At 39.1% G+C, this 57,671-nt stretch carries 55 protein-coding genes (2 of these 55 running past the window's edge); 52 read left to right on the plus strand and 3 right to left on the minus strand.

All coding sequences use genetic code 11. The annotated features are described in order from the left end of the window. The 14 genes from CWC29_RS00915 to CWC29_RS23615 all read left to right on the plus strand — a co-directional run. Nucleotides 1–1,033, plus strand: partial view of an O-antigen ligase family protein gene (locus CWC29_RS00915; RefSeq protein ID WP_167815404.1) — the 3' portion only. The gene continues 26 nt to the left of window position 1, outside the view; 1,033 of the gene's 1,059 nt are visible here — the last part of the coding sequence; its start codon lies beyond the left edge, outside the window; it ends in the stop codon at nucleotides 1,031–1,033. Between the two features lie 248 nt (nucleotides 1,034–1,281). Next, entirely contained in the window at nucleotides 1,282–3,078 is a 1,797-nt protein-coding gene (locus CWC29_RS00920) for a hypothetical protein (RefSeq protein ID WP_128728765.1), read from the plus strand. A 667-nt stretch (nucleotides 3,079–3,745) separates the two neighbouring features. Continuing rightward, the gene (locus CWC29_RS00925; RefSeq protein WP_128728764.1) at nucleotides 3,746–4,453 is read left to right on the plus strand and encodes a DsbA family protein; all 708 of its coding nucleotides are present in this window, start codon (nucleotides 3,746–3,748) and stop codon (nucleotides 4,451–4,453) included. 211 nt (nucleotides 4,454–4,664) lie between these two features. Continuing rightward, nucleotides 4,665–5,069 (plus strand): type II secretion system major pseudopilin GspG, encoded by a 405-nt coding sequence (gene gspG / locus CWC29_RS00930; RefSeq protein WP_205125749.1) that lies wholly within the window; start codon nucleotides 4,665–4,667, stop codon nucleotides 5,067–5,069. Further along, nucleotides 5,050–6,717, plus strand: a complete 1,668-nt coding sequence (locus CWC29_RS00935; RefSeq protein WP_128728762.1) for a GspE/PulE family protein — start codon at nucleotides 5,050–5,052, stop codon at nucleotides 6,715–6,717. The genes gspG and CWC29_RS00935 overlap by 20 nt, the downstream gene beginning before the upstream one ends. Continuing rightward, entirely contained in the window at nucleotides 6,714–7,904 is a 1,191-nt protein-coding gene (locus tag CWC29_RS00940) for a type II secretion system F family protein (RefSeq protein WP_138522225.1), read from the plus strand. The genes CWC29_RS00935 and CWC29_RS00940 overlap by 4 nt, the downstream gene beginning before the upstream one ends. Continuing rightward, entirely contained in the window at nucleotides 7,888–8,331 is a 444-nt protein-coding gene (locus CWC29_RS00945) for a pilus assembly FimT family protein (protein WP_138522227.1), read from the plus strand. The genes CWC29_RS00940 and CWC29_RS00945 overlap by 17 nt, the downstream gene beginning before the upstream one ends. Next, nucleotides 8,312–8,740 carry a PilW family protein gene (locus tag CWC29_RS00950; protein WP_205125748.1) on the plus strand — a complete coding sequence of 143 codons (429 nt, stop codon included), beginning with the start codon at nucleotides 8,312–8,314 and terminating at the stop codon, nucleotides 8,738–8,740. The genes CWC29_RS00945 and CWC29_RS00950 overlap by 20 nt, the downstream gene beginning before the upstream one ends. After that, on the plus strand, nucleotides 8,727–9,410 hold the full coding sequence (locus CWC29_RS00955) for a PulJ/GspJ family protein (protein WP_161568708.1): 684 nt from the start codon (nucleotides 8,727–8,729) through the stop codon (nucleotides 9,408–9,410). The genes CWC29_RS00950 and CWC29_RS00955 overlap by 14 nt, the downstream gene beginning before the upstream one ends. Continuing rightward, on the plus strand, nucleotides 9,403–10,242 hold the full coding sequence (locus tag CWC29_RS00960; RefSeq protein ID WP_128728757.1) for a type II secretion system protein GspK: 840 nt from the start codon (nucleotides 9,403–9,405) through the stop codon (nucleotides 10,240–10,242). The genes CWC29_RS00955 and CWC29_RS00960 overlap by 8 nt, the downstream gene beginning before the upstream one ends. Nucleotides 10,243–10,245: 3 nt before the next feature. After that, a complete protein-coding gene (locus tag CWC29_RS00965) occupies nucleotides 10,246–11,202 on the plus strand; it encodes a hypothetical protein (RefSeq protein WP_128728756.1) in 957 nt (318 codons plus the stop codon). Further along, nucleotides 11,199–11,741: a hypothetical protein gene (locus CWC29_RS00970; protein ID WP_128728755.1), complete on the plus strand. Its 543-nt coding sequence runs from the start codon at nucleotides 11,199–11,201 to the stop codon at nucleotides 11,739–11,741. Before CWC29_RS00965 ends, CWC29_RS00970 begins: the two co-directional genes overlap by 4 nt. Next, nucleotides 11,738–12,211: a hypothetical protein gene (locus CWC29_RS00975; protein WP_128728754.1), complete on the plus strand. Its 474-nt coding sequence runs from the start codon at nucleotides 11,738–11,740 to the stop codon at nucleotides 12,209–12,211. Before CWC29_RS00970 ends, CWC29_RS00975 begins: the two co-directional genes overlap by 4 nt. A 103-nt stretch (nucleotides 12,212–12,314) precedes the next feature. After that, on the plus strand, nucleotides 12,315–14,210 hold the full coding sequence (locus tag CWC29_RS23615) for a secretin N-terminal domain-containing protein (RefSeq protein ID WP_167815405.1): 1,896 nt from the start codon (nucleotides 12,315–12,317) through the stop codon (nucleotides 14,208–14,210). 87 nt (nucleotides 14,211–14,297) lie between these two features. On the opposite strand, the gene CWC29_RS00985 is transcribed toward CWC29_RS23615, so the two are convergent. Genes CWC29_RS00985 through CWC29_RS00995 form a run of 3 tightly spaced genes read right to left on the minus strand, consistent with a single transcriptional unit; the run spans nucleotide 14,298 to nucleotide 16,890 of the window. Beyond that, nucleotides 14,298–15,014 carry a WecB/TagA/CpsF family glycosyltransferase gene (locus CWC29_RS00985; RefSeq protein WP_128728752.1) on the minus strand — a complete coding sequence of 239 codons (717 nt, stop codon included), beginning with the start codon at nucleotides 15,012–15,014 and terminating at the stop codon, nucleotides 14,298–14,300. After that, nucleotides 15,011–16,045 (minus strand): glycosyltransferase, encoded by a 1,035-nt coding sequence (locus CWC29_RS00990; RefSeq protein WP_138522231.1) that lies wholly within the window; start codon nucleotides 16,043–16,045, stop codon nucleotides 15,011–15,013. The genes CWC29_RS00985 and CWC29_RS00990 overlap by 4 nt, the downstream gene beginning before the upstream one ends. Beyond that, entirely contained in the window at nucleotides 16,045–16,890 is an 846-nt protein-coding gene (locus CWC29_RS00995; RefSeq protein WP_128728750.1) for a glycosyltransferase, read from the minus strand. Before CWC29_RS00995 ends, CWC29_RS00990 begins: the two co-directional genes overlap by 1 nt. 572 nt (nucleotides 16,891–17,462) lie before the next feature. Between CWC29_RS00995 and wecA the strand changes: the two genes are divergently transcribed. The 38 genes from wecA to CWC29_RS01185 form a co-directional block, all read left to right on the plus strand. Then, the gene (wecA, locus tag CWC29_RS01000; protein ID WP_138522233.1) at nucleotides 17,463–18,515 is read left to right on the plus strand and encodes a UDP-N-acetylglucosamine--undecaprenyl-phosphate N-acetylglucosaminephosphotransferase; all 1,053 of its coding nucleotides are present in this window, start codon (nucleotides 17,463–17,465) and stop codon (nucleotides 18,513–18,515) included. Between the two features lie 7 nt (nucleotides 18,516–18,522). After that, nucleotides 18,523–19,707 carry a nucleotide sugar dehydrogenase gene (locus CWC29_RS01005; RefSeq protein ID WP_138522235.1) on the plus strand — a complete coding sequence of 395 codons (1,185 nt, stop codon included), beginning with the start codon at nucleotides 18,523–18,525 and terminating at the stop codon, nucleotides 19,705–19,707. Between the two features lie 209 nt (nucleotides 19,708–19,916). Further along, nucleotides 19,917–20,990 (plus strand): dTDP-glucose 4,6-dehydratase, encoded by a 1,074-nt coding sequence (rfbB, locus tag CWC29_RS01010; RefSeq protein WP_128728747.1) that lies wholly within the window; start codon nucleotides 19,917–19,919, stop codon nucleotides 20,988–20,990. A gap of 21 nt (nucleotides 20,991–21,011) precedes the next feature. Further along, on the plus strand, nucleotides 21,012–21,878 hold the full coding sequence (gene rfbA, locus CWC29_RS01015; RefSeq protein ID WP_128728746.1) for a glucose-1-phosphate thymidylyltransferase RfbA: 867 nt from the start codon (nucleotides 21,012–21,014) through the stop codon (nucleotides 21,876–21,878). A 3-nt stretch (nucleotides 21,879–21,881) separates the two neighbouring features. After that, nucleotides 21,882–22,757, plus strand: a complete 876-nt coding sequence (rfbD, locus tag CWC29_RS01020) for a dTDP-4-dehydrorhamnose reductase (RefSeq protein WP_138522237.1) — start codon at nucleotides 21,882–21,884, stop codon at nucleotides 22,755–22,757. Between the two features lie 14 nt (nucleotides 22,758–22,771). Beyond that, complete coding sequence (gene rfbC, locus CWC29_RS01025) at nucleotides 22,772–23,314, plus strand: dTDP-4-dehydrorhamnose 3,5-epimerase (RefSeq protein WP_138522239.1); 543 nt, start codon at nucleotides 22,772–22,774, stop codon at nucleotides 23,312–23,314. A 203-nt stretch (nucleotides 23,315–23,517) separates the two neighbouring features. Further along, a complete protein-coding gene (locus CWC29_RS01030; RefSeq protein WP_128728743.1) occupies nucleotides 23,518–24,801 on the plus strand; it encodes a lipopolysaccharide biosynthesis protein in 1,284 nt (427 codons plus the stop codon). An 8-nt stretch (nucleotides 24,802–24,809) separates the two neighbouring features. After that, nucleotides 24,810–26,003 (plus strand): polysaccharide pyruvyl transferase family protein, encoded by a 1,194-nt coding sequence (locus CWC29_RS01035; RefSeq protein ID WP_128728742.1) that lies wholly within the window; start codon nucleotides 24,810–24,812, stop codon nucleotides 26,001–26,003. Nucleotide 26,004: 1 nt separating this feature from the next. Further along, on the plus strand, nucleotides 26,005–26,865 hold the full coding sequence (locus CWC29_RS01040; protein ID WP_138522241.1) for a glycosyltransferase family 2 protein: 861 nt from the start codon (nucleotides 26,005–26,007) through the stop codon (nucleotides 26,863–26,865). Between the two features lie 444 nt (nucleotides 26,866–27,309). Further along, nucleotides 27,310–27,789, plus strand: coding sequence for a transcription/translation regulatory transformer protein RfaH (gene rfaH / locus CWC29_RS01045; protein WP_138522243.1), 480 nt, complete (start codon nucleotides 27,310–27,312; stop codon nucleotides 27,787–27,789). 759 nt (nucleotides 27,790–28,548) lie between these two features. After that, nucleotides 28,549–29,664: a polysaccharide export protein gene (locus tag CWC29_RS01050; protein ID WP_128728739.1), complete on the plus strand. Its 1,116-nt coding sequence runs from the start codon at nucleotides 28,549–28,551 to the stop codon at nucleotides 29,662–29,664. Nucleotides 29,665–29,676: 12 nt separating this feature from the next. Next, the gene (locus CWC29_RS01055; protein ID WP_128728738.1) at nucleotides 29,677–30,111 is read left to right on the plus strand and encodes a low molecular weight protein-tyrosine-phosphatase; all 435 of its coding nucleotides are present in this window, start codon (nucleotides 29,677–29,679) and stop codon (nucleotides 30,109–30,111) included. A gap of 14 nt (nucleotides 30,112–30,125) precedes the next feature. Then, nucleotides 30,126–32,360, plus strand: coding sequence for a polysaccharide biosynthesis tyrosine autokinase (locus CWC29_RS01060; protein ID WP_138522245.1), 2,235 nt, complete (start codon nucleotides 30,126–30,128; stop codon nucleotides 32,358–32,360). Nucleotides 32,361–32,719: 359 nt separating this feature from the next. Continuing rightward, the gene (wecB, locus tag CWC29_RS01065) at nucleotides 32,720–33,835 is read left to right on the plus strand and encodes a non-hydrolyzing UDP-N-acetylglucosamine 2-epimerase (RefSeq protein WP_138522247.1); all 1,116 of its coding nucleotides are present in this window, start codon (nucleotides 32,720–32,722) and stop codon (nucleotides 33,833–33,835) included. 45 nt (nucleotides 33,836–33,880) lie between these two features. Continuing rightward, complete coding sequence (wecC, locus tag CWC29_RS01070) at nucleotides 33,881–35,146, plus strand: UDP-N-acetyl-D-mannosamine dehydrogenase (RefSeq protein ID WP_138522249.1); 1,266 nt, start codon at nucleotides 33,881–33,883, stop codon at nucleotides 35,144–35,146. Continuing rightward, nucleotides 35,143–36,225 carry a dTDP-glucose 4,6-dehydratase gene (rfbB, locus tag CWC29_RS01075; RefSeq protein WP_138522251.1) on the plus strand — a complete coding sequence of 361 codons (1,083 nt, stop codon included), beginning with the start codon at nucleotides 35,143–35,145 and terminating at the stop codon, nucleotides 36,223–36,225. The genes wecC and rfbB (CWC29_RS01075) overlap by 4 nt, the downstream gene beginning before the upstream one ends. Before the next feature lies 1 nt (nucleotide 36,226). Further along, nucleotides 36,227–37,111 (plus strand): glucose-1-phosphate thymidylyltransferase RfbA, encoded by an 885-nt coding sequence (gene rfbA, locus CWC29_RS01080; protein WP_138522253.1) that lies wholly within the window; start codon nucleotides 36,227–36,229, stop codon nucleotides 37,109–37,111. Nucleotides 37,112–37,118: 7 nt separating this feature from the next. After that, on the plus strand, nucleotides 37,119–38,000 hold the full coding sequence (gene rfbD, locus CWC29_RS01085; protein WP_138522255.1) for a dTDP-4-dehydrorhamnose reductase: 882 nt from the start codon (nucleotides 37,119–37,121) through the stop codon (nucleotides 37,998–38,000). A 4-nt stretch (nucleotides 38,001–38,004) separates the two neighbouring features. Then, complete coding sequence (rfbC, locus tag CWC29_RS01090; protein ID WP_138522257.1) at nucleotides 38,005–38,547, plus strand: dTDP-4-dehydrorhamnose 3,5-epimerase; 543 nt, start codon at nucleotides 38,005–38,007, stop codon at nucleotides 38,545–38,547. 2 nt (nucleotides 38,548–38,549) lie between these two features. Further along, nucleotides 38,550–38,960, plus strand: a complete 411-nt coding sequence (locus tag CWC29_RS01095; protein ID WP_138522259.1) for a sugar 3,4-ketoisomerase — start codon at nucleotides 38,550–38,552, stop codon at nucleotides 38,958–38,960. Continuing rightward, a complete protein-coding gene (locus tag CWC29_RS01100) occupies nucleotides 38,947–39,462 on the plus strand; it encodes a GNAT family N-acetyltransferase (RefSeq protein ID WP_138522261.1) in 516 nt (171 codons plus the stop codon). Before CWC29_RS01095 ends, CWC29_RS01100 begins: the two co-directional genes overlap by 14 nt. Next, nucleotides 39,459–40,169, plus strand: coding sequence for a 3-oxoacyl-ACP reductase (locus tag CWC29_RS01105; protein WP_138522263.1), 711 nt, complete (start codon nucleotides 39,459–39,461; stop codon nucleotides 40,167–40,169). The genes CWC29_RS01100 and CWC29_RS01105 overlap by 4 nt, the downstream gene beginning before the upstream one ends. Nucleotides 40,170–40,184: 15 nt before the next feature. Next, complete coding sequence (locus tag CWC29_RS01110; protein ID WP_138522265.1) at nucleotides 40,185–41,288, plus strand: DegT/DnrJ/EryC1/StrS family aminotransferase; 1,104 nt, start codon at nucleotides 40,185–40,187, stop codon at nucleotides 41,286–41,288. After that, nucleotides 41,285–42,535, plus strand: coding sequence for an O-antigen translocase (locus CWC29_RS01115; RefSeq protein WP_138522267.1), 1,251 nt, complete (start codon nucleotides 41,285–41,287; stop codon nucleotides 42,533–42,535). The genes CWC29_RS01110 and CWC29_RS01115 overlap by 4 nt, the downstream gene beginning before the upstream one ends. 40 nt (nucleotides 42,536–42,575) lie before the next feature. Beyond that, nucleotides 42,576–43,793, plus strand: coding sequence for a glycosyltransferase family protein (locus CWC29_RS01120; RefSeq protein WP_138522269.1), 1,218 nt, complete (start codon nucleotides 42,576–42,578; stop codon nucleotides 43,791–43,793). Nucleotides 43,794–43,803: 10 nt separating this feature from the next. Then, nucleotides 43,804–44,967, plus strand: a complete 1,164-nt coding sequence (locus tag CWC29_RS01125) for an O-antigen ligase family protein (protein ID WP_138522271.1) — start codon at nucleotides 43,804–43,806, stop codon at nucleotides 44,965–44,967. Further along, nucleotides 44,957–46,123, plus strand: coding sequence for a glycosyltransferase family 4 protein (locus tag CWC29_RS01130; protein ID WP_138522273.1), 1,167 nt, complete (start codon nucleotides 44,957–44,959; stop codon nucleotides 46,121–46,123). Before CWC29_RS01125 ends, CWC29_RS01130 begins: the two co-directional genes overlap by 11 nt. After that, on the plus strand, nucleotides 46,108–47,085 hold the full coding sequence (locus CWC29_RS01135) for a glycosyltransferase (protein ID WP_138522275.1): 978 nt from the start codon (nucleotides 46,108–46,110) through the stop codon (nucleotides 47,083–47,085). The genes CWC29_RS01130 and CWC29_RS01135 overlap by 16 nt, the downstream gene beginning before the upstream one ends. 11 nt (nucleotides 47,086–47,096) lie before the next feature. Next, a complete protein-coding gene (gene gmd, locus CWC29_RS01140) occupies nucleotides 47,097–48,212 on the plus strand; it encodes a GDP-mannose 4,6-dehydratase (RefSeq protein WP_138522277.1) in 1,116 nt (371 codons plus the stop codon). 68 nt (nucleotides 48,213–48,280) lie between these two features. Continuing rightward, nucleotides 48,281–49,246: a GDP-L-fucose synthase gene (gene fcl, locus CWC29_RS01145; RefSeq protein WP_167815406.1), complete on the plus strand. Its 966-nt coding sequence runs from the start codon at nucleotides 48,281–48,283 to the stop codon at nucleotides 49,244–49,246. Nucleotides 49,247–49,259: 13 nt separating this feature from the next. Beyond that, a complete protein-coding gene (locus CWC29_RS01150; protein ID WP_138522281.1) occupies nucleotides 49,260–49,727 on the plus strand; it encodes a GDP-mannose mannosyl hydrolase in 468 nt (155 codons plus the stop codon). Between the two features lie 11 nt (nucleotides 49,728–49,738). Continuing rightward, the gene (locus tag CWC29_RS01155) at nucleotides 49,739–51,166 is read left to right on the plus strand and encodes a mannose-1-phosphate guanylyltransferase/mannose-6-phosphate isomerase (RefSeq protein WP_138522283.1); all 1,428 of its coding nucleotides are present in this window, start codon (nucleotides 49,739–49,741) and stop codon (nucleotides 51,164–51,166) included. A 143-nt stretch (nucleotides 51,167–51,309) separates the two neighbouring features. Then, a complete protein-coding gene (locus CWC29_RS01160; RefSeq protein WP_138522285.1) occupies nucleotides 51,310–52,725 on the plus strand; it encodes a phosphomannomutase in 1,416 nt (471 codons plus the stop codon). A 6-nt stretch (nucleotides 52,726–52,731) separates the two neighbouring features. Next, nucleotides 52,732–53,493 (plus strand): glycosyltransferase family 2 protein, encoded by a 762-nt coding sequence (locus tag CWC29_RS01165; RefSeq protein WP_138522287.1) that lies wholly within the window; start codon nucleotides 52,732–52,734, stop codon nucleotides 53,491–53,493. Further along, complete coding sequence (locus tag CWC29_RS01170) at nucleotides 53,486–54,412, plus strand: UDP-glucose 4-epimerase family protein (RefSeq protein ID WP_138522289.1); 927 nt, start codon at nucleotides 53,486–53,488, stop codon at nucleotides 54,410–54,412. The genes CWC29_RS01165 and CWC29_RS01170 overlap by 8 nt, the downstream gene beginning before the upstream one ends. Before the next feature lie 15 nt (nucleotides 54,413–54,427). After that, complete coding sequence (locus CWC29_RS01175; protein WP_138522291.1) at nucleotides 54,428–54,982, plus strand: sugar transferase; 555 nt, start codon at nucleotides 54,428–54,430, stop codon at nucleotides 54,980–54,982. A 140-nt stretch (nucleotides 54,983–55,122) separates the two neighbouring features. Next, nucleotides 55,123–57,084: a polysaccharide biosynthesis protein gene (locus tag CWC29_RS01180; RefSeq protein WP_138522293.1), complete on the plus strand. Its 1,962-nt coding sequence runs from the start codon at nucleotides 55,123–55,125 to the stop codon at nucleotides 57,082–57,084. 211 nt (nucleotides 57,085–57,295) lie between these two features. Beyond that, nucleotides 57,296–57,671 carry the 5' end (the start) of a YjbH domain-containing protein gene (locus CWC29_RS01185; protein WP_209319003.1) on the plus strand. The gene runs 1,745 nt beyond the window's last position, so only the first 376 of its 2,121 coding nucleotides appear in the window; it begins with the start codon at nucleotides 57,296–57,298; its stop codon lies beyond the right edge, outside the window.

Here is a 57,671-nt window from a genome sequence, read left to right on the forward strand (position 1 = left end):
CTTTTTAACCTTTAAAGATCTGCCCGATTATTTACGTCCTCTTATATACTTGATATATATTCTCATCCCTTTAATCTATCCACTAGATGAGGAGGAACTGCGTACATTTTTTGTTTTCTTCAAAAAAATGTTTGTATTTCAGGTGATCATTTCAATATTGATTTACATTCCTGCACTGTGGCCTGTCGTTGATATATTTAAGGGACGACCTAGTGATGACATGCCGTTACATTTTTATCGTTGGTCAGGAACCTATGGTTATCCTTCAGACTTCTCGTTTTATCTGTCATTTTTTATTTTTTACTATTTCAGCTTTTTTGCTCGGCGAATATCAATGTCGGTTGGTGAGTGGTCAATTGTGTTTGTTGCGTTTTGTGCGATGTTTTTGAGTTTTAGTAGAGGTGGATTATTCTCGACGGTAGGAATTTTAGGCCTTGCTTTTTGGCTCACTGGCGCAAGAACGCGCAAAACTTCGTACTTACTGCTGTTTGCTATGGTTGTGGCTAGCGTCTCAATTTTTCTATCCTTTAGTGAAGAGTTTGAGCAAGTCTCTTATATACTTGAGACTTTTGGTGGCGAAGATGGAGATGTTGACGGCTCGACTAGCCACCGACTAAAAGAGCTTGCGTTGGCTGGCGAGTATTTATCACAGTTACCGCCGTTGTCTGAAGGCTCAAATCGATTAGAACTTGAGACTAGGATAGAGGTAATAGAATCTTTCTATGGCTTTCACCTTATTAAGTGGGGGATTCTAGGGTTAACAGCAGCTCTAGTAATTAAGTTTGTATTTTTCTTAGTTTGTTGTTATGTATATAAAAAGGGGTTATGCTCCAAGAGGAATGAAACTCAAACGGCGCTAGCGTTTGCTGTAGCATGTTTGGTCGCCTCAGAAGTCTTGCTGTTTGGCTTTTCTTCAGCGATAAGCGACCGCTTTAAAACGCTGCCTACCTTTTACCTGCTATTTGGTTACGTGTTGTCTGGTTATTTGTTGACCTCAAATGTAAGCAAAAAGTGTCGTGGTGGTGTTGTGTGATTAATCTTTATGAAAAGGTTGCGAATACGACTTGTTATGTTACTTTTAAAACCATATTAATTTAGCGCTAGCTCTTGAATTTAATTTAGCTTATTATCATAATAGACGAGCCTAGATTTGATGCTACATGTTTGTGCAGTATCGGTCGGGCCCTTTAACTTATTTAACGTTTTGCTATACTCTGGTGTCCAGAGTGTGTAAATATTAACTGAAAACATAAAGTGTCCACCGGATACATGGAGATAAAAATGAAGCGTTTTAATAAAGTCGCTTTAATCCCTGCTGCAGTTGCTGCTGTACTAGCAGGTAATGCTTACGCAGGTACTGAAGCTTGTTTCGAAGTTTACAAAGGCGCAGATGCTCTAGCTGTTACAGGCTTTGACACTATCTACGGCGGTGCGGCTTGTATCGCAGAAGCTAACCGTACAGGCGCAACTGCTGCAAACCTTGAAGCTACTAACGAAGCAAAAGTTGCTTATGAGCTTACTGGTGATTTAACATTAGATTTTGACGCTGTTGATGGTACAAACACTGACCAACACATCGTTTACATCCCTACTACTGATATCCCTGGTGGTACTAAAATCACTATCGAGCTTAGTGGTGCAACTTTCGCTGGTAACGCTAACCAAATCCACCTAGTAAAAGATGCTGATGGTTCTGGTGCAAACACTAACTTTGAAGCGGTAGCATCTTCGGATGGTACAGTTGATGGTGTTTCTTCTATCACTTTCCTGACTAAAGCTGGTATCACTATCGGTGCAGGTACTCGTCTTGCGTTCTCTCGTGTTTCTACGGGTGCTGACTCTACAGCTATCGATCCAGTAGGTATCAAGATCGCTAACACAACTTGTACAACAGCTTCTACAACACAGTCTGTAACAATCAAGTCTACTTCTGCTATTACAGATGGTGGTAATGGTTATAACATCCAAGGTGCTGTTTCAGCTGCTCAGAAAGTTGTTGATATCACTCCTCAGTTCTACGCACTACACGGCGGCACAACTGCTGAAGTTCAGGTTAATGCTGAAAGCTCAAATTCTGAAGGCAATGCGATCGTTGCTCGTACTGAATTTGTATACAATGCAGCAGCTAACAACCGTTTAGTAGCTACTAGCTCACAAGCGATTTACAAGAACGGTTTCTATAACCGTGCAGCACTTCTAGACCAAGCTATTACTCTAGACGCTGATGACCACCTAGAAACAGCTTTCGTTGCAACTGCAGAGCCAGGCGCAAACGTTAAAATGCGCCTATACAATGGCCGCACTGCTGCTACAGGCGTGTTAGACACATCTGTTCCTGTACAAACTGGTACAGTACCGGGTTCATTTGGTTTAACTCAAGCTGCTGCTACTGTATACAACACAGAAGCTGTTGATCTATTTACTCCGAATGCTGGTACAGGTGATGCAGAGCCTAATACTCAGACAACTGCTCCACTTCAGGGTGCAACTTACAACACAATGTACTACGTTGTTGAGAATAACCCGACTGACGGTATCATGAACTTCAACTACGAAGCTACTACTTACTACACGCTAGACTTCGGTACAGCAGGTGAGCTTGATCACTGTGAAGATAACAAAGTAACTCACAAAGTTGGCGTTAACGGTGCAGTTCTTAAAGTTCCTTACGTAGTAAATGCTGAAGGTAACTTTGTACGTGTTACTAACGAACACGATGAAGCGGCTGAAGTAACAGTTGACGTGTTTGGTGAATCTGCTAACGGTAACACTGGCGCTCGTAAAGTGACTGCTGTAGAACTTGGTCAGGTTCCTGCTAAGTCTTCTGTAGTATACTTCGTACCTAAGCTAATTGAGCAAGCTGTTGCTCAGAAAGGTTACACAGGTGCTGACGGCGGTTACGCTGCAGAATCTCTAGGTACAAACGCTGCAAACGCTAAATCAGCTGACAATCGTCATACTGTAACATTCACAGTTACTGCTCCTAAAGATTCAGTACACGGTGTATCTGTACAGAAAATCATTGGTGGTACTGACCGCGTAATGCCAGTACTAGACCAAAACGAATGGTCTCAGTAATTTTTAATTACTTACCATAGTTTAAAAACCCTCGCTTTTGCGAGGGTTTTTTTATCATTATAGGCTAATGTTTGGCTCTGTACCTTATCACAATTTTTTTGGTCAACGTTGACTCTATTTGCGTCAAACATCATTCACCTTAAGTATAGATGAGCTAATGGGATGGAAATAGATCTACAGATTCTGCTTTTATAGGGGGACAAAGCGAACAGATATTCATTTGCCTACTTAAGTGATCTCTTTCGAGACAAGAAAGCTTTATCGTGCACTACCGTTTCGTGTAGAAATCAATGAGGTAGTAAAGCTCAAAAATAGCCGAGGCTAAATATTTTGCTACTAGCTTTCTGATATATGAGTGTGACATGGGTTTTCGAAGGTGGTTGTGAAAATGAGTTTTGGGTAAATCATGGACTGACCGTTTAATTTTGAAGTTCACCGCAATTATATCTTTATCAACACAGTGAGTTTTATAATTAACTCTGCCTGCGTATCAAAACGCCGTTATAATCTGATGCCAATATTAGTGAAGCGTATCTGGTGAACTTAGAGTCAAAGCTAGTTATCACAAAGTTATTTGTTACCCAAAACTAAGATTGATCAGGTATACCAACAACCTGTGTTTGTCCGGACCAACCTGTCATAAAAAAACCTAAATTAAGGAGTTTCAATGAAAAACTGGTTATTACCAATAGCATTATCAAGTTTACTACTAGGGTGTAGTACCACTCAGAATACTGAGCTTAAAGAGCTACGTGCAGAAGTGGAAAAATTAAGAGAAATTCAACAGCAAGTAGCCGTCAGAGTTGGACTTGCTGAGCTGGTAAAGCCAGATACATTACCCCTGTCCAACGAAGGTAAATGGATTGGAGATAAAAATGCTAGTATTGTGATGATTGAATACACTGATTTACATTGTCCTTATTGCAAAAAATTCCAACAAGAAATTTGGCCTGAATTTAAAAGCAAGTTTGTTGATTCTGGTGAGGTTGCTGTACTAGCGCGTGAACTCCCATTAACTAAGCTTCACCCAAAATCTGGCTATGCCGCTGTTGTACTGCGCTGTGCAAATAAACAAGGTCAGTATGAAGGGGTTAAAGATAAGCTTTTTGAGTTAGGAAATAACATAGTCACGGATTCACTAAAGGAAATTGCCACTGACTTTAACTTAGATGAAACTGTGTTTAATGCATGTCTTGAGGATAAATCCGTACATGCAGAAGTTTCTCGCTCAATTACTGATGCTCAACTACTTGGTTTAGATGGCACTCCTTCATTTGTGATTGGAAAGCAGAAAGACGGAATATTAGTTGATTATCAAATCGTAACAGGTGGTGGCATTGATAAACTAAGTGCTGCAATTAATGCATTAAAGTAAAGCTACACTAGTTCAAAATTATACCGTTGTATGTTAGATTTCAGCGGTATAGATGGAGCCCACTTGTGATGGGTTTTCACTCTAGAATTATGCATTTATTGTGTCAAAGGCCTTGTTTACATTGTGCTGGAACTAATTTGGGTTGTTGGTGTCTTACGCAGGTCACGGCTTTCTACTTGATATAAACAGCATTGACTAAATGAGTATTCAAATGAAAAAGTTAAAAAAAATTAAGGGTTTCACTTTAGTGGAGTTGTTAATTGTTATGGTAATTTTGGGGCTTTTAGCCTCTGTTGTTGCGCCTCGAATGTTTAGTAAGGTGGGTACTGCTAGAGAGGGTACTGCAAAAGCGCAAATGCAGGTTATTTCAACCGCGTTAGATTCTTATCGATTAGATATAGGCTACTACCCAAAAACTCTTGATGAGCTTGTGACAAGTAACAAAGAAATGTGGGATGGTCCTTACTTTCCGAAGCAAATACCAAATGACCCTTGGGGTAATCCATATAGTTATAAAGCTATCAGTGAAAACGGTAGCGAACAATTTGAGTTGAAGAGTTTTGGCCGAGACGGCAAACCTGGTGGCGAAGGTGAAGATGCAGACGTGGAACTCTAAGGTTCATGAGTATATTGGCAGCCAGCAAATATTAAATAGTGAGCGGCTGCAGCAAGTTGCTGAGTTTGAGAGAGGTGCACTTTCTCAACTTGAGATAGTACTATTGAATTCTGGCTGGATTGATGAAGACCAGCTCTGTGAGTTATATTGCACATTGCTTAATTGCAAAAAATGGAAAGATAACTTAGATACTTCAGCGGACTATATAAGCTTTTTAAAATCTATCAATTTAGAGCTTTTATTAGAAAATGACATGGCTCCGGTTTCTGTCTGTGAGACGAAGGTGGGCATAGTATTCGCTAACCCACATAGCCGTGATGCATTAGATTACCTTCGTTTTATTACTCAGGAAAAGCAGTTTTACGCTGTAACAAAGAAAGACTTTGAGTTACTAGCCGAACAATGTCGAGCGTTAGTTTCAGATACGCCTGAGCTTTCTATCTCAAGTGATAATCTAAGTGCATTAAAAGAGTTAGCGTTAGGCGCGCCAACTGTAAATCTGGTAAATAGCCTAATAAATAAAGGGGTGAAGCTTGGAGCTTCAGATTTACACATCGAACCTATTAATGGTAAATATCGAGCTAGGTATCGAATTGATGGCATTTTAAAAGAAGCAGATCCGATACCCAACAACCTTCAGCTAGCAGTTATCTCAAGAATTAAGATTCTATCAGGGATGGATATTGCCGAAAAGAGGCGCCCACAAGACGGTAAAATAGAAATGAAGGCGGGTGCTACTGACCTAGATATTCGCTGCTCAACATTGCCCTTGGGTACTGGCGAAAGTGTCGTAATGCGTTTTCTAATAAAAAATGCTGTTAAATTCGATTTGGAAAAGTTAGGCTATTCAGCCGATCTTGTCGATAAAATAAACCAGGACCTTAAAAAAACATCCGGAGTTATTTTAATGACTGGACCTACGGGCTCAGGCAAAACAACCTCTCTTTATTCCTTTTTGAATCAAATAAATCGTCCCGATATTAAAATAGTTACCCTAGAAGATCCTATCGAGTATCAATTACCGGGGATTAACCAAGTACAAGTGAATGCTGAGATTGGATATGATTTTTCAGCAGGGCTTAGAAGTATTGTGCGTCAGGATCCCGACGTAATCATGGTTGGTGAGATCCGTGATAATGAAACTGCTAAGATAGCTTTACAATCAGCACTAACTGGGCATTTAGTTTTTAGTACGGTCCACACAAACGATGCGCCTTCGGCTTATACGAGATTACTGGATTTGGGTATTCAAGAGTATTTATTAAACGCCGGTCTAGTTTCTATTATGGCGCAGCGACTAGCCAGAACCTTGTGTAATCATTGTAAACAACCTCTAAGTGAACAAGAAACAAGAGAACTATATCAACGATATAAATTATCTGAGGTTGCAGAGGGAGTAGACAAGCCTCTTTATCAAGCTAAAGGGTGTGAACACTGTGAGAATACAGGTTATTCTGGTCGCGTCGCATTTCTAGAGTATTTGCCCTGTGATATAGATGTTAAGAAACTCCCCAAAGATGAGCGCCTTCTCGATAGCCTTTATGAAATGATGGAGCAAAAGCAGCTTCGCACGCTTAAGCAAGATGGTTTTCTAAAAGCTGTAAATGGTCAGACGACTATAGAGGAAGTATTGAGGGTAGCTGGGTGAGTCAAGTATTCAGATATAAAGTCTGTAATTCAGAGGGCGAGATTGAAAAAGGTGAGCTCACGGCCGAAAGTGAAAGCTTGGTATATAATCAGCTACAGTCGAAGGATTTATTAGTTCTTGAAATAAAAGAGATACAGACGAGAAGTATTCGTAAAAAAGTATCACTTAACGATTTAGAGCAGTCAACTAGCCAGTTGTCTACTTTACTTCAAAATGGCCTCCGCGTGGACAAAGCTCTGGATGTGCTTGCCCAATCTAATCGGAATTCTGCTCTTGGACAAGTATGGGCCTCTGTTCTGGCTGATATAAAGCAAGGTGCTGTGCTAAGCGAAGCGCTGGCGAAAAGAGCGGATATTTTTTCAACTTTGTATATTGAAATGGTGAAAATTGGCGAGGCAACAGGCAACTTGCCTCAGGTATTTGCAAGGTTAAGTCAAAACTTGCAGTTTCAAAGTGCATTGAGAAGCAAGGTTATTCAAGCTTCAACTTATCCCATTTTCATATTGTTCGTTTGCATTTCTGCTATCTGGGCTATTTTTAATTTTGTCATTCCTAGTATGTCATCTATGTTTGACAATGGTGGAGAGATCCCCGAATACACTAGGCTGCTATTAGACCTTTCGACTTGGGTTCAAAATTATCAGCTTCATTTACTAATCTTCTTACTTTTATGTGCCTTAGCTTTATACAGTGCAATGCAAAGAGATTTACTAAGAAAAAAGCTATTTTCGATGGTGATTCAGTTTCCTATTGTAAAGCAAATAGTAAACCACTCAGATCGTATAAAGTTCTCAACGGCTTTGCAGTTGACATTAGAAAGTGGTGTTAGCTTATCTGATAGTTTACAGTTAGCTTTGCAAACGGTGGCTAACCCTAGACTTCACGCAAAACTTACGAAAGTGGTGAGCGTTGTTAGTAGTGGTGGTGTTTTAAGTAACGAACTTAAGGGGGTTAGTCTGTATGATGATGTTGCTATTTCTCTAATTACTGTAGGTGAAGAAAGTGGTAGCCTAGCAAGCTCTTTTAATGAGATAGCCAATCGCTCTCGAAACCGTTTTGAGAGTTGGCTCACTAAATTTACCGCATTGTTAGAGCCACTATTGATACTAATAATGGGGGGGATAGTTGGCTCTGTCGTAATCGTGATGCTTCTAAGTATAGTGTCGATGAATGATGTCTCTTTCTAAACAAAAAGGCTTTACTTTAGTCGAATTGCTGATTGTTTTGGCACTAGTTGGCCTGACAAGTTCTGTGGTACTGCCAAATATGTGGGGCCAATTAGAACAAGTTAAGCGTTACTCTGAAAAGCAGCAACTTAAATCTTTGCTTGAATATGCAAAACAGTACTCAATTTATAGAGGGCGTGATTTAGAAGTGCGTATTGAAGGATTTAACATAGAGGTGTGGGAAGCTGGGAGAGTACAAATACCCCAACCAGAGGTTGAGTATGAATCCTCCGAGAAAGCTAATATATCAGCACTTAAATCAATAACGTTCTCACAGCTTAGTTTTGAACGTGAAACGGTTCAATTGTCTTCTAGCAATTATTTAGTGGCGAAAAAATTATCATTTACCTACAAAGATACAGAGAAAAGTGAAACGATTGAGTTCTAAGCAGCAGACAGGGATGACACTAATTGAAGTGTTAATTGCTTCTGTTATTTTATTTATATCTATTAGCGCAATTAGTTATGTTACTCAAGCTATGTTGTTGAACGAGAGAAGGCTTGTTACAACGGCACAGCAATCCTACATGCTTGAATATATTCAAGATGAAGTAAGGTATCAGTATGAGTATAACCTTCAGGTTGAAGGTGAGTACAAATATGATGGTGAAAGTTACTATTGGCGAGTTGAAGTGGTATCAGAGAAACCAGCCTTGACAAGCGTTGGTGGTAGTGAAAGCGGTGAAACATCAAATGGAACGATGATTTTATATAAATGCGCTGTTTTTTCTCAATTACTCCCAGCCCCCAAAAAAATTACTGAGTTCAAAAATGTATTCTGGCGTGAAGCAAAGTAATAGAACTGGGTTTACCCTGATTGAAGTATTAATTTCAATGGTTATCTTTTCGATAGTAATTGCACTTGCTGTAATGAGTTATCGATTCTCCCTACAAAATTTAACCAGCTCAAATAGCAGATATGATATTGACAAGCTTTCTAGAGTAAAACTTGTGAATCAACAAATTAGAGAGGCATTCCCTTATGGGTATGTAGACGAGCTTGGCAAAACAGTTCCTTTTTTTATTGGAAAAAAAGAGGGATTTGCGTTTGTTACTCGTTCTCCAGTATTGATATCGGAGCCAATTGCAGTATCCACACTGTATATTAAAGACCGTGATTTGTTGTATTGTGAAGTCCCTCTTGGTGTTGTTTCGTTAAGTAGCTTTAAAATTCATGAGAGTAACTGTGAGAAGAGCATTTCATTTATGTCCAGCCAAAGCTTTGAGTTTCAATACTTTGGTTGGAAAGACTGGCTTGAGTTTAGCAATTACTACTCTGAATACTTAGATATAGTTGTGAAGCCTAAGCCCACTTGGAATGATACATTCTATGCGTCTCAGCGTAAAATAATGCCTCTTTTTATTCGTATTAAGGTCAAAAATGATAATGCGCGCGGTAAAGTCAATCATCTGATCTATCGAATATCTAGAATTCCACCTTCTTTATTAGGTGCAAGTAGTGAATAGCAAAATAAGTAAAAGTAATGGTGCAGCATTGCTATTAGTATTGATGATCACTGCAGCGATGGCCAGTATGATGATCTTTATGTCCGAAAAAGGTAGCAATACAGCTAATATGGCAAATATGATCAAGCAACATAATAGGGCTAAAATTGCAGTCGACAATGCTCAATCTGAAATTATCTATGAGTTAATGACAACACCGCTAGGTATTTTGGGGCCAAACTCTCGTTATCCTGGGATTGAGTTAATAGATCCTTCACTAAAAAACTTTAGAGGTGAGGCTACAAAGCGGGGTAACCTTCATGTGCGTGCTCAAGATCTAAGTGGTCTAGTATCGCTCGCGCCATTGAACGAAGGAGCATTTAAGCAGTTATTATTACATTACGGCACAGACTCTAGCGACATAAACCAAATTATGGACCGCTTTGATGATTGGCAGGATATCGATAATTTTCGCCGTCTAGAAGGAGCTGAAAAGGGAGATTATATACAGCCTTTTTTACCTAATAATACAGCGTTGCAGACCGTTGAAGAGCTACGCTACATTCTCCAAAATGATAATTTATTTGAACAAATTCAGCCTTTTTTGGTGCTTCGGGTCAATCCCTATATTGTTCGACAATTTACACCTAAGTCTTTATACTCTGCGTTTGGATTTGAGGGGCAAACACCTTCGCTAGATGAGGGGGAAGGGGGTGTTGATAGCATCGCCAGTGGGAAGCTTTCTATTCAAATCACATTTGAGGGGTCTGTAAATTACTCAAAGCGTTTTAGTTTTGAGAGAGGCCCAGGGTTACGGCCATATTTTGTAAGTAAAGAAGAAGTAGTGAACTAGCTCATGATGTTGTCGAATAAAAATATCAATGATGCGACAGCTTTGGTCGTACATAAAAAGTACTTTCTTAACAGCCAAAAAGAGCTCGTAGATACGCAGTGCCCCACAGTCAAAGTCAAGTTATCTGAAGCCTGTGTGCTAGATAGAAATCTTTTTTGGGCAACTACGAAGCAGTATTCAAAGTCTTCCTTAAATCAGATTTTTAATATTATCAAGGCACAAAGTAAAGCTTTGCCTCCATTTGAAGGTACGTTTTTTTGGCGTGCTAGAAACTTAAGCAAAAGTCATTTTAGTATTGAATATTTTGTCATCCCTAAAGATGTTTATCAGCTGATCCCTGATTCATGTGAATTCATCCTGCCACTTTATTGCGAAGTAGAAGACTCGAATAACTGGCCTCTCAGTCTAGCCCATAAAAATAGTAGCCAGCTCTCGTTATCCGAATCACAACTATTATGGTTTGATCTTATTGGACTTCGAATAAAGCGAAGTAAACCAAAAAGAAGTGAGCGGATCTCGAATAGAAACTTAGTTTATGGCCTTTTGGCTGCAGGTGTTATAACTGCTACCGTCCTTACTAGCTACGTCTTTTGGAATAAAATGACGTTAGACTCAGCAAAAGAATTAAACCAAGCTCAAGTGAATGAAAGTATTGATAAACGACGTCAATATAATAACCAGATTGATTCAGTTAAAGAATTACAGCAATTTTTAGCCGATAATCCAAATGTACTGAATAAACTTGCAGGTTTGCAATTAAATGTTAGGGATGTTCTGTTTGAAAGGGTCACAGTAATACCTAAAGGGGTTGAGCTGCGAGGTGTCACCGTGGGATCTGCAACTGATTTATTAAAGCAAGTTGTTAGCTCTCCCGGAGTCAAAGAAGCAAAGTTTTCAGGGCCAGTTATAAAGCAAAAAGCAGGCGGAGAGGCTTTTACAATAGAGGTAGTTTGGCTGTGAACTCACGTGAGCAATTGATAAAAAAATGGGGAGGGGCTGCTATAGGTCTTCTGATCTCCTTGGAGTTTTTAATCTTTCCTTGGATTGATTGGATTTCAAAATCAATGGATGAAATTGCCGCCGCTAGAGTGTTTGCATCTAAGCAAGCGGTTGTAGCTGCTCAGTATGATGAGATTGATGCACAACTAAAAATATTAGACTCTCAACTAGAGAATTACTCAGGTCTTCCGCAGTTAAGTGAAAAGGAGGATCCAGCGTTACTCTGGCTTGAAGTTGTTGATGTGGCGATTGAAAAAGTAGAAGTCCAAGTTAATAACAAAGCACCACAACGAGAAGTTGCTATTAACAGCACTTATTCTGCTTTTACCGGGATGATAAATGTGTCTGGAGATTATAATCGTATTCTAAATCTTTTATCCGAGTTAGAAGACATTAGTAAAGGAAATAGAGTTAGGCAAGCCTCCATGTTCCAATCTAAGGCTCGTAAAGGACATGTAACTGCTAACATTGAGTTTGTGAGGGTGTATAAAAAGAAATGAAAAACCTTCTAATACTGTGTAGTTTCATCATTGTTGCTATTTGGTGGGCACTGAAAATGATAATGGCTTCATATATTAATGTTAGTGAAAAGGAAAATAATCTGACAACGATCAATATTCACACGGAATCACCTCTGGATGTTGAAGCGCTATCAAGAAATCTAGGCGTGGAGTTTAAAAAGATCGACGATAAAAAGCTCGATGCTCCCTTGTACCAAGATGCACAACTGTCACTTATTGCTGTTTATACATCTGGCGAGTTAGCTGTAGCAAGGGTCAGGGTAAAGCTTAGTGATAGTGATGAATTTTTGAATATAAAAAAGGGTGACTCGTTTTATCAATATCTCATCACAGAAATTGATGTGAATAGCATTACATTGTCGCTTAAAGACACCCAACCGATAGAGTTAAAGATATTCAAGCCACTCACCGTGTCTGTTATGGCAAGTGAAGCTAATGGAGAAGTTTAGAATGATATCAATGCCTTCAAAGAAACTGTATTTGGCGATAATGTCAATATTGTTGGTCTCGGGCTGTGCAAGCAAAACTGGTTTACGGGACAAAGAGCTTCAAGTGGAAAAGTCCCTCCTAAACAAAAGGAATGAACAGGTTGCTACCGCCTCTGAAAAACAACAGGTTGAGGAGCAAGACCGACAGTTTAAAGAAGTTAACGTTGAAGATTGGGGGGGAATTACGCGTCTAAAAGAAGAAGCTAAATCTGCTCCTAAGCTTGAAGGCCCTGCTATTACTTTTTCGGCCGATGAAATGCCCGTAAAAGAATTTGCAAACAAGGCATTTCAAGAGTTGCTTGGAATTAACTATGTTATATCTCCTAAATTATCAGCTTCTAGAGATACTGTAACACTAAATCTTTCTTCTTCCATCGAGAGAACTGAATTCTACAGAGTTGCAATGAAAGCGCTAGAAGAGAGTGGCGTGACTAGCTTCAGAAAAGATGAAATTCTATACCTTTCGAAATCAAGTGGCGCGGAACAAAAAAATTCAATTGCGGTGGGAATAGGTAATAAAGTCAATGATATCCCTGAAGTTGCTGGCGCTATCACGCATATCGTACCGTATGTTTATAGTAGTAGTAGAAATATTACCAATATTCTTAGCAAATTATCGACAGCCAAAGTGACCGTTAACTCGTTACAAAAGCTTATTATTCTCGAAGGAGAGAGAGCTGAACTAGTGCGGGCTATAAAAATTATCAATATGCTTGATGTACCTCGTGCTTTTGGTCGTGAAATACGTTTATTTGAGTTTGCACACATTTCCCCTAGTGAGGGTATTGAACAAATAAAGGCGTTGTTGGAAGAAGATGGCTTAAGTGTATCGAAAGAAGGTGATGTCTCTTTTGTGCCATTACCACGCATAAATTCATTCGTGGCATACGCTGCAAGCCAAGATACAATTGAGCGTATTAGCTTTTGGGCTAGAAAAATAGATGTGCCATTAGCTGGTGATGAAAGGCAATACTTCATCTATAAGCCAAAGTATGCGAAAGCCGAAGATATGCGAGAGTCTTTGGATGTATTGTTACGAGGCAGAACATCAGGTGGGAGTGAGGATACCGCATCGAAAGGTGCTGTAAATAAAAGCGCAGAAAATGTTAAATTTAGCTTAGATAAACAGCAGAACGCGTTGATTTTTTACACAACTAAAGATGAGTATCGGCTAGTTGAATCACTATTGAAAAAAATGGATGTATTACCAGGGCAAGTAATACTGGATATCACGATTTTAGAGATCACACTGAATGACGAAATGTCATCAGGTATTAAGTGGCTATATAACCAAGCTGGCGCAAGTGGGTCTGATAAGCTGACGTTAGATCCGGGAGTCGGAACGCTATTTGGTCAAGCTATATCTGGCGATTGGAAGGCTGAGTTCAATTGGAAAGACTCTCTTGATGATGCAAGAGTGTTGTCACGACCCTATTTTATTGTTCGAGATGGTGAATCTGCGACGTTGAGTTCAGGTGATCAGATCCCGATAATTACTCAAACAGTTGAAAACCTTGGTAACAATAGCTCTGTATCAAATTCAGTGCAATATCGTTCAACAGGTATTAATGTATCTATTACTCCAATCATTAACTCTCAAGGTGTTGTGACTTTATCTGTTTCAATGTCTGTGAGTGATGGTAAACCTAACACACTTGGTGGGGTCTCCTCTCCAACTATTACAAACCGCTCAATTAGTACTGAAGTTTTATCTGGAGATGGTCAAACAGTAGCTTTAGGTGGACTGATCCAAGAGAAGAAAAGTGACTATACTCAGGGCGTTCCTGCGTTAGGTGAATTGCCTATTTTAGGAAACCTGTTCAAAGCTAAGGTGGATAGCTTACAGCGTACAGAGTTGATGATGCTTATTACGACTAAAGTAGTCAAGAGTGAATCAGAAGTTGACGAATTTGGTGAAGCGATATCAGAACTGTATAGCGCCCCAATTGTGATTAAATAAAAAATGCCTGTTCCGAGCTTTACCCATCTTATCTTGTGTTGTAAGAGCTCGGAACAGAAAGCTATAGTATTATGGTGTACAACTTGATTACCTTTTTTTGAATATCATATGAGTAAGGTAGTTGATGACGAAAGCTGGGTACTGTTTTATTACACGATCTCTAACGTGTTTATGCATTATCATGCGTTGCAGCCATCTGAGACCTAGCTTTTTGATAATAGGATTATAGTAGTCTGGTTTTATAGAGGTTTGAGTCAAAAAGCCGCCACATGTAATTAGTAGCATTGGGCGGGTTAGCTTTTTCTTAGCTTCCACACAAAACTTCTCTTGATAGGGAGTTCCCATACCGACCAAAACTACGTCTACCTCTAAAGCTTCAATCTGATTTACTACAGGCTCGATATCATCAATATAACCATCTCTGTTGAACACGATATTTAGATTGGGGTACTGCTTCTTTAACACTTCCACAGCTTTAGCATTTTCAGAGCTTGTTGCTCCAATGACCGCCAAGCGTTTGTTATGTTGTTCAACGTATTCAAGGAAAGGTTTTGCAATAGAGCTGTAATCAAAGCTCGCCCTAGATATTTTGGGAGAGAAGAGATTGTGTAGCATGCAAAGTAGTGCACCATCGGAGAAATAGTAATCAATACCATCAATTAATGAGTCACTTTTTTGCACTTCGTAGTAAGAAAATGGGTTTACAAACGAGATCGCGATAGTTTTTTCCTGTAGAAATGCATTATTTCTTATTTCTGAAAATTGATGCCCAGAGTAGATCTTTCTATTTAAACTTGGTTTCATAGAGATTTGAACAGCTTATAGTAGTTGTGAACCGATGATTTTAGTGTGAACTCTTCAGTATCCACGGATTCCTTTATTACACCTTGCTCAATCAAATCAATATAACTTGCAAATTGAGTGGTATCACCAAAGGGCACAAGGTAGCCATATAATCCATTTCTCGTAAGCTCTTTCGGACCATATCGACAATCAAACGCAATGATGGGGGTTTTTAGGTAACTAGCTTCCACCAAAACGGTTGGGAGGCCTTCCCATCGAGAAGGTAATAGGATTGCCTTAGCGTGTTTAATATACTTATAAGGGTTGCTTGTTGCACCGTGTAAAATTACTTGAGACTCTAAATTGTACTTCTTTATTAAGGTTTCTAGCTTGGCTTTGTCAGGTCCATTACCTAGGATGACTACTTTACATGTCGGCTTTCCTAATTTGACCAAACTTTCGAGCAGCAAATCGTAGCCCTTTTGATAATGCAGTCGCCCAACACAAACGTAATAGTCTTCATATTCAGGCATCGCCTGATCGGCTAATGTAAGAATATCTTCGCTCAAAACTGGGTTATAAATTCTAGTTATGTTGTTTTTTGAGCAAACGCCTAGTTTTATGAGATTCTGGAATATTCCGTCAGATACACATACTACTTTATCCATTTTACGATAAAGCAGTGTAGCCCCGATTCTTCGAATAACGTTTTTAACCCAACTTTCTTCGGGAAGTTGAATAGGAACGTGTTGTATTGCAACTGTTTTGCAGTGTTTTGGTAAAACGGCAGCCAATTTTGACAGCCCACCTTTTGTAAAGATAACGATGGTCGGTTTATATTGCTGTATTAACGTTTTGAAATTATTCAACTTTGATGCGCTATCACAAACAGTGGTGATACTCTCGAAGTCTTTTAATAAAGGGCCTTCTTTGCATACTGAGGTAGCTGCAATCTCAACATCATACTCTGATAAAAGCCCTTTTATTAACTGTAGAGTTACTCTCTCAACTCCACCTAAAGTAAAGTCCTCAAGTACAAATAGCAATTTCATTATCGACCTAGTATTCGTTTTATATTATGGAAAAATGAGTATTTGAAAATAGCATGATCAGCCGATGCTAGCACTCTAAGAGGGACCCATTGCCCTTTAATTATATGCTCCCAGCACTTCATAGCATTACGTTGTTTTTGATCCATTAAATGCTCATGCTTTGCTAAAAACTGATAGAATCCTTTTAGCCTATTTGGTGAGCGCGTTATGCTCACAGAGCTACTTTCGTGCTGAAGGTAGGTTGATTTAGGTAGTTTTAGCCCCGGACCAAAGCGTTCGATGAACCGCACCCATGTGTCGTAATCCTGCCAAGCTTTAAATTCTTCATCAAACCCGCCAATCTCTCTTAGATGTTCTGTTTTGCAGAAGATTTGATTACCTACTTTATTGATAACCAGCATACTTTCTATAGAGATAGGCCCGATGAAAAATGGATGCTCTTTTTGGGTTGAGCCTTTGCATATTGTGACTGGCGTACAGAGAAAGCTATATTGTGGTTGCCATGAGCTTAGCAGTACTTCTAATCTATCAGGGCTAAACTCGTCATCATCATCGAGCCCCGTAATAAACTCACCTTGGGCAGCCTGAATAGCAGTATTCCTAGCATGGCACGCACCTTTGGCTTTATCATTATGAAATACTCTGATCTGATCGCTTTGGATCGAATCTAAAAATGCTTTTGTCCCATCACTAGAACCGTCATTAACAATTATTAATTCCCAATTACCATAGCTCTGAGCTTGAACACTTAATAGCGCCCGTTTCAGGTTGTCTAATCTATTATGGGTAGGCATGTATATGGTGATTAATGGGGAAGTGCTTGGGTGCTTAAGACTGACGGTCATAATTCTCTTAATCTGTAGGCGTAAGTATTCAATTAGCCACAATACTACCCAGCAATAGTAAGGTATAGGGAGCAACGTGAACAGTATCGATAGTCGATGTGAGTCATGCTGCACCAACTGAGCGTGCGAATAATACTGTGTTAACTTCTGGAATAAATATTGAACCCCATATTTTTACACAAGAGTCCTTTCTTGTGAATCTATTTATCGTCAGCTTTTTGTTTCAAAGCTGTACTTTTTTGAGAAAGAACCATTTTTATAAATAATTAACTTGAATCTTCATGAGAACTGAATTCAGATGCTCCGGCGAAAGAGAGTTCACTTGAGAGATATTGTACTGGAGATAACAATTATTAACAGCAAGAGGCTTTTTATTTACAGCTTAACGGGAGATGATGATTGACGACGAAATCCCCTTTCATAGTGCATAAGTAATCTAAATCAAGTACACTATGTCGGTTTTGAATTACAATTGTTGCGCTATTTCCATTTGTAATTTGTCTGTATCAATGTTGATTGCCGTGTAAGAGCACGAGTAGACGAATGAGTTATATGATTTTGGAGTGTTTTTAATGGAGCTCATGCTGGCCTTATTTTTTTCGTTCGTGATGTCTCTTGTAGCGATTGGGGTAGTGAGACCTGTTGCGATTCGTTTCAACCTCGTCGACAAACCAAATGAACGGAAGAAACACGAGGGAAATATTCCATTAATAGGTGGAATTGCAGTTTTTTGCAGCGTTTCTGTTACCGCAAGCCTCTTTTTCCCCCTAAATAATGAACTAGCCAGTTATCTGTTTGCTTCGGGTCTAATGGTCATGCTTGGAGTTATGGATGATCGACATGATTTAAGTGTTCGGATTAGGGTGTTTTTTCAAGTTGTCGTAGCTACATTGATGATAGTTTCGACGGACGGCTACATCGAGAACTTGGGTAATATCTTGTTTTTTGGTGATGTAAACCTCGCTTGGTTTGGTGTTGTCTTTACTTATGTGGCGGTTATTGGAATTATCAACGCCTTTAATATGGTTGATGGGATAGATGGGCTACTCGGTTCAATGGCTATTATCACGCTAATTTCTATTTCATTTCTCTTGTTTAGTGGTGGTCAAACTAGCTTATTGTCGATTTTATTGGTTGCGGCTCTCGTTCCATATCTAATATTCAATTTAGGTGTATTTGGTACGCAGTATAAAAAAATATTTATGGGTGATGCTGGCAGCATGTTTATTGGCTTCACGGTAGTTTGGTTACTTGTAATTAATACGCAGGGGGAATTTAGTTCATTTCGTCCCGTTACAGCCTTGTGGATTGTAGCTGTTCCACTTATGGATATGGCTGCGATTATTATTCGCAGAATTAGAAAAGGTAAATCTCCCTTCAGCCCAGACCGTGACCATCTGCATCACATCTTTCTACGAGCTGGTTTTACCTCAAAGCAAGCACTAGTCATTATTTCAGTTATCGGTATTCTATTTGCTATGGTAGGACTTGTTGGCGAGGTATATCAGGTATCAGAGGGATTAATGTTTTTGCTATTTATTGCGATATTCATTAGCTATAACTATGCAATATTACATGTTTGGCGAATCTTAAAGTGGTACAGAAAGCGCACAGCCATAAGGTAAAGTAGTAATGAATAAAGGAAAATCGTTCAATATAACAGTAGTAGGAACGGGTTATGTTGGTCTTTCTAACGCTGTGTTACTAGCCCAGCATAATAACGTTATTGCACTGGATGTTGTTCAAGAAAAAGTTGAGCTGCTAAATCGTGGTATTTCCCCAATAGAAGATAAAGAGATCTCATCCTATTTATCTTCCGGCGATTTGTGCTTCACTGCAACTGTGGATAAACAGCGAGCATACGATAATTCTGAAATTATCATCATAGCAACACCGACAGACTATGACCCAGAGACAAATTACTTTAATACATCGTCTGTTGAAGCAGTTCTTCATGATATTAAAAGGTATGCTCCATCAGCTGCTGTATTTATCAAGTCAACTGTGCCAGTGGGCTATACTGAGAAGATAAAGGCGCAGTTTCAATTCGAGAATTTAACTTTCTCTCCAGAATTTCTTCGCGAAGGAAAGGCTTTACATGATAATTTGTATCCATCGAGAATAATTGTTGGTGGTTACACTGATATAGCGAAAACCTTTGCACAGCTTCTTCAGCAGGGGGCAAAAAAAGCAGATATTCCTCTACTTTTTACAGATTCAACTGAAGCTGAAGCGATAAAGCTTTTTTCTAACACTTACTTAGCGATGCGCGTCGCTTACTTCAACGAATTAGATAGTTATGCAGAGGCGCATGGACTGAGTAGTCGGCAGATAATAGAGGGAGTGGGGCTGGACCCTAGAATTGGAAATCACTATAACAACCCTTCATTTGGTTATGGAGGTTATTGTCTGCCTAAAGACACTAAGCAGTTGTTGGCTAACTATCAAGATGTTCCAAACAATATGATAGGTGCAATAGTAGAAGCTAATACCACTAGGAAAGACTTTATTGCTAATTCAATTTTGGCAAAAAAACCTCAAGTCGTTGGGATTTATAGGCTTATTATGAAAGCAGGCTCTGATAACTTTAGAGCTTCCGCTATTCAGGGGGTGATGAAACGCATCAAAGCTAAAGGTGTAACGGTGATAGTTTATGAACCCAGCTATGATGGAGAACATTTTTTTAACTCCGAAATTGTAAAGTCTATCTCTGAACTAAAAGAACGCAGTGATATCATTGTCTCAAATAGAATGGTTGAAGAACTTATAGATGTTAAAAGTAAAGTATATACAAGAGATATATTTGGCTGCGATTAAATAAACACCGTTCTATTAAGCTTAATTGTTAAGTGCTATAAGCATCAAAATTGATTGTAGCTAGCTAAACATCAATAGCTTATGGCTTTCTCAGTCTAAAAATCCATATTTTTTTGTTTTTCACAGTAATGGGCAATAGTTGAAGCTAAGGTTATTAACTATTGCTTTGCTGAACTGTGAATATAAAAAGTAATTTATAAGGGTATATTTTGAAGATTCTAGTTACAGGTGGTGCAGGATTTATCGGCTCTGCTGTTGTTCGCCATATTATTAATAAAACCAGTGACTCGGTTGTAAATCTGGATAAATTAACTTATGCGGGCAACTTAGAGTCAATTGAGAATGTCGAGAAAGATGAGCGCTATGACTTTGAGTTGGTGGATATTTGTGATCGCGCTGAACTAGATAGAGTATTTAAACAACATCAACCTGATGCAGTAATGCATTTAGCGGCAGAAAGTCATGTGGACCGCTCTATTACCGGACCAGCTGAGTTTATTCAAACTAATATTGTAGGCACTTATAATCTATTAGAGGCTTCAAGGGTATATTGGAATTCGCTAGGTGAAGACCGAAAAGCTAAGTTCAGGTTTCATCACATCTCAACAGATGAAGTTTATGGAGATCTACCTCACCCAGACCAATTTGAACAAGCTGCTAAATTGCCGCTATTTACTGAGCAAACGGCTTATGCTCCAAGCAGCCCATACTCAGCAAGTAAAGCTTCTAGTGACCATTTGGTTAGGGCGTGGTTGCGCACATATGGATTACCAACGATAGTTACAAACTGCTCAAACAACTACGGCCCTTTTCACTTTCCTGAAAAGTTAATCCCACTTGTTATTCTGAATGCGCTCGAAGGGCAGCCATTACCAGTTTATGGCAAAGGAGACCAAATTAGAGATTGGTTATATGTTGAAGATCACGCTGAAGCTTTGTATACCGTTGTTACAGAGGGCAGAGTTGGAGAAACCTATAATATTGGCGGGCACAACGAGAAGCAGAACATTGATGTGGTTGAAAGTATCTGTAAATTGTTAGATGAACTAGTGCCAAAAGACTCAAAGTATGCGGAGCAAATCACCTTTGTAAATGACCGTCCAGGCCATGATCGTCGCTATGCAATTGATTCTACCAAAATGCAGATTGAACTGAATTGGACACCAAAAGAGACATTTGAATCTGGATTAAGAAAGACCGTCCAGTGGTATTTAGCAAATCAAAAGTGGTGTCGAAATGTTCAGGATGGTTCATATAATAGATCGCGGTTAGGCGAAATTTAGAATTTGTAAGTTGAGGATATAATGAGAGGAATAATTTTGGCCGGAGGGTCGGGTACACGACTATATCCACTAACACGAGGCGTTTCAAAGCAATTGCTGCCAGTTTACGATAAGCCAATGATTTATTACCCTTTATCAACTCTTATGTTGGCTGGAATTAGGGATATTTTGATAATTACAACTCCAGAGGACAATGAAGGTTTTAAACGTTTGCTAGGGAATGGTAGTGACTTTGGCATTAACTTAAGTTATGCGGTACAGGAGTCACCAGATGGCCTTGCGCAGGCATTTGTTATTGGTGAAGAGTTCATAGGTGATGAAAGTGTTTGCTTAGTGCTTGGAGATAATATTTTCTATGGCCAATCGTTTAGCAATGCTTTGAAAGCAGCAACTAAGCGCGAAGGAGCTACAGTTTTTGGTTATCAAGTAAAAGATCCTGAACGCTTCGGAGTGGTTGAATTCGATGAGCAGATGAGAGCAATTTCGATTGAAGAAAAACCAGTTACTCCAAAATCCAATTATGCCGTAACTGGTTTATATTTCTATGATAATCGAGTAGTTGAGTTTGCCAAACAGGTAACGCCATCTGAGCGTGGTGAGCTTGAGATAACATCAATTAATGATATGTACTTACAAGATGGCAGTTTAAATGTTGAACTGCTCGGAAGAGGGTTCGCTTGGCTGGATACTGGAACCCATGAAAGTTTGCACGAAGCCTCTTCTTTTGTCCAAACAATTGAAAACGTGCAAGGTTTGAAAGTCGCATGCTTAGAGGAAATTGCTTGGCGAAATGGTTGGCTAAGTTCAGATGAAATTCTAGAAATAGCAAAGCCAATGCTCAAGAATGAGTATGGCCAGTATTTGAATCGGTTGGTATCTAAAGGGTAAGTAATGAAAATACTCGTCGCAGGGAAAAATGGTCAGGTAGGGCAAAGCCTTGTATCAATACTTGAACAACAAGAAGAAGTTACTTTTTTAGCGCTGGGTAGAGAAGAGCTTGATATAACAGATATAAGTCAAGTTTCAAAGTGTGTTTCTAGTTTTAAACCAGATGTCATTATTAATGCTGCTGCGTATACAGCAGTGGACAATGCTGAAAATGAGATTGAGGCTGCGTTCTTGGTTAATCGAGATGGGGCTAGAAATTTGGCCATAGCAGCTGATGAGCACGATGCGGCGATTCTGCATATATCAACAGATTATGTATTCGCTGGAGACAGTTCGGGGTTATATACTGAACTCGATACTGAGAGCCCGCAAAATGTTTATGGGCGAAGCAAGCAAGCAGGAGAACAGCAAGTAAGAGAGTCTTGTGAGCGCCATATAATTCTTCGTACTGCATGGGTTTTTAGTGAATATGGCAATAACTTTGTAAAGACAATGCTGAGGTTAGCACAGTCTAGAAAATCATTGGGTATCGTTGCTGACCAATTTGGTGGTCCGACTTACGCAGGCGACATAGCCCATGCTTTGTTATCAGTGGCTCATTCTATTTATAATAGAAAAGCTAAGTTTGGAGTCTATCATTTTTCTGGTTTTCCCTATGTAAGCTGGCATGAGTTTGCTCAGGTGATTTTCCAAAGGGCGCTAGAGCGCGGAATCATATCCACTCCGATCACACTTACCCAGCTTACAACAAAAGAATACCCAACATTGGCCTCAAGACCGGCTAATTCTAAATTAAATTGTCAAAAAATATTTGAACAATTTGCAATATCTCAAAGCGATTGGCGACTGCAATTACAACAGATAGAAAAATACCAATAGGCAGATATAAATAGATGAACGTAATAGATACAAATATACCCGCTGTCAAAATTATAGAACCTCGCGTTTTTGAAGATAGTAGAGGTTTTTTCATGGAAACATGGAATCAACAGAGGTTTGAAGCTCTGGTGACTCATCAAAAAACTGAATTTGTCCAAGACAATCATTCCAAGTCTAGCAAAGGTATTTTACGTGGACTTCATCTACAAAAAGAACATACTCAAGGAAAACTGGTGAGAGTTGTATCTGGAGAGGTCTTTGATGTTGCAGTTGACTTACGCAAAGGTTCGCCGACATATGGCCAATGGGTAGGAGAGTTTCTATCTGCCGATAATAAACGCCAATTATGGGTGCCTGAAGGGTTTGGGCATGGTTTTTATGTTGTAAGTGAACATGCAGAGTTTGTCTATAAGTGTACCGATTATTACCACCCTCAGTCAGAAGTCACTATTGCTTGGGATGATAAGGAGCTCGCGATTAAATGGCCTTTAAAAGGTCAACCTCTCCTTTCGGAAAAGGATAAAGAGGGGATCTCACTCAAAGAGTTTCAATACTAAAACCAAGGCCTATTTCACTTTAAATATCAGCTGAGGATTAGTTAATCAATTAGTTTTAAGTCTGGTTGAAGTTACTCCCTGTCTAGTTGCTGGGAGTGGATTCAACCTAATCGTGCTAAATGAGTATTAGGAAGCTGACTACTGTGTAAAAATTCACACTCTACTTAATAAAAGTACACTCACTCGGTGTAGAAAACTCATATATGAAAATATCAAGCTTATTTGAGAACAAGCTAGTCAAAGGTGTATTCGTTGTTGCAACTGGTACTGCTGGCGCTCAGCTAATAACAATTCTTTGTTCCCCAATTATCACACGTTTATATGGTCCTGAATTATTTGGACTACTGGGAAGTTTTACTGCATTGGCGACAATGTTATTGCCGTTAATGACCTTTAGCTATTCAATGGCGGTAATTTTGCCCAAAAAAGAAAGTACAGCGATACGATTAGCGATATTGTCTTTGGTTTTTGCACTAGGTTGGTCGTTAGTCATTTTTATTGTTCTGTATAGTAGCAATGATATTTTACTTGGGTACTTTTCGTTAAGCGAACTCAATGCAATAGAAGTCATAATTTCTGTATATGTACTGCTGCTAGCTGCACTAGAAGTGTTCACATACTTGGCGCTCAGGAAAAAGTACTTTTCTTTAAATTCAAAGGTTTTACTGTTTCAGTCTTTGCTAAGTAATGGGTTAAAGCTGGGACTTGGCAGTACTTTGAATTCCCCAATTACCCTTATTGCAATTACAACGTTTGTAACAGCTGTCAGCGTCATTACTTATTTTTATGTTTTTCGAAGAAGCATTATTGAAACACCCTTCAAAATGAGTCATACACATTACAGTCGCGCTCTTGCATATAAGTTTAAAGACTTTTTTAAATACCGTACCCCACAACGGCTGTTAGCTGGGCTTAATCAGTCTCTGCCAATTATTTTGCTAGCGTCTCTATTTGGGGCACCAGCTGCAGGCTTCTTTACTTTGTGTCGTAGTATTTTGACGATGCCACTGAACCTAATTGCTAAGTCTGTAAGTGATGTTTTGTATCCAAATATTAGTGAGCGTTTTGCCTCTGGTATCCCTATCTTTGGACTTCTTTTAAAGTCCACGCTAGTCCTTGTACTCATTGGAGTCATTCCAATGATAGTTTTAATTTTATTTGCCCCTTGGTTATTTAGTACTGTTTTTGGCTCAGAGTGGCATCAGGCAGGAGTATATGCTCAGTGGTTTAGTGTGTGGCTCTTTTTCAACTTTATCAACCGACCTTGTGTTGCAGCAGTCGCAGTACTGAAGTTTGAAAAGGTACTATTAGTCAACAGCATATTTAATACAGGATTAGTTTTATCCGCTTTTTATCTTGGTGGTGCATTGGGTAGTGACGTTACCGCAGTGGCACTTTTCTCAATTGCAGGTATCATACCTCAATTAGTTATCATTGGTGGCGTTTTACTAAAAGCAAAGCGCCATAGTAAATACAAATCGTGTTAGGGTTGTGTGTGAAAAAAATAGTTTTACTTGGGGCATTTGATCGTTACAACTACGGCGATAACCTTATGCCGATTCTCTTTGAAAGATTCATAAAAAAATATAGACCAGAGGTGCTTGAGGAGTTCCAGCTTGAATATGCAGCAGTTAGCAAAGCTGATTTAACCAACTACAAATGCTTACCTAGCGAATCAATTAATAACTATACGACGCTTCTCAACGATGGATCTGCGGTAATCGTAATAGGTGGTGAAGTGCTTTGCGCAACGAATGCAACTTTGTATCTTCACATGCAAAAAAGCGCACTCTTTAATAAGTTTCTAACGCTCGTAAAAAAGGCGACCAGAAGATACTTTTCACTCTATTCTGATTGGTTTTATTCAGCTAAATGGGAATATCCATTTATCGTCGATCCTGCAAGCTTTGACGCTTCTGTAAAGGTTATTTATAACACTGTTGGTGGTGGTATTCAGTGGTTGAGACCAAAAGATAAAAAAACGGTGGTCGATCGTCTCAATAAAGCATCTTATGTATCGGTACGAGATACCCGGACACAAGCTCAGGTACAGGAACTAACTTCTGAGACAGGATTGGCGCCAGACTCAGCATTTTTAATGTCAGATTTAGTTGACGATGATACCTTTGCCGAGCACGTATCAGAAAAAGTAAGGCTAGCATGTAGTGAAGACTATATTGTATTTCAAGCCGCACCTACAAAAGTTGGAAACTCGATAGAAAGTGTAGTTGAGAATCTCAAGAGCATAGCGCAAAAAAATAGTAAAAAAATTATCTTATTACCAATTGGTTATGCTTCGGGTCATGACGACAATGAGTATTTAGTAAAACTCAGTGCAATTTTGGACTATCAACACGAATTACTTTACCCACTGAATGTATGGGAAATTATGTATGTGATTAAACAGTCCTCGCTCTTCATCGGGACAAGCTTACACGGAGTGATTACTGCAATGGCTTATGCAAAGCCTCATGTCGGTTTAAATCCACAAATCCCTAAATTAGATAGTTTCCTTAAAGATTGGAGCCTAGCTCCATTCAATAAGTGCTTAGACATGAGGAATGCTGCAAAGATTCTTGACCATGTCGATAACGAATGTTTAGAGAAGTTAAAAGAAAATAGGGACAGAATTAATCAAGCTATTATTGAAAATAACAATAAAATCTTAGATATCATCAAGGAAAAGTGAGGTGAGTCTAGAATTTGATACTGCCATTTTGGTCTTGTTATATAACAAAGAGATAAGCGAAAGTGACACATTAAACTCACTGCTACGATCTAAGATTAAATATAAAAATGCTAGACTAGTTATTTGGAATAATGGGCCTAAGGCATTGAAATTTAAAGATGTGTCTCAATTTCAACAGGTTGGTTATGAAGTTGTAATTGAAGAAACTATTGAAAATCACTCATTGGCTGCGATTTACAATCGGTTTATTCGCGAAACAACGAGTGAAAAATATATTTTTTTAGATGATGATTCGCAGCTTAATGAAGGTTACATTGACGCTTCAGCGCAAGCAGTCTCTGATCGGATAGCCATGCCATTGATTAAATCATCGGGGCAGGTTGTTAACCCTGTTATTAATGGTCGGCCGGCAAATCCAAGTGCTCAAATAGGGCAACAAGACAAAGTGATTACAATTGGAAGTGGTCTTATTGTTGGAAAAGACATTGCAAATAAGTTAGAAGCTTTATTTGGAAGTGTGTTTGATGAGCGCTTTTATTTATATGGGGTAGATACAACATTCTGTTTTCGGGTATTCTTAGCGAAACTCTCTGAAGCAATTGTGATAATCCCTGGATTTGAACATTCATTGTCACGACATCAAAAAGAAAGTGCTGAGGTCATTGCTTTTAGAAGACTTGAGCGAAGTTATGATTTGGGTCTTACACTGCGTTACTACACACCATTAGTTAAGCAATTGATAATACTTACCAAAGTATGCAGCGATACTTTGGCTAAACGTTTGTTTCATGGTCAGCCAACCTTTGATTTAGCTCCTTTATTTAAAGCGCTTTTCTCAGGAAAACATTATCGTAAGCGATAAGCATATTTTTAGTGAGACCAGTTCGTAACATAGTAACCTGAACAAACGCTGAGCCATAATGAACAAAATGCAGTTAGCTGAACCCGAAGAAGAGTGCTTTATTGGCATTTTTCTGTGTTACCCCACATGGATGTGAGGTAAGGGTCTTTACAAGAGCATAAAGCTGTTCACCTGAGACATTGAATATCAATGCCACGCAAGCCCTGCTTTGTATGAATGGCAATCAAACTGCTGCGAAACAAAGAGGAAAGATAAACTGATCCTATGTCAGTATATGAGGCTCAAGCATAATATAAGTTTAGAGCTTTATTGTCATAAGTGTAATTATTTTTAATTGGTGATGGTAATTACATGATTATTGAAACGCCCTAGACACAAGCATCTATTCAAGTATAATTCCGATAATTAGTTTGGCTACCAAAAAAATTAATAATGGATTATTGCATGGAACGTTGGTATCTACTTTATTGTAAACCGAAACAGGAATTCAGAGTTCAGTCAAATCTTCAAAGTCAAGGGATCGTATCTTGCTTCCCGACTTTCATAAAACAAAAAAACTCAAGTGCGAAAGCGATAACACAACCTCTTTTTCCACGGTATTTATTTGTTCGTCTTGATCCACATTCTTCTCACTTTTCTGCGGTAAAAAACACTCGAGGTGTTGCTAATTTCATTCGATATGGAATGGATCTACAAATAGTACCAGATGAACTAGTTAATAAGCTCATGCAATCTTGCAATGTTGAGGTGCAATGCGACTTGAAAGAAGGCGATCTGGTTCAGTTGACAGACGGTTGCTATAAGGATATTCACGCGATATTTCAACAACCTGACGGAGAATTACGAAGCATTTTATTAATTAAATTGCTTAATCAGTATACGAGAATAGTTGTTGATAACGGCATAATTAAAAAGGTACGATGAAAAATTAATCCTTTATTCCTATTTATTTGTAACGTTAAAGGTGTACTGTGTTGTCGGTTAAGTTATCTAAGTTGAAATTTGAATCTTCTCTACTCAAAAGAGTAAAACAGCTCAGGATGAGTGGTTTTGGCCCCTGTAGGCTAGATTTGCTCTGTAATAACTTTGATTTTACTAAAGATAATTAATTAGCTGGATAATACAGCGACAAGCTGCTTTAAAAGTTTAATCAAAGCTATGGCTGATGAATGAACAGCATTTTATTTGGGTGCGTTAAGTTAAGTGTAGATACATCACCTTGAGATATCTTTGCGGCCCGAAGCACAACAAATAAAAACTAGAACAGCATTTAGGAGCTGCAACCTAAGGGCGGAAGCGTGCCTAAAAATATTGAGAAGGGGTGAGCCAGGCAGTTGTGTCCATAGTTGGTAGATGAACAGACGTTCTATCTTAGAGAGACTGTAATAATTGGCTCTTCATTCTATATTTGGTGTGTTAGTTGCAAAATGATAAATAAAATGGTTTGCGCTAAATAAAGGGTTCTAGTGAAAATTTACGGGGCTAAAACACAAATTCTTATCACATAGCAGATAAAACACGGAACTAAGAGTGAGAACAGCTGCAAAACCTAGTACTCACTTGCGATTAACAATCGTGCATGCTTTAATTAGCCCACGAAATTTCTGTTGTCTTTACGTTATTAAGTAAAAGGCAATAAAAGTAATTAAAAGAAAAGACTATAAACACTTTTGGGAAGATACAATGGCGCTACGCTGTAAAACTATCATTGCTTCAACTGTATTACTTGCAATGAGTGGCTGTACACTCGTTCCAGGTGGCCATTTCGAAGGAATAGGTTCTGGTGAACAAACTGCAAACCTTGAGCGAGATCTTGAGAAAGTAAATATTCATATTATCGACTCGCAATTGGTGCAAGAACATAAAATCAAACGTGCGAAACAAATTGATCACTCGTCGCTTGCGGGTATTGATGTTTCAAATTACGAGTATCGTCTTGGCGTAGGTGATGTAATCACCATTGGTGTGTGGGATCACCCTGAACTCACTATTCCAGCAGCTGTACAACGAACAGCAGAGTTTGACGGTTTTCGTGTTCAAGCCGATGGTACAATTAACTTTGCTTATGCGCCAAAGGTTCCCGCTGCTGGCCGTACAGTAACCGAGCTTAGAACTGACCTTGCAAAAAGACTAAGTCGTGTTATTGAAGAGCCGCAAATCGACGTAAAAGTGGTTGGTTTTAAAAGCCAAAAAGCGTATGTAACCGGCGAAGTTACAAAACCTGGTGTGTATCCAATCACAGAAACTCCAGTGACACTCATTGATGCTATCAACCAAGCTGGCGGTTTAACAGAAAGTGCCGATTGGGAAACAGTGTCCTTTACTCGTGGTGACAAAACAGAAGTTATTCAACTCGATGACTTTTATGCCGAAGGTGATATTTCACAAAACCGCTTACTTAAACACGGTGATATTGTTCACGTAAGTCGTAATGATAAACGCAACGTGTATGTGTTGGGTGATGTAATTAAGGCGGGCAAAGTAGACGTAAACCGATATGGTTTAAGCCTAGCTGAAGCACTAACGGATGTTGGTGGCTTTAACGAGCGTACAGCAGACGCAAACGGTGTTTTTGTCTTGCGTAAGCGCGACCTGCAAAAAGATGGTGTACTAGCAGATGTATATCAACTACATGCTAAAAACGTAGCCTCTCTAGTACTTGCAGAACAGTTTGAACTCGAGCCGCAAGATATTGTTTATGTGACTAGCGCGCCGCTTGCTCGTTGGAACAAAGTTATCAGTTTATTATTGCCTTCACTGTCTACAGTGGATGCGATTCAAGATATAGAAAATCAGTAATTGTGAGTACTCATGTTTGATAGTGTTTTAATGGTTTGTGCTGGTAATATCTGCCGCAGTCCTACGGCAGAGTATCTGCTAAAAAACAAACTAAGTGGCAAAAATGTAGCTGTTTCGTCGGCTGGATTAACCGCCCTAGAAGGAAAAGCCGCTGATGCATTAGCGCAGGAGTTGGCGAAAGAACAAGGAATCGACATGAGTGAGCACCAAGGTCGCCAGTTAACTGGTACCTTGGTTGCACAAAATAGTCTCATCCTCGTAATGGAGCAAAGGCATTTAACTGACCTTTGCAGCCGTTACCCTCAAGCCCGTGGCAAAACCTTTTTACTTGGTAAATGGATTGGCGATAAAGAAATTCCAGATCCATATCGCCAATCACGTGAAGCGTTTGAGCATGTTTATGAGCTTATCGATAGCGCCTGTAGCGCTTGGCAACAGTATTTATAAGGATCCGTGAGTATATGAATGCTCAGCCAAATCTTATCTCTAATCAAAAATCATCAAAAGAAGAGGCGCAAGAAATCGATTTAATGGCGCTCGTTGGCGCATTATTAGATGCGAAGTTCTTCATCGCAGGGGTGACTGCACTGTTTATGCTGTTAGGTATAGCCTACGCAATATTTAGCACGCCAATCTACCAAGCAACTGCAATGGTACAGGTAGAGGAAAAGGGCGGGTCTGTTCCTGGTTTTGACGATATGTCTGGTATGTTTGAAAGTACCTCTGCGGCAGTGACTGAAATCGAGCTACTAAAATCTAGAAGCGTCATTGGTGAAGCGGTCGACACATTAAATTTAGATACCGTTGTTGAACCAAAACTATTTCCACTATTTGGTAGCCGCAGCTTTCGTAAATTTGTTGCACAAAGCGAAGGCGAAGTTGCAGAGCCAAGCCTCGGCGCAAGCTCTTATGCGTGGGGTGGTGAGCAAGTTGAAATACATCGATTTAAGGTACCAAGTAGTGCAGTAGGCGAAGAGTTTGTTTTACAAGCGAGAACAGATGAGTCTTTTGCATTATTAACAAGTGACGGCGACGAAGTACTCGCAGGTAAAGTAGGCGAAGAAGTAAAACAAGGCCAATTTGAGCTGACTATTAAGACTTTGATAGCACGTCCAGAGACCGAGTTTTCGATCGTTAAACGTAACCGTCTTCAGACGATTTTAGATCTACAAAGTGCAATATCCGCGTCTGAGAAGGGGAAAGACTCCGGCATTATTAACTTGGCACTTCAGAGTGCTAGCCCTGAATATGCAGAAAAAGTGCTAGATAAAGTGGCTGGTATTTATGTGCGTCGCAATGTGGAGCGTAATAGCGCGGAAGCGCAGCAGTCTCTTGAATTTTTAGAAGTGCAGCTTCCTGAAGTTAAGCGTAACCTAGAGCGCGCAGAAAAAGCCTTTAATGACTATCAAATTCGCCAAGAGTCTATTGATATTAGCCTAGAAACACAGGGCGTTTTAGAACAAATTGTAAAACTAGAAACTAAACTGCAAGAGTTAGAGCTAAAGCGTTTAGAACTTGGGCGTAAATTTAAACGTGAACACCCCTCTTACCGCGGTGTGGTAGAGCAAATAGATACCGTAAAGCGCCAACGCAATGAATTAGCTGGTGAAGTTCAAGGACTGCCAGAGACTCAGCGCGAGCTGCTACGCTTAAAGCGTGATGTAGAGGTAAATAATGAAATCTACACGCTGCTTTTAGGTAAAACGCAAGAGCTAGATATTGTGCGTGCGGGTACGGTAGGTAACGTTCGCATCGTAGATTATGCAGAGGTAAATACTACCCAGCCAGTCAAACCTAAAAAAGCGCTAATCGTTGTGATGGCAACCATGCTGGGCGCTATGTTAGCTGTTGCTATTGTGCTTGTGCAAAAAGCGCTGCATAAAGGTATTGAAGACCCAGCGGAAATAGAAGCATTGGGTTTGCCTGTATACGCCAGCGTGCCATTCTCAGAGTACCAAGTAAAACTCACTGGTTTTGCAAAGGCGCGCAAGGGTAAAGTGGCAAAGGCGAAATCTATACTCGCCATGGATAACCCAGCAGACCTTTCCGTTGAGGCACTGCGTAGTCTTCGTACCAGCTTGCACTTTGCTATGCTAGAGGCAAAAAACAATGTTATTGCCATCTCCGGTCCAAGTCCTGGCGTGGGTAAATCCTTTATTACCGTAAACCTTGCAACCGTGCTGGCGCAAAGTGGCAAACGCATTCTTGTTATTGACGCTGATATGCGTAAAGGGTACCTGCAAACTCAGTTTGGTATGAAATGGGATGACGGTTTAAGTGATTATCTCTCTGGCCGATTGAACCTAGCGCAAGTGATTAAGCCAAGCCAAGTAGAAGGTCTGCAAGTAATGACCCGAGGCCAAATACCGCCTAATCCGTCTGAGCTACTAATGCATGAAAACTTTAGCAAGTTGATTGGGGAAGTGAGCAAAATGTATGACTTAGTTATTGTTGATACTCCTCCAATCTTAGCGGTAACAGACCCTGCAATTGTGAGTGCCCATGCAGGTACAACATTACTAGTAACCCGTTTTGGTCAAAATCATGCAAAAGAGCTAGAAATTACACGAAATCGTTTTGAGCAAAATGGTATTGATGTAAAAGGGGTGGTATTCAACGGTGTTGTTCGTAAATCAACTAACGCCTATGGTTATTACGGTTACTACAACTACGAATACAAATCAGATAAAGCATAACCGGTTATGTCGCTGCAACCCGTAGCAGCGACTTTATGTCACAACCAGTGCTAACGGCTTTACGTTACGACCTGTAGTAACGGCTTTATGCTACGACCGATAAGGTGAGTCGTTATTGTGACATAGAGCAAGCCGGAGTTGATGTAACATAACAACTCAATATGCGTAAAGTGGCATTATGTTGAGATTGAAAGATAACCAATCAAGGTAACTCAATTGCGAATTTAATTCGTAGAATAACAGCTCTGCATGAAGGTATAGGGCGTTATGAATAGGAAGGCTGAATAAGACAAGTAAAGCCTCCTAAAATCCAATCGGCATTTCCTAAACAAACCGTCAAAAAACAAAAGGGACACTCTGTGAAAGTACTTACAGTATTCGGAACAAGACCAGAAGCAATAAAAATGGCACCTTTAGTACATGCTCTAAAGCACGATGTACGCTTCGATGCCAAAGTATGTGTTACGGCACAGCACAGAGAGATGTTAGATCAGGTATTAGAGTTATTCAAAATTACACCTGACTATGATTTAAACCTAATGAAAGCCGGGCAGACGCTACCAGAAGTGACAAGCCGAATTTTATTAGAGCTTACTCCAGTACTTAAAGAGTTTAAACCAGATGTGGTCTTAGTGCATGGCGATACTGCAACCACATTTGCAGCAAGCTTAGCAGCTTATTATGAACAAATTTCAGTTGGTCATGTCGAAGCAGGGTTGCGTACAGGCAATATATACTCTCCATGGCCAGAAGAAGCAAACCGCAAGCTTACAGGGGCGCTTACCAGATACCACTTTGCTCCCACTGAGACCTCTAAACAAAACTTGCTAGTTGAAAATTACCATGATGAAAATATATTTGTTACGGGTAACACAGTGATCGATGCTTTACTAATGGTTAAGCATCAAATAGAAACAGACTCTGATCTAAGCAATACCCTAGCTGCGCAATTCCCCATGTTGGATGAGAGCAAAAAGCTTATCTTAGTTACAGGTCACCGAAGAGAAAGCTTTGGTGGTGGATTTGAGCGTATTTGTGAAGCTCTGGCTAAGACTGCAAAAGCGCACCCAAACTGTCAAATCTTGTATCCTGTGCATTTAAATCCAAATGTGCAAGAGCCAGTTAATCGCATTTTAAGCGATATAGACAATGTTCACTTAATTGAGCCTCAGCAGTATTTGCCTTTTGTTTATTTAATGAATAGATCGCATGTTATTTTAACAGATTCAGGTGGTATTCAAGAAGAGGCCCCTAGCCTCGGTAAGCCGGTTCTAGTTATGCGCGATACCACTGAGCGTCCTGAAGCTGTAAAAGCAGGGACAGTAAAGTTAGTCGGGACTGATGTAGCAGCAATCACCACTTCTTTAGACGAATTGTTAACTAATGAAAACAGCTACGAGCAAATGAGCAGGGCACATAACCCTTATGGTGATGGAAACGCATGCAAAAGAATTTGCGATATTTTAGCTAAATAAACAATGGTAAGCCGTTTTAAACTTCAAGATTTTCAAAGGGAAAGTATGTCATTTAATACAATTTCGGTCGTTGGCTTGGGTTACATTGGGTTGCCAACAGCAGCGATGTTTGCCTCTCGCAAAAAGAAAGTAATTGGTGTGGATGTTAATCAGCATGCCGTAGACACAATCAATCGAGGTGAAATCCACATCGTTGAACCTGAACTAGATATGATAGTGCATGCAGCGGTTACTGAGGGTTATCTAAAAGCGACAACAACACCTGAACCTGCAGATGCTTTTTTAATAGCAGTACCTACCCCTTTTAAAAATAATGGCTCAGAAATTCCAGAACCCGATTTAACATATATTCATAAAGCCAGTGAAGCAATTGCACCAGTACTAAAGAAAGGAGATTTAGTTATTCTTGAATCTACCTCGCCAGTTGGTGCTACTGAGCAAATGGTAGGTTGGCTAGCCGCGGCTCGCCCTGATTTAAGTTTCCCGCAGCAAGCGGGAGAAAATGCTGACGTAAATATTGCTCACTGCCCAGAGCGTGTATTGCCTGGGCATGTAGTTCGTGAGTTGGTAGAAAATGACCGCGTAATTGGAGGCATGACAGCAAATTGTTCTGCTCGAGCTGTAGAGTTATATAAAACCTTTGTACAAGGCGAGTGCGTAATTACTAATGCTCGTACTGCTGAAATGGCAAAGCTAACAGAGAACTCGTGTCGTGATGTGCAAATTGCTTTTGCTAACGAGTTATCTATTATCTGCGATAAATTGGATATTGATGTTTGGGAACTAATCTCCTTGGCTAATCGCCACCCACGTATTAATATTTTGCAACCAGGTCCTGGTGTTGGAGGCCACTGTATTGCAGTAGACCCTTGGTTTATAGTTAGCAAAACACCAGAAGAAGCAAAAATTATTCACACAGCCCGTAAAGTCAACGATGCAAAACCTTCGTGGGTAATTGATAAAGTCAAATTAGCACTAGCAGATTTTTTGCAAGCTAACACATCAAAAACAGCACAGGATGTGACGGTGGCTTGCTATGGCTTGTCATTTAAGCCGAATATTGACGACTTACGAGAAAGTCCTGCTTTAGATATTACTTCTGAATTAGCTAAATTCCACTCAGGTTCAGTTTTCGCTGTTGAACCCAATGTCAGCTCACTACCATCACATGCGAAAAACATTGAATTAGTTACTCTTGAACGGGCGCAACAAGAAGCCGATATTCATGTGTTATTGGTTGATCATAAAGAATTTAAAAATATTGCCCCGATTTTTGATTACTTAGTAGATACTAAGGGAGTTTGGAAATGAACATTGTTGTAACAGGTGGGGCTGGTTTTATAGGCTCTGCGGTAATTAGATTTATTATAGAACACACGCAAAACCGCGTCTTGAACGTAGATAAGTTAACTTACGCAGGTAACTTAGAATCATTGAAAGATGTTGAAAAAAATGAGCGTTACTCTTTTGCTCAAGTAGACATTTGTAATTGCGAAAAAATAGAGCAATTATTTCAGGAGTTTAAACCTGACGCTGTTATGCATTTAGCGGCAGAAAGTCATGTGGACCGTTCGATTACAGGCCCAGCAGAATTTATACAGACTAATATCGTTGGTACTTATACGCTGCTCGAAGCAGCTAGAAAATACTGGCTTGGATTAGAGGGAAATGCTAAAGAGGAATTTATATTCCATCATATTTCCACAGATGAAGTGTATGGCGATTTACCTCACCCAAGCGAAACCAGCGAAGAGTTACCTCTTTTTACTGAGGAAACGCCCTATGCTCCGAGCAGCCCCTATTCAGCGAGCAAGGCTTCAAGTGACCATTTAGTGCGTGCTTGGCAACGTACTTACGGTTTACCGACAGTCATAACTAATTGTTCAAACAATTATGGCCCATACCACTTCCCTGAAAAACTGATTCCATTGGTGATTTTAAACGCCCTAGAAGGCAAAGAATTACCCATTTATGGTCAGGGTGACCAAATTAGGGATTGGTTATTTGTAGAGGATCATGCGAGGGCTCTATACAAAGTTGTTACTGAAGGGGTAAACGGGGAAACGTACAATATAGGTGGTCACAATGAGAAGCAGAATATCGAAGTAGTGAGAGCAATTTGTGACTTGTTAGATGAATTTAGGCCGAAAGAAACTAAGTACTCAGAACAAATAGTCCATGTATCTGACCGCCCTGGTCATGACAGGCGATATGCAATTGATGCGTCAAAAATGGCGGAAGAGCTGTCTTGGAAACCATTAGAGTCTTTCGAGACAGGGCTGCGCAAAACTGTACTTTGGTATTTAGAAAATCAAGTGTGGTGTGAAAATATTCAAGATGGCTCTTATCAAAGAGAGCGCTTGGGCATATTGGAAAATGGAGATAGATAAAATGAAAGGGATTGTTCTCGCTGGAGGTTCTGGTACCCGCCTTTATCCGCTGACTCGTGGTGTATCTAAGCAATTGTTACCTATATATGATAAGCCGATGGTGTTTTATCCAATATCTACACTGATGTTAGCGGGGATCAAAGATATTTTAATTATAACAACACCTGAAGATCAGGCGTCATTTAAGCGATTACTTGGTGATGGTTCAGATTTTGGTGTTAATTTAGAATACGCAATTCAACCAAGCCCAGATGGTCTAGCTCAAGCTTTTATTATTGGCGAAGAATTTATTGGAGATGATAGCGTCTGCTTGGTTTTAGGAGACAATGTCTTCTACGGACAATCCTTCTCAAGTTCATTGAAACGCGCAGCTGAGCGTCAATCTGGAGCGAGTGTGTTTGGATATCAAGTGAAAGATCCTATGCGCTTTGGCGTGGTTGAATTTGATGAAAATATGAGGGCGGTTTCAATTGAAGAGAAGCCAGAAGTACCAAAATCAAATTATGCGGTTACAGGCCTGTATTTTTATGACAACCAAGTTGTAGAAATGGCGAAAAAGGTGAAGCCTTCCGCTCGAGGTGAGCTGGAAATCACATCGATCAACGAAATGTATCTGGATGCAGGTCAACTTAACGTGGAACTACTAGGGCGAGGGTTTGCTTGGTTAGATACTGGTACTCATGAGAGTCTACATGAGGCTTCATCCTTTGTGCAAACGATAGAAAATGTTCAGGGGTTGAAGGTGGCTTGTTTAGAAGAGATCGCATGGCGAAACAACTGGTTAAATGATACTGAATTGTTAGCTTTGGCTGAACCGATGATGAAAAATGAATATGGCCAATACCTTTATCGCTTGGTAAACGATAAGAAACTAAGAGAAAGTTAATAGGCATATGAGGATTTTGATTACAGGCAGGCAAGGACAAGTGGGGACTTGCCTTACTGAAAAGTTATCTCATGAAGCGAGCTTTGAAGTCTTAGCCCTAACAAAAACGGAATTAGACATAACAGATCAAGCTCGAGTCAATGAAGTAGTTTATGATTTTTCTCCAAATATAATTATCAATGCTGCTGCTTATACAGCTGTTGATAAAGCGGAAGAGCAAGTGCAATTAGCTTACGGAATTAACCGGGATGGACCTAGTTATCTCGCAAAAGTTTCTCAGCAAATTGGTGCAACTCTATTACATATTTCTACTGACTATGTATTCGACGGTAATAAGCTCGAAGAGTATGTTGAAACAGATGCAACAAAGCCTTTAGGTATTTACGGGCAGAGTAAATTGGCTGGAGAACTAGCAGTTGCAGAGTTTTGTGAGAAACATATTATCTTGAGAACCTCTTGGGTTTTTGGTGAATATGGAAATAACTTTGTCAAAACAATGTTAAGAATAGGTGCAGTCAGAGAGCAATTGAATATCGTTGGAGATCAATTCGGTGGTCCTACTTATGCTGGAGATATTGCAGACTCACTTATTGAAATTGCGAAAAAGATCGAGAAAGATAATGAAATTCCATATGGCGTTTATCACTTCTCGGGTCTCCCTCAGCTGAGCTGGTATGAATTCGCTGATTTTATTTTTGAGCAGGCAAGTGCTCAAGGAGTTATTACCAGTAAACCCATCTTAGGAAAGATCAGCACCGAGGAATATCCAACTCTGGCTAAGCGTCCGGCCAATTCCAGATTAAAGGTTGATAAGTTAACAGAGTCTTTTTCAATTGAAGCCAGCAATTGGAAAGCGGCGATGAGTGACCTTAAAAAGTATATAGGTTAAAAGTATGCAAGTAATAGACACTAGGATCCCTGATGTAAAAATCATTGAGCCAAAAGTTTTTGGCGATAAAAGAGGATTCTTTATGGAAACTTGGAATCAAAAAGAGTTCGAGAAACATGTAACTGGATATCCTGTAAAGTTTGTCCAAGACAACCATTCAAAGTCTAATAAAGGTATATTGCGCGGTCTACATTTTCAGACCGAGAATACACAAGGGAAGTTGGTACGTGTAGTATCAGGTGAAGTTTTTGATGTGGCTGTAGATATTAGAATTGACTCTCCAACATATGGTGAATGGGTTGGTGTGTATCTCTCAGCAGAGAATAAAAAGCAACTTTGGATACCTGAAGGCTTCGCACACGGTTTTTATGTTACCAGTAATGATGCCGAGTTTGTTTATAAATGCACTGACTTTTATAATCCTAAAAGTGAAGTTTCAATAGCTTGGAACGACCCATTCATAAATATTGATTGGCCAATAGTCAAGTCACCTAAGCTCTCAGAAAAAGATAGTTTAGCGAAACCTTTAAAATTAGTGCTGGGATAAATATGGAAGTTAAAAGAATTCACCTTCAAAGCCATGGCGATGAAAGAGGAGCTCTAGTCAGCATAGAGCAAAATAAAAATATCCCCTTTAAAATTAAGCGGGTCTACTACATTTATGATACACAAAAAAGTGTTGTTAGGGGGCTTCATGCACACAAAGAACTTAAACAAGTTGCTATCGCTTTGAAGGGGTCCTGTAAGTTCATTTTGGATGATGGTAATGAGAGGGCGGAGGTCTTATTGGATAGTCCTAGTTCAGGGCTTCTTATAGACTCATGTATTTGGCGAGAAATGCATGACTTCACTGATGATTGTGTTTTGTTGGTGATTGCAAGTGAACACTACGATGAAGACGATTATATTCGTGATTATACTCAGTTTAAAAAGGTGGTAGCTAATTATGCTAATAAGTAAAACTATTCAAATGCGGCTCATAACTGAAGATGATGCTGAGTTTATCACTGAGCTTAGGAGCGATGGTAAATATAATACTTATCTTTCAAAATCTGATACGAGTGTAGAAGCACAAAAAGAATGGATTCGAGCTTATAAATTGAAAGAGGTTAATAAAGAGCAGTTTTACTTTATTATAGAAAGATTGGATGGTACTAAATGCGGAACTGTTCGCATCTATGATATTAAAGAGGACTCATTTTGTTGGGGGAGTTGGATCCTTAATCATAACAAAACTAGATATGCAGCAATTGAAAGCGCTTTATTAGTATACCAATTTGGTTTTGAGTTTTTGGGCTTTGCTAAGTCTCATTTCGATGTAATGAAAGGTAATGAAAAAGTCGTTAATTTCCACGAGAAGTTTGGTGCAGTCGTAATTGATGAAGATAAAGATAATTTGTACTTCAATATCTCTAAAGATGCCGTTGAGAAATGCAAAGAAAAGTTCGGTGGTATTATATGAATAAAAGTGCACTTGTAACTGGGGGAACCAAGGGGCTTGGTCTCGCCATTGTGGAATGTTTGAAAGAACACTGTCAAACGGTGATCGCTACATACAACACTACGCCTCCAAATGTCGAATTTCCAAATGTACTATTTAGGAAAGTTGATGTAACAGATCAATCATCCTGTGACGAGCTTTTAAAAAACTTAGACGATGAAGGTATTTATCCAAATATACTGGTTAACAATGCGGGTGTTGTAAAGGATGTAATGTTCCATAAAATGGACAGAAGTGCGTGGAACGAAGTGTTAAACGTCAATCTAAACTCAATCTTTAACCTGACACAGCCAATTTATAGCCGGATGAGACAAGAGGGGTTTGGCCGTATAATAAATATCTCCTCAGTCAATGCTAATAAGGGCCAGATTGGCCAGGCAAACTATTGTGCATCTAAAGCAGGTATTCAAGGTTTTACAAAGGCACTTGCTTTAGAAGGTGCTCACAAAAATATCACTGTGAATACAATTTCACCGGGTTACTGTCAGACAGACATGCTTACATCGATGAAACCTGAAGTACTTGAGCAAGTGATCAATACAATCCCAGCGAGACGCTTAGGGAAGCCTGAAGAAATAGCACATTTAGTTGCATATTTAATTTCTGAAAACGCGGGGTATGTGAGTGGTGCAAACTTCGAAATAAACGGCGGCTTGTATAGTTCTTAGGTTTGGTAGATAGAGATGATTCCATTTTTAAATTTAAAAGAAATAAACAACAAGTATTCCCAAGACTTGAAAGATGCTTGTGCGCGAGTTATCGACTCAGGTTGGTATATCATGGGAAAAGAGCTAGAAGCATTTGAACGTGAGTTTGCACAATACTGTGGTGTACAACATTGTATCGGTGTTGCAAATGGTTTGGATGCCTTAACGCTTACCATTAGAGCTTGGAAAGAATTAGGTAAACTCAAAGACGGCGACGAGGTGATTGTTCCCGCAAATACGTATATAGCGAGCATTCTATCGATATCTGAAAACAATTTAGTTCCTGTATTAGTTGAGCCGAATGAGGAAACCTTTAATCTGTGTCCAGAAAGCGTCGCGGCGGCGATCACTTCAAAGACTAAAGCTATTTTACCAGTGCACCTATATGGCTTGATTTCGCCGATGAAAGAGTTAATGGACATTGCTAAGGACCATGGCTTATTGGTACTTGAAGATTGTGCTCAGTCTCATGGCGCAGAAATTAACAGTGTGAAATGTGGTAATTGGGGAGATGCAGGGGCATTCAGTTTCTACCCTGGGAAAAACCTTGGCGCTTTGGGTGATGCCGGTGCGATAACAACGAATGACTCAGAACTTGCCGAAGTATTACGCGCCCTCAGAAACTACGGTTCGTACAAAAAGTATGAAAACAAATACATAGGTGTAAATAGCCGCCTCGATGAAATACAGGCTGCAATGCTCAGAGTAAAACTTGCGTATCTAGATGAAGAGACACAAGGTCGTAGAAGCGTCGCTCAGTATTATTTAGAAAATATCCAAAATGAGCTGTGCATTTTACCAAAGTGGCCTGCTACTGACGAACATGTATTCCACTTGTTTGTTATAAAAACATCCCATAGAAATGCGTTAGAGCTACACTTACGTGAATGTGGTGTGCAGTCACTCATTCACTACCCAATTCCTGCGCATCAGCAAACTGCTTATGAGGGGTGTTTTGACAACAACCTGCCATTAACAGAAAAGATTCATGAGCAAGTATTAAGTTTACCAATGGATCCTACTCTTAGCACCAACGATCTTAAAACTATTGTTAGTGCTATTAATGGCTTTAAAGCGTGAAAAAGCTATTAAAAGTAACGTCTCTTACTGCATTATTAACGTTATGTAGAATGTTGGCCGGTTTTATCGTTGCAAAGGTTGTGGCGGTGCAGACCGGTCCTGCTGGTATTGCAATGCTAGGGCAAATACAAGGCTTTGTCTCGGTAATAACTGGGATCGCCAATTCCCCATTGGGAAATGGAATTGTTCGCTATACAGCTGAAAAACAGCAAGATGGTCTAGAAGAATGCGCGGTTTGGTGGAAAGCTAGTTTTGGGTTGCTTATCGGTTTGTTATCGGTCTCTGTGCCATTATTAATTGTTTTTTCCAACTCTATATCTAACTGGCTTTTTTCACAAAGTGGATATCAATACTTAGTAATTATTGCGGTTTTATTACTGCCCTTTAGTGCTGTAGGAACAGCGATAAATTCCGTTACTAACGGTATGCAGCAATACAAACGCTATGTTTTTTTGGGCGCGTGCTCATTAATCGTAAGTACTTCTTGCATGCTTATCCTTGTCATCAAGGGGAAAATACACGGAGCTCTACTTGCTGCTGTAATGCAATCTGCGTTAATTGGCTTAACTATGTGCATCTTGTCACTAAGACAACCTTGGTTTCGTGCAAAGTACTGGTTTGGTAACATTGATAAAGAAGCTAGTAAAGTAATGCTTGGTTTTGCTTTTATGGCATTGATCACAGCATTAACTGTGCCTGTATCTCTTATTTTTATAAGAAATTTACTCGTCGACAATATGGGGTGGGAAGTCACAGGGCAATGGCAAGCTGTGTGGAAGATCTCTGAGGTTTACTTAGGGGTTGTTACTATGGCCATGGCGACGTATTACCTTCCTAAATTGGCCACATTAAAAGGGAAGAAAGCGATTTTGACAGAAGCATTTATGGTTTCAAAGGTCATTATTCCAGTGGTTATACTCATTGCTGTTGGCATTTATGTTTCACGCGACTTATTGATTTCTTTACTCTTTACTAATGAGTTTTCAGATGCAAGCGAATTCTTTTTGGTAAAACTTATCGGTGATGTAGTGAAAATTGTGTCATTTATTTTTGCTTATCCAATGATTGCCAACAAAAAGTTTAAGTTGTACATAGGCTCAGAGATATTTTTTAGTGTAAGCTTGGTTTTGCTCTCCTATTTGCTTATTCACGACTTTGGGGTGAATGGTGTTAACTTGGCTTATTTAGTAAATTACTTACTGTATATCGTCTTTCTGTTTTTCTCTTATAACAGAATTTGTAAGTAGTCTTGATGTTTATTTTGAAAGCTAGTAGGCCTAATTGTTTATGACTATTGTTTTTTTCTACCCCAGTAAAAATATTGGTGGCGTACAGACTTTGTTTTTACGACTAGGTGAAGCTCTAAAAGATAGCTTTGACATCGTGTATGTAGATGTAGAAAACGGTTTTTACTCTAATTCAGGTGTGCAAAGCTTCGCGCGAATTGTAAAATATGAAGGACAATTTGACAGTAGCGAGTATAGTGATCCCGTTATTGTCACTCCACCAAGTGAAATAATAAAAGCAAAAAACTACTTTTCAGGTAACGAAAAGGTTTTTTTCTGGCACGTCCACCCTTACAATACAATTAGCACTTTTCCTGGTTTTAATTTCTTTAACAAGTTAAGTAAAAGAACGATTAAACTACTGGTTAAAACATTGTTGCTTTCTCAACACAGAAGTTTAAAAAAGACGTTCGGGAAAGCGCTCGACGCGAATGCTTTAATGTTTATGGATGGAACAAATAAAGACTCATTTCATTATTTTTTTGACAAGTGCGATAGCGCTGGATTATTACCAATACCAGTGGAATGTTCAGCAACTTTTGAAAAAAGCCAGTGCCCAAATAGACCTGAGAAGGAAATATTAGTTTGGGTGGGTAGGGTAGAGCATTTTAAATCTCCAATTTTGGATTATATTCTAAACAAGTTTTTAGTTAGTTCATTAGATAAGAACCATGAATTTCATATTGTTGGTGATGGACAAGACCTAGAACGTTTTAAAAGCATGTATAGCCATAATACCTCAATAAAGTTCATTGGCAGCTTGCAACCTGCTGAGTTACAACAGCTCCTTGAGTCTGATATAAAACTTTCATTCTGTATGGGGACGTCAGCGTTGGAGTGTGCTAAAGCAGGAATTCCTTCAGTGCTTGTCGATGCGTTTTATACAGCTGTTCCAGACAACTACAAATTTAAATGGTTGTATGAAAGTAAAAACTTTAGCCTAGGAGAGGTTCTTTCCAGTAAGCCTGTTGATAATGAGTGTGGCAGAGAATTACATGCTTTGCTTGAGGAAGTAGAAAATAATGATAACTTTGTCGCGAAGCAGTGTTTTGATTATGTCGCGCAGAATCACAATATTGAAGTTGTTAAGAAACGTTTGGTAAATGGTCTGCGAAATTCAAACCTATATATTGAAGATATAGGCCGTATTGAAAGTACCATGATCTATCGGCTTTATGGTTGCCTTAGAGATAGGGCACAAATATTGACAAAGAAATAATGGGGCAGAAATGAGATTAAATTTACTTGCTCTTAATGTCTCGTTACTTTTAATTGGACAATTTTTTATATCGACATTTTTGGCAATATTAGGCAACCCAGTTCCTATTAGCTTTTTTACTTACCTACTATGTAGTGCTTTAATTTTTTTCGGTCTGGTAAGTGGTCATAAAGCTATATTAAATAGAAACTTTTCTTTATCTAAAGAAATGTTGTTTTTTGTTATAATTTTAGCCTCCTTCTTTTTGCAAAGCATGGGAACTTACCCTCAAGATAAATTGGTGCTAGTATGCTACTTGGTATTTACACCTTTAGTTTTGATTCATATCTCTGTTACTCTGAGTCCTCCAGAAGCAATTAATGATCTGAAAAGATATTTGAAGTTCTTCTCCTATTTTTCCGTTTGGTGGGCTTTTTCACTCTATATTTTGGGTTTTCACGAAAACTATAGTGGTGAATCCAGAATAACCTTTTATGGAATTGACAACCCTATTTGGACTTCTAGGTATATCGCAGTTTTTGTGATCGTCCTTTTCTTCACCACAACAAGTAAGTTTAAGTTACTATTTTGGGTGACCACATTGGTTGCCGTGTATCTAATGATTCAAACTGGAACTCGAAGTTCTTTTCTTGCTGTGGCCGTGGCGCTTTTACTGAGTTTTGGTAAAAGGGTAATCAGTGCTAAAACTTTTTTTATATTGATTATATTAATCGTTTTTTCCTATTTTCTAATGGTTTACGTGGGAGGACGTTTATCAATAGGCGGTGCGGAATATTCGATTATAGCAAGAACAACTGCATATAACGAAGCGCTAATGTATATAGCCAATCAACCGTGGACTGGTTATGGTTTTGGGAATTATTCTATCGTCACAACTGGAGTTGATGAAAGAAATTATCCTCATAACCTGCTTATTGAAATCGTTTTCGAGCTAGGACTATTTGCAGGGGTATTATGTATGCTTTACATATTTATAATGCTCAGAAAAAAAATGTCTGGGCTTGAATGTTTGTATGCAATTTTTGTATTTCACCTAGTTAATTCTTTTTTTAGTGGTGATTTTCAAGGGAATAACCTTCTGTTTATTTCTGGTTATATATTATCTGGTGTTTATTGTTCATTAAAGCGTGGGGAAAGTAGAGTTGATTTTGTATCTAACTATAATGGAAAATAGTGAGGGGAATGCTATACATGAGAATCAGATTATGCCCATATCTGATATTGATGATGTAAGCTTTCTTTTTCTAACACCTGCCATTCTCTTGAACAAAAAAGGTGTTAAGTTTTCTTTTTCTAGAAGACAAGGAAAAAAAGTAAAAGATGTGAAGGTGCCATTCCCTTCTTATTTCTTTTACATGACACCTTTTTTGCTACCTTTGTTTTTAATTTACAGTGTGCCTATTGTCGCTTTTCATATGGCTAAAAAAGATACTAAAGTCGTGCATTGTAGAAATTACTTGTCTACATTAGTTGCTGTTTTTTGTAAATTATTTATCAGAGATCTAAAGATTATCTCTGATCCCAGAGGAATTTACCCTGATGAAGGTGCGATCATTAAAAGGTGGAAGTTTGGTGGTTTTAGCTATTCGATCTGGAAGAGAATAGAAACTTGGATGTTTCAGAAAGTCGATAAGGTATTTTCTTTAAGCGAGGGGATGTCAAAATATGTCGAGTCATCAATAGATAATTCAGATTTCATCCCTGCAATGGTAGATGAAAGCAGATTCAAATTCTCTCAAGCAGATAGAATTGAAGTCAGGTCAAATCTGAATATAAAGGATGACGAAGTCGTTTATGTGTACTGTGGTTCAATCGGATTATGGCACAATGTTAAGCTTTTAGCAGGTGCGATTACTGCTCATCATAAAATGCATAATGGTAGCTATAAAGTGTTGATTTTAGGTGGTGCTGATTCGACGAAAACGCAGTTAATGGACTTTGGTATTGAGAATATCTTACAATTGACAGTCAAACCTGAAGAAGTGTCAAAGTATCTGTCATGTGCAGATATAGGTGTGTTACCAGGGCAGGTTCAATCGGATATATATACTAATACTATGCAAACGATGATCTCATCAAAAGCTGAAGAGTATTTGGTAAATGGGCTTCCCATCCTTTGTAATACTCAGATTACAGAAGTAATGAAGATCTTGAAGCAAAAGGAACTAGATATTGCGTTTTGTAGCAAAAACATGCTTATTGAAACGGGCTCAACGTTCAAATCAAATTTGGAAAAAAGGAGCCAAGATTCGGAGTTTTATTCATCAATGTTTTCCAAGAGCGTCATTTTAGAGAAGTATAATAGGAGTTACGAATGCCTCTGTCGTTAAGTGTTTTAGTTGTGAATTATAATGGGGATAAGTTTATTAAAGAAACTATATCATCATTCTTTGAGGCAATTAAAAACAGAAAGTTTGAAGTCGAAATGCTTATTTTGGATAACAATTCGACAGATAACTCCACGTCAGTTCTTAGTGAAATAGAAAGGGAAGCAAAATGGCCTGTGAAATTCTATTATGGTGATGACAACATAGGGTTTGCAAAAGGGTGTAACTTTCTTGCCAAAGAAGCCAGTAATGATGTGGTTTTTTTGTTAAATAATGATACGAAAACATTATGCTTAGATAAGTTTTGCCATTTACTTGAGAATGAACAACTAGATAATAATGCTATAGGGACTGTAAAGATTTTGAATAATGATTTAACTATTCAAAATAATATCTTTTCTTTTCCGAGCAAATTAAAGTTAGTTTTAGAGCTATTTCTGTTAAAGCATAAGCTAGTCTCATTAATCGGTAGAAAAAATACAAATATTACCGCTGATACTGATTTTCAAAATCAGTACTTTAGCGGTTGTGTTTTATTTTTACCTCGAAAGCTATATTTGGACTTTAATGGTTTTGACCAAAGATTCTACTTTTACCATGAAGAATGTGATCTATTCATGCGCCTTGATGCATCTGGAGAAGGTGTAAAGAAGGTTTATTTAGAGGATGAAATAGTTCACTTTGGTGGCGGGGGAGGGGAAATAAGCGATTTCGCTTTCGTCGCATATTATGAAAACTTGTTTAGGCTTTTCTTTTACAACACTGGGATAAGCTATCTTTGCTTGAGTAAGTTGTTCAAAATTGCTTTTAAATTTAGGAATTTTTTATCGAAAATGGGAATAGGCTATCGTTACTCACCGTTTTCAACAACTTATAAAGGGCTTTCCAATAGAAGCTCGCAAGATGTTCTGAAGCTCAATGAACGTATATTAGATAAAATTCAAGATAAAGAAAATTTTAGATAGAGATTACATAGATGAAAAAAGCACTAATTACAGGTGTAACGGGTCAGGATGGCTCTTACTTAGCAGAGTTTCTACTTGAAAAAGGCTATGAAGTTCACGGTATTAAACGTCGCGCTTCGAGTTTTAATACAGAGCGTGTAGATCATATCTATCAAGACAGACATGAAGAAAATCCCAATTTTTTCCTTCATTATGGCGACCTAACAGATACTTCAAACTTAACTCGTATTCTTAAAGAAGTACAACCTGATGAGGTTTACAACTTAGGTGCCCAAAGCCATGTAGCCGTATCGTTTGAGGCACCAGAATATACTGCTGATGTAGATGCTATTGGTACATTACGTCTATTAGAAGCAATCCGTTTTCTTGGATTAGAGAAAAAGACTAAATTCTATCAAGCTTCAACGTCTGAGCTTTATGGTGAGGTACAAGAGATCCCGCAAAAAGAGACTACGCCTTTTCACCCTCGCTCACCTTACGCTGTCGCGAAAATGTATGCGTACTGGATTGCGGTAAATTACCGTGAATCTTACGGTATGTATGCATGTAATGGTATTTTATTCAACCACGAATCGCCTCGGCGTGGTGAAACGTTTGTAACGCGTAAAATCACGCGCGGTCTTGCGAACATCTCACAAGGTTTAGAGAAGTGTTTATATCTAGGTAATATGGATGCATTACGTGACTGGGGTCATGCAAAAGATTATGTTCGCATGCAGTGGATGATGCTTCAGCAAGATACACCGGAAGATTTTGTAATTGCGACAGGTAAACAAATCTCAGTAAGAGAATTTGTGTCTCTATCAGCAAAAGAGCTGGGTGTTACGCTTGAATTTATTGGTGAAGGTGTTGATGAAGTAGCGACAGTGGTTGCGATTGAAGGTGATAACGCACAGGCGCTATCAGTAGGTGATGTGATTGTGCGTGTAGATCCGCGTTACTTTCGTCCAGCAGAAGTTGAAACATTGTTAGGCGATCCTACTAAGGCGAAAGAGAAGTTAGGTTGGGAGCCAGAGATTACTGTAGAAGAAATGTGTGCAGAAATGGTCCAACATGATTTAGCTAAAGCGAAGCAGCATGCATTATTGAAGTCTCACGGCTATGATGTGAGTGTTTCAGTAGAGTAACCTCAGAGCAGTAAGTCAGAAATAGAATGATAGCCCAGCTTATGCTGGGTTTTATAATGGATAAAGAAATGAGTTCTAAAACAGTTTTTGTCGCAGGTCATAATGGTATGGTTGGCAGCGCGATAGGTAGAAAGTTAAAGCAATCTGATGATATTAAGGTTATTACAAAAAGCAGAGCGGAGTTAAACCTGTTGGACCAACAGGCGGTTCGTGAATTTTTTGAAGAGTATCAAATAGACCAGGTATATCTTGCTGCGGCAAAAGTAGGTGGGATTGTAGCGAATAATACTTACCCTGCAGAATTCATTTATGAGAATTTAACGATTCAAAATAACATCATTCATAGCGCGCACTTATCTGGTGTTAATGATTTGCTGTTTTTAGGGTCAAGTTGTATCTACCCTAAATTTGCAGAGCAACCAATGACAGAAACGGCACTGTTAACGGGTATTTTAGAGCCTACTAATGAGCCTTATGCGATAGCAAAAATTGCAGGTATCAAACTGTGTGAATCTTATAATCGTCAATATGGTCGTAATTATCGCTCTGTCATGCCAACTAATTTGTATGGAGAAAATGATAACTTCCATCCAGAAAACTCTCATGTTATTCCAGCACTGATACGTCGTTTTCATGAGGCAAAGTTGGCAGGTGATGACAAAGTGGTTGCATGGGGTACAGGTAAGCCGATGCGAGAGTTTTTGCATGTAGACGACATGGCTGCTGCATCAATACACGTAATGAACTTAGATTCAGAAACATACAGTGCAAATACACAAGAGATGTTAAGCCATATAAATGTAGGCACAGGCGTAGATTGTACAATTAGAGAGCTTGTTGAAACAGTTGCGAAAGTAGTTGGTTTTGAAGGTGCTATAGAGTTTGACGTGACTAAGCCTGATGGTACGCCGCGTAAATTGATGGACGTGTCTCGCCTTAAGTCACTGGGGTGGGAATATAGCGTTTCCTTAGAGGCAGGTTTAAAAGATACATATGAATGGTTTTTAGCGAACCAAGATAACTTTAGAAAATAATAGAGAACACAGGATGTTTCTAGACAAAAATACGTTTTCGACAGTAATAGAAAGCGCGCCACTTGTTTCAATCGATTTTGTTATATTAGATGAAAATAACCAAGCACTGTTAGGTGAGCGGCTAAATAAACCAGCACAAGGGAATTGGTTTGTGCCTGGAGGACGGGTTTTGAAAAACGAATCGCTTGCAGAAGCATTTGAAAGGTTAACTCAAGAAGAACTTGGCGAGGCATTTTCACTATCAGAAGCAAGTCTTTTAGGGCCTTATGACCATTTTTATGATGACAACGTCTTTGGTTATGGCTTTAGCACCCATTATGTTGCCATTGCTTATATCCTAAGGCTGAGCAAACCGCTAAATGACTTACCACATGATATTCAACATGGTAAATATCAATGGTTCGATATAGACAGCCTATTAAAAGATAAAAAAGTCCATAAGCATACAAAATGGTACTTTGAAGCATTACAGAATACATAGGGATAACGAATATGATACTTCCAATCATCATGGCGGGCGGTTCAGGCACACGTTTATGGCCATTGTCACGCGGTAACTACCCAAAACAATTTTTAAAATTGCATGGTGAAAACACCATGCTGCAAGAGACTATTTTAAGATTAAATGGTCTTGAACACGCACCTGCAATGTTAATTTGTAACGAAGAGCATCGCTTTATTGCCGCAGAGCAAGTTCGTCAAATAGGTGTGGCGCACAGTGGTATCTTCTTGGAGCCTGTGGGTCGTAATACGGCACCAGCTATTGCGTTAGCAGCCTTTAAAGCATTTGAAAACAGTCAAGATGCATTATTACTAGTTTTAGCTGCTGATCATGTAATTGAAAACCAAGCTGCTTTCCAAGAAAGTGTTAACAAAGCAAAATTGTTAGCAGAGCAAGGTAAATTAGTGACCTTTGGTATTGTCGGCAATACCCCTGAGACGGGTTACGGTTATATAAAGCGTGGTGCTGAAGTTGAGCACGGCTTTGTTGTTGATAGTTTTGTAGAAAAGCCCAACCTTGAAACGGCACAAGGGTATATTGCCAGTGGTGATTACTACTGGAATAGCGGCATGTTTTTATTCAAGGCAAGCCGTTATCTCGAAGAGTTAAAAGCATTTCGTCCAGATATTTATGAAGCGTGTGAAAAAGCGATTCAAGTACAAAATAATGACATGGACTTTGTGCGTGTAGATAAAGAGGCGTTTGAAGCTTGCCCAGATGAATCAGTTGACTATGCAGTAATGGAACACACAAAAGATGCAGTTGTGGTGCCTATGGATGCAGATTGGAGCGATGTAGGTGGTTTTGCTGCCCTTTGGGAAGTGTCTTCACAAGATGAAAGTGGAAATGCTTTTATCGGTGACGTTAAATCTGTTGATACAAAAAACACGTTAGTATTTGGTGAAGACAAGTTGGTTGCCACTGTAGGTGTTGAAGACTTAGTCATCGTCAATACCAAAGATGCTGTATTAGTTGCGCACAAAGACGAATCTCAAAAAGTAAAACAAATCGTTAGCCAATTAAAAGCGGACGAACGCTCAGAAGTTAAATTCCACCGTGAAGTATATCGCCCTTGGGGTAAATACGACTCGGTAGATAACGGTGAGCGCTTCCAAGTAAAACGTATTACGGTTAAACCAGGTGCAAAGCTATCAGTGCAAATGCACCATCACAGAGCTGAGCATTGGATTGTGGTTTCTGGTACTGCAAAAGTACAAATTGATGATACAGAGCAGTTTGTCACTGAAAATGAATCAGTATACATTCCTATTACTGCGATTCATGCACTAGAAAATCCAGGTAAAGTAGATTTAGAACTTATTGAAGTGCAGTCTGGCTCGTACTTAGGTGAAGATGATATTGTGCGCTTTGAAGATCGCTATGGTCGAGTGAATAAGATAATTCACAAAGAGGTTTAAAGGCGCAAGCTGCACTTATGAGGGGAAAGGTACTCGGCCTTTAGGTGAGTCACCATGAATTGGATGTATTTACAGTTCGTCACCTTAAGCTTGCAACTCGCAGTTGTTACTTCCTTCTTGTACGAATTTTTAAAAGGTTTTATATGGAAAATAAATTAATTTGTGCCGAAGTTATCGCAGAAAGTGGTATTGCTTTTGGTACTAGTGGTGCACGTGGGCTTGTTGAAGATTTCACACCAGATGTGAGTGCAGCCTTTGCTATAGCCTTTATCATAGCGATAGAAAATGCATTTACCTTTGATACAGTGGCAATTGCGATAGATAACCGTCCAAGTAGTTATGCAATAGCTCAGGCGTGTGCAACTGCATTAAAACAACGTGATTTAAAGGTTGTATATTATGGCGTTATTCCAACGCCTGCTCTTGCTTATAAAGCCATACAAGATGGTATGCCCTGTATTATGGTAACAGGTAGTCATATTCCATTTGATCGAAATGGGCTTAAATTTTATCGCCCAGATGGTGAAATTACAAAAGCAGATGAGCAAGCTATTTTAGCTAGTTATGCTTCATTCGAAGCTCTGCCGCAATATTTATCAGAATTACACGATAATCCAGGTGCAAAAACGGCGTATAGCCAGCGCTATTTATCACTCTTTAATACAGATGCTCTAAAAGGTAAAAAAATAGGTATTTATGAGCACTCAAGCGCAGGGCGAGATATTTATAAAGCTTTATTTGAATTGCTTGGTGCGGATGTTTTCAGTTTAGGCCGAAGCGATGAGTTTATTCCGATAGATACAGAAGCGGTATCAGATGAAGACAAAAAACGCGCATTAAACTGGTCAAAAGAGTATAACTTTGATGCTATTTTATCAACAGATGGTGATGGAGATCGCCCACTAATTGCAGATGAACACGGCAATTGGCTAAGAGGTGATATTTTAGGTTTATTGTGTAGCCAGTTACTCAACATTGAAGCACTTGCAATACCTGTAAGTTGTAACACTGCAATCGAACTGTCTAAAAGCTTTAAACAAGTTAAGCGCACAAAGATTGGCTCACCTTATGTTATTGCTGAGTTTGAACAGTTAGGTGAGCAATACTCTTCGATTGCGGGTTTTGAAGCGAATGGCGGTTATATTTTAGGGTCTTCTATAGATGTTAACGGTAAAAAACTAGCTGCTCTTCCTACCCGGGATGCTGTATTACCAGCAATTTTATTATTAGCTGAGCAAGAACCCATATCAAAACAGTTAACTAAGTTACCAAACCGCTTTACGGCAAGCGATAGATTACAAAATTTTGCCAGAGAAAAAAGCCTTGATTTGATTGCTGAGTTAGAAAAAGACGCGAGCTCTTTTTTAGTTAAATTAGGGTACGAGTTAGAATATACAGTTGATTTAACCGATGGCTTACGCATAACGATGGAAAATGGAGATATTGTACATTTAAGGCCTTCGGGTAATGCACCTGAATTGCGTTGTTACGCTGAATCGAACTCTGAAGAGACTGCTAAAAACTTAGTAGTTGCTACTTTTAGGATCATTAGTGGTTAGAAAAAAATGAAAGTTTCAATAATTACAGTTTGTTATAACAGCGCAGAAACCATTGAAGATACGATAAAATCAGTGTTGTCTCAGAATTATCAAGATATAGAATATATAGTCATAGATGGTGGTTCAAGTGATGAAACGTTAGATATAATTGATAAATATCAAGATCGAATAGCTACTATTGTTAGTGAGCCTGACAAAGGTATCTATGATGCCATGAATAAAGGAATTAAAAAATCTACTGGTGATATTGTGGGTATTTTAAACTCTGATGACTTTTATGAATCAGAAGACGTAGTTTCTAAAATAGTATGTTGCTTTGATTCAGAAATAGATGTTGTACATGGAGATCTTATATTTGTTAAGTCAGACAATTTAGAAAAAGTAACTCGTTTTTATTCATTGCCTAATTTTAAACCATGGAAGTTGAGATTTGGTTGGATGCCACCTCACCCCGCAACATTTATTAAGAAGTCTGTTTACGATATATATGGCTTATATAAAGTTAACTATAAAATATCAGCAGACTATGAAGCTTTTGTTAGATTTTTATTCGTTAACAAAGTTAACTATAAGCACATAAGTAAAGTTTTGGTGCGAATGCGTGATGGCGGAGTAAGTACTTCCGGTCTAAAAAGTTCAATGACTTTGAATAAAGAAATTGTGAGAGCATGTTGCGAAAATGGGGTTTACACTAATTTATTTTTCTTAACTTTAAAATTACCTTTTAAGTTGTTGGAGCTTCTAAAGAGACCTAAAGCTAATGAATAATGTATTAATTACTGGTGCTACAGGTTTTATTGGCAAGAATTTAACGAAAATAATTAATGATAGCTATTCTTTAAAGTTACTGAGCCGCTCAGGTATACAGGGAGAGAATCACTATAATGCAGATATAGCTGAGGATACTGATTACTTAAATTTATTAAATAACGTTGAAGTTGTTGTACATTGTGCTGCGAGAGTTCATATTATGGACGATTTGGTAAAGGAACCGTTGAGTGAATTTAGAGCAGTTAATACAGCAGGCACACTTAATTTAGCAAAACAATCAGCTCAAGTTGGCGTGAAGCGCTTTATATTTGTTAGTACCATAAAAGTGAATGGGGAAAGTACAACAGGAAAGTCAGCGTTTACTTCATTAGATACACCAAAACCGGAAGATTTTTATGGTGTTTCTAAGTCAGAAGCTGAATTATTGCTAATGGAGCTTGGTAAGCAAACAGGTATGGAGATTGTTATAATTCGCCCTCCACTTGTTTATGGAGAAGGTGTGAAAGCTAATTTTGCATCTTTAATGAAACTTGTTAGTAAGGGGTTGCCATTACCGTTCAGATTAATAAACAATAACAAGCGCAGTTTAGTATCTGTTTATAACTTGGTGGATTTAATCAAAGTGTGTATTGAACACCCGAAGGCCGCTAATCAAATTTTTTTGGTGAGTGATGATAACGATATATCAACTGCTGAGATGGTATCGCTCATGGCGAGAGTGCAAAGTAAGCCAAACCTTTCACTACCCGTGCCTTTATGGTGTTTTAACCTAGTTGGTAGGTTGTTTGGTAAGCAAGAAGTCGTTGATCGATTAACCGGGTCATTGCAAATAGATATAACTCACACTAAGAACACTTTAGGTTGGAAACCTCCTTACTCTATCGAGCACGGTTTCAAACTTTCAGCTAAAAATTAAGACATGGAATATTTAATGATACGTTTACTCGACTTTTTATTTGCCTTGTTTGGCCTTTTGTTCGCATTCCCTTTCTTGGTTATTTTATACGTTATTGGTCTCTTTGATACTGGCTCACCAATCTTTACTCAAGAGCGTGTAGGTAGAAATAAAAAACCATTTACTTTAGTTAAGTTTAGAACGATGAAAGTGGATACGGCTTCTGTGGCAAGCCACCTTGCGAGTTCTTCTTCGATTACACCATTTGGGCATTTTCTTCGCAAAACAAAACTAGACGAGCTTCCACAACTTTGGAATGTACTAAAAGGTGAAATGAGCTTGGTAGGCCCGCGCCCTGGTCTTTACAATCAAGAAGAGCTCACATATGCGAGAGAAGCTAAAGATATATATTCGGTTAGGCCTGGAATTACTGGTCTCGCGCAGGTGAATGAAATCGATATGTCTACCCCTGAATTACTTGCGATAACAGATAGGAAAATGATTGATACTTTGACAGTGGCTAACTATTTTAAATATATAGTAATGACCGCAACTGGCAGTGGGTCAGGAGATAGAGTTGGTAAACACTAGTTTAAGATGTTCTCTGTCTTAAACTTAAGCTTCTTCATATTTTCCTCATACATTTTTGCTACTTTTGTGTATACTGCAACATGTACTATGCTTTAGTTCGTCTGCGGTTTTAATTCGGATTGGAATAAAAAGGGAACACAATGGATAGTTGGTTTCGCGCCTTACTTGGCGCTTCTCGTAGCCAAAAACGACTTCTCACGCTCGTATTAGATTCAGTTTTTATAGTCTCAGCCTTTTGGTTAGCGCTTATTGTTCGCCTTGATAGCTTTGCACCACTGGCTAATTTTAAAAACTGGTTAATCCTCGCGTTATTACTCCCCATGAGTTTGGTGATATTTGTAAAACTTGGTTTATATCGTGCAGTGCTCCGTTACGTTGGGGCAAATGCCGTAGGTGCTGTTGTACTTGGTACAGTTATTAGTACCGTGATTTTAGTGTTGTCTTCATTTTTTACGCAAACCGCTATCCCTCGTACTATGCCCTTTATTTATGCGTGGTTGATGATACTTTCAGTGGGGGGATCGCGTATTTTGGTAAGAGCACTTATTTGGCGATTAACCTCATTTACTAAAACCCCAGTGGTTATTTATGGCGCTGGAGATGCAGGCCGGCAGTTAGCTACTGCGCTAGCAACAGGTCCTGACTATTATGTTACGGCGTATCTAGACGATGACGCTACCAAACATAATGCGATTATCCAGGGGATCCCCGTTGTCGCCTTTGACGAAATCTATAATTTGATAGATAAAAAGCGAGTAAATAAGGTTTTGCTTGCTTTACCAAGCGTATCGCGCTCTCGCCGTAAAGAAATACTCACTAAGTTAGAAAAACTACCGCTCGAGGTGATGACGGTGCCAGGTATGGCAGACGTTATTGACGGTAAAGCGCAGCTTAATGATATAAAAGAAGTCGAAATCGAAGACTTATTGGGCAGAGACCCAGTAGCGCCACAAGCAGAGCTGATGGCTGCAAATATAGAAGATAAAGTCATTATGGTAACCGGTGCCGGCGGTTCTATAGGCTCCGAACTATGTAGGCAAATCATATTAAATGGACCTAAAAAGCTGGTGCTTTTTGAGGTGTCCGAGTATGGTTTATATAGCATTGAAAAGGAGCTGAATCAGCTTGCATTGAATAAAGGCGTATCATTGGAAATAGTACCTGTTATGGGGTCGGTGCAACGTATCAACCGTATTGAAACTTGCATGAAAGCCTTTGGGGTGCAAACTGTCTATCATGCCGCGGCCTACAAGCATGTACCGCTTGTAGAGCAAAATGTTGTTGAGGGTGTTCGTAATAACGTATTTGGTACTTATTACACAGCTAAAGCCGCTATTAACGCGGGAGTAGAGACTTTTGTATTAATCTCTACAGATAAAGCGGTGCGCCCCACAAATGTAATGGGTGCAACCAAGCGTATGGCAGAGTTAGTGTTACAAGCCTTGGCTGAAAGTAAAGTAACGTCTAAAAATACCCGCTTTTGCATGGTACGTTTTGGTAATGTACTTGGCTCTAGCGGTTCAGTTGTGCCTCTATTCCGTAAGCAAATTAAAGAAGGTGGACCAATTACCTTAACGCATAAAGATATCACCCGGTTTTTTATGACCATACCAGAAGCTGCGCAGTTAGTTATTCAGGCGGGTGCTATGGGTAAGGGTGGTGACGTATTTGTGTTAGATATGGGTGAATCTGTTAAGATCAAAGACTTAGCGACCAAAATGGTGCATCTTTCTGGCCTAGAGGTAAAGTCAGAGTCAAACCCTCATGGCGATATCGAGATCGAATGTACAGGATTGCGACCAGGTGAAAAGTTATATGAAGAATTATTGATTGGTGACAATGTAGAAGAGACCTCTCATCCACGGATCATGACGGCCAACGAGGTAAAACTACCAATGGCAGAGCTAGAGTCTTTTATGAGTGCAATGGACACGGCTTGTCATAATTTTGATCATGAGCTTATTCGTAAATTGTTGCTAGAAGCACCTACAGGTTTTAATCCTACAGATGGTATTTGTGATTTGGTGTGGAATGAAAAACGCCAAGTACTTGAAGTCGAGCGTGAGTCCGAGCTGAAAGTGGTTAACTTTAGAAACGTGTAACATGCTTATCGCGGGGTTATACATTCGTAGCGGCGACTCTATGTCGCTATGTCGCGACGATCTTTCTCGGGCTAAACCCGCTGCTACGAGGTTGGGTTTTTCTATACTTCATTGTAGGATATCTACATAACACTTATAACGGTGGCTGAGTTTGTTAATTTGCTCTTTCACACTTAATTCAAGAATTGAAAATAAAAATCGGTCTGCGCACATGTCAAAAATAAATACGATTCTTGCAGGTAGTATTGCACTTGCAAGCATACCTGTTTTAGCTGATACCCAAATAAATAACTACACTGCATTTGCGGGGTACACTGGTATTTTTAATACCCCTACTGCTGAGGTACTTAAAAAGGGAAGTATAGATATTGGTTACAATAATAACCTAGATCTTCGTGGTGAGGGGTATGTTGATGGGCATAATTATATTTTTGCTGCTGGACTGTTTGATGGATTAGAAGTAAGTGGCCAAATAGCTGCAAGTTCGATGCATGACAATCTATTTAACGCTGAAATAAAAGCCGAAAATCAGACCCGTGACCTTTCTTTTAATCTTAAATACCAACTCCCTTTTGTGCCGAAAGAAT

This window comes from Pseudoalteromonas galatheae (assembly GCF_005886105.2).
Classification (GTDB): domain Bacteria; phylum Pseudomonadota; class Gammaproteobacteria; order Enterobacterales; family Alteromonadaceae; genus Pseudoalteromonas; species Pseudoalteromonas galatheae.

Excerpts from the sequence above, each read along its gene's own strand:
- CWC29_RS00920 (WP_128728765.1), top strand. The coding sequence starts at position 1,282 with ATGAAGCGTTTTAATAAAGTCGCTTTAATCCCTGCTGCAGTTGCTGCT.
- CWC29_RS00925 (WP_128728764.1), top strand. The coding sequence starts at position 3,746 with ATGAAAAACTGGTTATTACCAATAGCATTATCAAGTTTACTACTAGGG.
- gspG (WP_205125749.1), top strand. The coding sequence starts at position 4,665 with ATGAAAAAGTTAAAAAAAATTAAGGGTTTCACTTTAGTGGAGTTGTTA.
- CWC29_RS00935 (WP_128728762.1), top strand. The coding sequence starts at position 5,050 with ATGCAGACGTGGAACTCTAAGGTTCATGAGTATATTGGCAGCCAGCAA.
- CWC29_RS00945 (WP_138522227.1), top strand. The coding sequence starts at position 7,888 with ATGATGTCTCTTTCTAAACAAAAAGGCTTTACTTTAGTCGAATTGCTG.
- CWC29_RS00965 (WP_128728756.1), top strand. The coding sequence starts at position 10,246 with ATGATGTTGTCGAATAAAAATATCAATGATGCGACAGCTTTGGTCGTA.
- CWC29_RS00975 (WP_128728754.1), top strand. The coding sequence starts at position 11,738 with ATGAAAAACCTTCTAATACTGTGTAGTTTCATCATTGTTGCTATTTGG.
- CWC29_RS00985 (WP_128728752.1), bottom strand. The coding sequence starts at position 15,014 with ATGAAACCAAGTTTAAATAGAAAGATCTACTCTGGGCATCAATTTTCA.
- CWC29_RS00990 (WP_138522231.1), bottom strand. The coding sequence starts at position 16,045 with ATGAAATTGCTATTTGTACTTGAGGACTTTACTTTAGGTGGAGTTGAG.
- CWC29_RS00995 (WP_128728750.1), bottom strand. The coding sequence starts at position 16,890 with ATGACCGTCAGTCTTAAGCACCCAAGCACTTCCCCATTAATCACCATA.
- wecA (WP_138522233.1), top strand. The coding sequence starts at position 17,463 with ATGGAGCTCATGCTGGCCTTATTTTTTTCGTTCGTGATGTCTCTTGTA.
- CWC29_RS01005 (WP_138522235.1), top strand. The coding sequence starts at position 18,523 with ATGAATAAAGGAAAATCGTTCAATATAACAGTAGTAGGAACGGGTTAT.
- rfbA (WP_128728746.1), top strand. The coding sequence starts at position 21,012 with ATGAGAGGAATAATTTTGGCCGGAGGGTCGGGTACACGACTATATCCA.
- rfbD (WP_138522237.1), top strand. The coding sequence starts at position 21,882 with ATGAAAATACTCGTCGCAGGGAAAAATGGTCAGGTAGGGCAAAGCCTT.
- rfbC (WP_138522239.1), top strand. The coding sequence starts at position 22,772 with ATGAACGTAATAGATACAAATATACCCGCTGTCAAAATTATAGAACCT.
- CWC29_RS01030 (WP_128728743.1), top strand. The coding sequence starts at position 23,518 with ATGAAAATATCAAGCTTATTTGAGAACAAGCTAGTCAAAGGTGTATTC.
- rfaH (WP_138522243.1), top strand. The coding sequence starts at position 27,310 with ATGGAACGTTGGTATCTACTTTATTGTAAACCGAAACAGGAATTCAGA.
- CWC29_RS01050 (WP_128728739.1), top strand. The coding sequence starts at position 28,549 with ATGGCGCTACGCTGTAAAACTATCATTGCTTCAACTGTATTACTTGCA.
- CWC29_RS01055 (WP_128728738.1), top strand. The coding sequence starts at position 29,677 with ATGTTTGATAGTGTTTTAATGGTTTGTGCTGGTAATATCTGCCGCAGT.
- CWC29_RS01060 (WP_138522245.1), top strand. The coding sequence starts at position 30,126 with ATGAATGCTCAGCCAAATCTTATCTCTAATCAAAAATCATCAAAAGAA.
- wecC (WP_138522249.1), top strand. The coding sequence starts at position 33,881 with ATGTCATTTAATACAATTTCGGTCGTTGGCTTGGGTTACATTGGGTTG.
- rfbB (WP_138522251.1), top strand. The coding sequence starts at position 35,143 with ATGAACATTGTTGTAACAGGTGGGGCTGGTTTTATAGGCTCTGCGGTA.
- rfbA (WP_138522253.1), top strand. The coding sequence starts at position 36,227 with ATGAAAGGGATTGTTCTCGCTGGAGGTTCTGGTACCCGCCTTTATCCG.
- rfbD (WP_138522255.1), top strand. The coding sequence starts at position 37,119 with ATGAGGATTTTGATTACAGGCAGGCAAGGACAAGTGGGGACTTGCCTT.
- rfbC (WP_138522257.1), top strand. The coding sequence starts at position 38,005 with ATGCAAGTAATAGACACTAGGATCCCTGATGTAAAAATCATTGAGCCA.
- CWC29_RS01095 (WP_138522259.1), top strand. The coding sequence starts at position 38,550 with ATGGAAGTTAAAAGAATTCACCTTCAAAGCCATGGCGATGAAAGAGGA.
- CWC29_RS01100 (WP_138522261.1), top strand. The coding sequence starts at position 38,947 with ATGCTAATAAGTAAAACTATTCAAATGCGGCTCATAACTGAAGATGAT.
- CWC29_RS01105 (WP_138522263.1), top strand. The coding sequence starts at position 39,459 with ATGAATAAAAGTGCACTTGTAACTGGGGGAACCAAGGGGCTTGGTCTC.
- CWC29_RS01110 (WP_138522265.1), top strand. The coding sequence starts at position 40,185 with ATGATTCCATTTTTAAATTTAAAAGAAATAAACAACAAGTATTCCCAA.
- CWC29_RS01120 (WP_138522269.1), top strand. The coding sequence starts at position 42,576 with ATGACTATTGTTTTTTTCTACCCCAGTAAAAATATTGGTGGCGTACAG.
- CWC29_RS01125 (WP_138522271.1), top strand. The coding sequence starts at position 43,804 with ATGAGATTAAATTTACTTGCTCTTAATGTCTCGTTACTTTTAATTGGA.
- CWC29_RS01130 (WP_138522273.1), top strand. The coding sequence starts at position 44,957 with ATGGAAAATAGTGAGGGGAATGCTATACATGAGAATCAGATTATGCCC.
- CWC29_RS01135 (WP_138522275.1), top strand. The coding sequence starts at position 46,108 with ATGCCTCTGTCGTTAAGTGTTTTAGTTGTGAATTATAATGGGGATAAG.
- gmd (WP_138522277.1), top strand. The coding sequence starts at position 47,097 with ATGAAAAAAGCACTAATTACAGGTGTAACGGGTCAGGATGGCTCTTAC.
- fcl (WP_167815406.1), top strand. The coding sequence starts at position 48,281 with ATGAGTTCTAAAACAGTTTTTGTCGCAGGTCATAATGGTATGGTTGGC.
- CWC29_RS01150 (WP_138522281.1), top strand. The coding sequence starts at position 49,260 with ATGTTTCTAGACAAAAATACGTTTTCGACAGTAATAGAAAGCGCGCCA.
- CWC29_RS01155 (WP_138522283.1), top strand. The coding sequence starts at position 49,739 with ATGATACTTCCAATCATCATGGCGGGCGGTTCAGGCACACGTTTATGG.
- CWC29_RS01160 (WP_138522285.1), top strand. The coding sequence starts at position 51,310 with ATGGAAAATAAATTAATTTGTGCCGAAGTTATCGCAGAAAGTGGTATT.
- CWC29_RS01165 (WP_138522287.1), top strand. The coding sequence starts at position 52,732 with ATGAAAGTTTCAATAATTACAGTTTGTTATAACAGCGCAGAAACCATT.
- CWC29_RS01170 (WP_138522289.1), top strand. The coding sequence starts at position 53,486 with ATGAATAATGTATTAATTACTGGTGCTACAGGTTTTATTGGCAAGAAT.
- CWC29_RS01175 (WP_138522291.1), top strand. The coding sequence starts at position 54,428 with ATGATACGTTTACTCGACTTTTTATTTGCCTTGTTTGGCCTTTTGTTC.
- CWC29_RS01180 (WP_138522293.1), top strand. The coding sequence starts at position 55,123 with ATGGATAGTTGGTTTCGCGCCTTACTTGGCGCTTCTCGTAGCCAAAAA.